Source organism: Roseomonas sp. TF40, assembly GCF_057219975.1.
Genome location: NZ_JBXVVR010000001.1, coordinates 1129484 through 1183371 on the forward strand (window position 1 = coordinate 1129484; position 53888 = coordinate 1183371).

General features: G+C 70.4%; 59 protein-coding genes (2 of these 59 running past the window's edge). 24 read left to right on the top strand and 35 right to left on the bottom strand.

The window, feature by feature from the left end; all coding sequences use genetic code 11:
• The 3 genes in view from AC2D9U_RS04870 to AC2D9U_RS04880 are tightly spaced (at most 9 nt apart) and all read right to left on the bottom strand, a layout consistent with a single transcriptional unit that may run on beyond the window.
• A protein-coding gene (locus tag AC2D9U_RS04870) for an ABC transporter permease (protein ID WP_484746961.1) crosses the window boundary here: on the bottom strand, positions 1-120 show its beginning. 804 nt of this gene lie to the left of the window's left edge; the window shows 120 of its 924 coding nt (coding positions 1-120); its start codon is at positions 118-120; the stop codon falls past the left edge of the window.
• A 1-nt stretch (position 121) separates the two neighbouring features.
• Complete coding sequence (locus AC2D9U_RS04875; RefSeq protein WP_484746963.1) at positions 122-1093, bottom strand: ABC transporter permease; 972 nt, start codon at positions 1091-1093, stop codon at positions 122-124.
• 9 nt (positions 1094-1102) lie between these two features.
• Positions 1103-2695 (bottom strand): ABC transporter substrate-binding protein, encoded by a 1593-nt coding sequence (locus AC2D9U_RS04880; RefSeq protein WP_484746964.1) that lies wholly within the window; start codon positions 2693-2695, stop codon positions 1103-1105.
• Positions 2696-2804: 109 nt separating this feature from the next.
• Between AC2D9U_RS04880 and AC2D9U_RS04885 the strand changes: the two genes are divergently transcribed.
• Together AC2D9U_RS04885 and AC2D9U_RS04890 are read left to right on the top strand one after the other, a co-directional pair.
• Positions 2805-4379 carry an ABC transporter substrate-binding protein gene (locus AC2D9U_RS04885; RefSeq protein ID WP_484746965.1) on the top strand — a complete coding sequence of 525 codons (1575 nt, stop codon included), beginning with the start codon at positions 2805-2807 and terminating at the stop codon, positions 4377-4379.
• 74 nt (positions 4380-4453) lie between these two features.
• The gene (locus AC2D9U_RS04890; RefSeq protein ID WP_484746967.1) at positions 4454-6025 is read left to right on the top strand and encodes an ABC transporter substrate-binding protein; all 1572 of its coding nucleotides are present in this window, start codon (positions 4454-4456) and stop codon (positions 6023-6025) included.
• A gap of 4 nt (positions 6026-6029) precedes the next feature.
• On the opposite strand, the gene AC2D9U_RS04895 is transcribed toward AC2D9U_RS04890, so the two are convergent.
• The 5 genes from AC2D9U_RS04895 to thiS all read right to left on the bottom strand — a co-directional run bounded on the left by AC2D9U_RS04895 (position 6030) and on the right by thiS (position 9171).
• Positions 6030-6494 (bottom strand): Lrp/AsnC family transcriptional regulator, encoded by a 465-nt coding sequence (locus AC2D9U_RS04895; protein ID WP_484746968.1) that lies wholly within the window; start codon positions 6492-6494, stop codon positions 6030-6032.
• Positions 6495-6586: 92 nt separating this feature from the next.
• Complete coding sequence (locus AC2D9U_RS04900; protein ID WP_484746969.1) at positions 6587-7717, bottom strand: type III PLP-dependent enzyme; 1131 nt, start codon at positions 7715-7717, stop codon at positions 6587-6589.
• Positions 7718-7755: 38 nt separating this feature from the next.
• On the bottom strand, positions 7756-7890 hold the full coding sequence (locus AC2D9U_RS04905) for a hypothetical protein (RefSeq protein WP_484746971.1): 135 nt from the start codon (positions 7888-7890) through the stop codon (positions 7756-7758).
• Between the two features lie 253 nt (positions 7891-8143).
• On the bottom strand, positions 8144-8944 hold the full coding sequence (locus tag AC2D9U_RS04910) for a thiazole synthase (RefSeq protein ID WP_484746973.1): 801 nt from the start codon (positions 8942-8944) through the stop codon (positions 8144-8146).
• Between the two features lie 2 nt (positions 8945-8946).
• Positions 8947-9171 carry a sulfur carrier protein ThiS gene (thiS, locus tag AC2D9U_RS04915; RefSeq protein WP_484746974.1) on the bottom strand — a complete coding sequence of 75 codons (225 nt, stop codon included), beginning with the start codon at positions 9169-9171 and terminating at the stop codon, positions 8947-8949.
• A 113-nt stretch (positions 9172-9284) separates the two neighbouring features.
• Between thiS and aroQ the strand changes: the two genes are divergently transcribed.
• From aroQ to aat, 4 genes are all read left to right on the top strand, one after another.
• Positions 9285-9740 carry a type II 3-dehydroquinate dehydratase gene (aroQ, locus tag AC2D9U_RS04920; protein ID WP_484746976.1) on the top strand — a complete coding sequence of 152 codons (456 nt, stop codon included), beginning with the start codon at positions 9285-9287 and terminating at the stop codon, positions 9738-9740.
• Positions 9741-10205 carry an acetyl-CoA carboxylase biotin carboxyl carrier protein gene (gene accB, locus AC2D9U_RS04925; RefSeq protein ID WP_484746978.1) on the top strand — a complete coding sequence of 155 codons (465 nt, stop codon included), beginning with the start codon at positions 9741-9743 and terminating at the stop codon, positions 10203-10205.
• 10 nt (positions 10206-10215) lie between these two features.
• A complete protein-coding gene (gene accC / locus AC2D9U_RS04930; RefSeq protein ID WP_484746979.1) occupies positions 10216-11562 on the top strand; it encodes an acetyl-CoA carboxylase biotin carboxylase subunit in 1347 nt (448 codons plus the stop codon).
• A gap of 90 nt (positions 11563-11652) precedes the next feature.
• Positions 11653-12291, top strand: a complete 639-nt coding sequence (gene aat, locus AC2D9U_RS04935) for a leucyl/phenylalanyl-tRNA--protein transferase (RefSeq protein ID WP_484747333.1) — start codon at positions 11653-11655, stop codon at positions 12289-12291.
• A 21-nt stretch (positions 12292-12312) separates the two neighbouring features.
• Here the strand turns inward: aat and AC2D9U_RS04940 are convergent, their stop codons facing one another.
• From AC2D9U_RS04940 to AC2D9U_RS04970, 7 genes are read right to left on the bottom strand one after another with little or no spacing between them, the layout of a single operon-like run.
• A complete protein-coding gene (locus tag AC2D9U_RS04940) occupies positions 12313-13101 on the bottom strand; it encodes a hypothetical protein (protein WP_484746981.1) in 789 nt (262 codons plus the stop codon).
• The gene (locus tag AC2D9U_RS04945) at positions 13098-14147 is read right to left on the bottom strand and encodes a GSCFA domain-containing protein (protein WP_484746982.1); all 1050 of its coding nucleotides are present in this window, start codon (positions 14145-14147) and stop codon (positions 13098-13100) included. Before AC2D9U_RS04945 ends, AC2D9U_RS04940 begins: the two co-directional genes overlap by 4 nt.
• 43 nt (positions 14148-14190) lie before the next feature.
• Positions 14191-14622 (bottom strand): DUF805 domain-containing protein, encoded by a 432-nt coding sequence (locus tag AC2D9U_RS04950; RefSeq protein ID WP_484746984.1) that lies wholly within the window; start codon positions 14620-14622, stop codon positions 14191-14193.
• Between the two features lie 31 nt (positions 14623-14653).
• Entirely contained in the window at positions 14654-15019 is a 366-nt protein-coding gene (locus AC2D9U_RS04955) for a DUF2155 domain-containing protein (RefSeq protein ID WP_484746985.1), read from the bottom strand.
• The gene (locus AC2D9U_RS04960; RefSeq protein ID WP_484746986.1) at positions 15016-15234 is read right to left on the bottom strand and encodes a hypothetical protein; all 219 of its coding nucleotides are present in this window, start codon (positions 15232-15234) and stop codon (positions 15016-15018) included. Before AC2D9U_RS04960 ends, AC2D9U_RS04955 begins: the two co-directional genes overlap by 4 nt.
• Positions 15231-15743, bottom strand: a complete 513-nt coding sequence (mlaD, locus tag AC2D9U_RS04965; RefSeq protein WP_484746988.1) for an outer membrane lipid asymmetry maintenance protein MlaD — start codon at positions 15741-15743, stop codon at positions 15231-15233. The genes AC2D9U_RS04960 and mlaD overlap by 4 nt, the downstream gene beginning before the upstream one ends.
• A 7-nt stretch (positions 15744-15750) precedes the next feature.
• A complete protein-coding gene (locus AC2D9U_RS04970) occupies positions 15751-16107 on the bottom strand; it encodes an NADH-ubiquinone oxidoreductase subunit NDUFA12 family protein (RefSeq protein WP_484746990.1) in 357 nt (118 codons plus the stop codon).
• A 189-nt stretch (positions 16108-16296) separates the two neighbouring features.
• Between AC2D9U_RS04970 and AC2D9U_RS04975 the strand changes: the two genes are divergently transcribed.
• Genes AC2D9U_RS04975 through AC2D9U_RS05010 form a run of 8 tightly spaced genes read left to right on the top strand, consistent with a single transcriptional unit; the run spans position 16297 to position 25465 of the window.
• The gene (locus tag AC2D9U_RS04975) at positions 16297-17835 is read left to right on the top strand and encodes a TSCPD domain-containing protein (protein WP_484746991.1); all 1539 of its coding nucleotides are present in this window, start codon (positions 16297-16299) and stop codon (positions 17833-17835) included.
• A 51-nt stretch (positions 17836-17886) separates the two neighbouring features.
• Positions 17887-18354: a RidA family protein gene (locus AC2D9U_RS04980; RefSeq protein WP_484746993.1), complete on the top strand. Its 468-nt coding sequence runs from the start codon at positions 17887-17889 to the stop codon at positions 18352-18354.
• A 17-nt stretch (positions 18355-18371) separates the two neighbouring features.
• Positions 18372-19535 (top strand): GNAT family N-acetyltransferase, encoded by a 1164-nt coding sequence (locus tag AC2D9U_RS04985; protein WP_484746994.1) that lies wholly within the window; start codon positions 18372-18374, stop codon positions 19533-19535.
• Positions 19522-20421 (top strand): DMT family transporter, encoded by a 900-nt coding sequence (locus tag AC2D9U_RS04990; protein WP_484746996.1) that lies wholly within the window; start codon positions 19522-19524, stop codon positions 20419-20421. Before AC2D9U_RS04985 ends, AC2D9U_RS04990 begins: the two co-directional genes overlap by 14 nt.
• Positions 20422-20430: 9 nt before the next feature.
• Entirely contained in the window at positions 20431-22473 is a 2043-nt protein-coding gene (locus AC2D9U_RS04995; RefSeq protein WP_484746998.1) for a DNA/RNA helicase domain-containing protein, read from the top strand.
• Positions 22474-22480: 7 nt separating this feature from the next.
• Positions 22481-23350, top strand: coding sequence for an endonuclease/exonuclease/phosphatase family protein (locus AC2D9U_RS05000; RefSeq protein ID WP_484747000.1), 870 nt, complete (start codon positions 22481-22483; stop codon positions 23348-23350).
• Positions 23347-24570 (top strand): MFS transporter, encoded by a 1224-nt coding sequence (locus tag AC2D9U_RS05005; protein WP_484747002.1) that lies wholly within the window; start codon positions 23347-23349, stop codon positions 24568-24570. The genes AC2D9U_RS05000 and AC2D9U_RS05005 overlap by 4 nt, the downstream gene beginning before the upstream one ends.
• A gap of 10 nt (positions 24571-24580) precedes the next feature.
• Positions 24581-25465 (top strand): polyphosphate kinase 2 family protein, encoded by an 885-nt coding sequence (locus AC2D9U_RS05010; RefSeq protein ID WP_484747004.1) that lies wholly within the window; start codon positions 24581-24583, stop codon positions 25463-25465.
• A 106-nt stretch (positions 25466-25571) separates the two neighbouring features.
• Here AC2D9U_RS05010 and AC2D9U_RS05015 read toward each other — a convergent pair whose 3' ends face one another.
• Positions 25572-26681 carry a DSD1 family PLP-dependent enzyme gene (locus tag AC2D9U_RS05015; RefSeq protein ID WP_484747005.1) on the bottom strand — a complete coding sequence of 370 codons (1110 nt, stop codon included), beginning with the start codon at positions 26679-26681 and terminating at the stop codon, positions 25572-25574.
• 65 nt (positions 26682-26746) lie between these two features.
• Between AC2D9U_RS05015 and AC2D9U_RS05020 the strand changes: the two genes are divergently transcribed.
• Positions 26747-27913: an acyl-CoA dehydrogenase family protein gene (locus AC2D9U_RS05020; protein ID WP_484747007.1), complete on the top strand. Its 1167-nt coding sequence runs from the start codon at positions 26747-26749 to the stop codon at positions 27911-27913.
• Positions 27913-28740: an alpha/beta fold hydrolase gene (locus AC2D9U_RS05025; RefSeq protein WP_484747009.1), complete on the top strand. Its 828-nt coding sequence runs from the start codon at positions 27913-27915 to the stop codon at positions 28738-28740. Before AC2D9U_RS05020 ends, AC2D9U_RS05025 begins: the two co-directional genes overlap by 1 nt.
• Here the strand turns inward: AC2D9U_RS05025 and AC2D9U_RS05030 are convergent.
• Together AC2D9U_RS05030 and AC2D9U_RS05035 are read right to left on the bottom strand one after the other, a co-directional pair.
• Positions 28724-29506 carry a maleate cis-trans isomerase family protein gene (locus tag AC2D9U_RS05030; RefSeq protein WP_484747011.1) on the bottom strand — a complete coding sequence of 261 codons (783 nt, stop codon included), beginning with the start codon at positions 29504-29506 and terminating at the stop codon, positions 28724-28726. The two genes, AC2D9U_RS05025 and AC2D9U_RS05030, sit on opposite strands and share 17 nt — an antisense overlap.
• The gene (locus tag AC2D9U_RS05035; RefSeq protein ID WP_484747013.1) at positions 29503-31194 is read right to left on the bottom strand and encodes an FAD-dependent monooxygenase; all 1692 of its coding nucleotides are present in this window, start codon (positions 31192-31194) and stop codon (positions 29503-29505) included. The genes AC2D9U_RS05030 and AC2D9U_RS05035 overlap by 4 nt, the downstream gene beginning before the upstream one ends.
• 14 nt (positions 31195-31208) lie before the next feature.
• On the opposite strand from AC2D9U_RS05035, the gene AC2D9U_RS05040 reads away from it, so the two are divergent.
• From AC2D9U_RS05040 to murA, 4 genes are all read left to right on the top strand, one after another.
• Positions 31209-32171 carry a Bug family tripartite tricarboxylate transporter substrate binding protein gene (locus tag AC2D9U_RS05040; RefSeq protein ID WP_484747014.1) on the top strand — a complete coding sequence of 321 codons (963 nt, stop codon included), beginning with the start codon at positions 31209-31211 and terminating at the stop codon, positions 32169-32171.
• Positions 32168-32335 (top strand): hypothetical protein, encoded by a 168-nt coding sequence (locus AC2D9U_RS05045; protein WP_484747016.1) that lies wholly within the window; start codon positions 32168-32170, stop codon positions 32333-32335. The genes AC2D9U_RS05040 and AC2D9U_RS05045 overlap by 4 nt, the downstream gene beginning before the upstream one ends.
• A gap of 62 nt (positions 32336-32397) precedes the next feature.
• Complete coding sequence (gene dcd / locus AC2D9U_RS05050) at positions 32398-32952, top strand: dCTP deaminase (protein WP_484747018.1); 555 nt, start codon at positions 32398-32400, stop codon at positions 32950-32952.
• Entirely contained in the window at positions 32952-34211 is a 1260-nt protein-coding gene (gene murA / locus AC2D9U_RS05055) for a UDP-N-acetylglucosamine 1-carboxyvinyltransferase (RefSeq protein ID WP_484747019.1), read from the top strand. Before dcd ends, murA begins: the two co-directional genes overlap by 1 nt.
• A gap of 3 nt (positions 34212-34214) precedes the next feature.
• Here the strand turns inward: murA and AC2D9U_RS05060 are convergent, their stop codons facing one another.
• From AC2D9U_RS05060 to AC2D9U_RS05080, 5 genes are read right to left on the bottom strand one after another with little or no spacing between them, the layout of a single operon-like run.
• Complete coding sequence (locus AC2D9U_RS05060) at positions 34215-34340, bottom strand: hypothetical protein (RefSeq protein ID WP_484747020.1); 126 nt, start codon at positions 34338-34340, stop codon at positions 34215-34217.
• Positions 34341-34369: 29 nt separating this feature from the next.
• Positions 34370-35002, bottom strand: a complete 633-nt coding sequence (gene mobA / locus AC2D9U_RS05065; RefSeq protein ID WP_484747021.1) for a molybdenum cofactor guanylyltransferase MobA — start codon at positions 35000-35002, stop codon at positions 34370-34372.
• Positions 34992-35882 (bottom strand): formate dehydrogenase accessory sulfurtransferase FdhD, encoded by an 891-nt coding sequence (gene fdhD, locus AC2D9U_RS05070; RefSeq protein ID WP_484747023.1) that lies wholly within the window; start codon positions 35880-35882, stop codon positions 34992-34994. Before fdhD ends, mobA begins: the two co-directional genes overlap by 11 nt.
• Complete coding sequence (locus tag AC2D9U_RS05075) at positions 35879-36337, bottom strand: hypothetical protein (protein WP_484747024.1); 459 nt, start codon at positions 36335-36337, stop codon at positions 35879-35881. Before AC2D9U_RS05075 ends, fdhD begins: the two co-directional genes overlap by 4 nt.
• Before the next feature lie 59 nt (positions 36338-36396).
• Entirely contained in the window at positions 36397-38652 is a 2256-nt protein-coding gene (locus tag AC2D9U_RS05080; RefSeq protein ID WP_484747026.1) for a fused MFS/spermidine synthase, read from the bottom strand.
• A 222-nt stretch (positions 38653-38874) separates the two neighbouring features.
• Between AC2D9U_RS05080 and AC2D9U_RS05085 the strand changes: the two genes are divergently transcribed.
• The 3 genes from AC2D9U_RS05085 to AC2D9U_RS05095 are packed head-to-tail and all read left to right on the top strand — an operon-like array spanning position 38875 to position 41531.
• Positions 38875-40416: an acetolactate synthase large subunit gene (locus AC2D9U_RS05085; protein ID WP_484747027.1), complete on the top strand. Its 1542-nt coding sequence runs from the start codon at positions 38875-38877 to the stop codon at positions 40414-40416.
• 5 nt (positions 40417-40421) lie between these two features.
• Positions 40422-41195, top strand: a complete 774-nt coding sequence (locus AC2D9U_RS05090; protein ID WP_484747028.1) for a short-chain dehydrogenase/reductase — start codon at positions 40422-40424, stop codon at positions 41193-41195.
• Positions 41196-41201: 6 nt separating this feature from the next.
• Positions 41202-41531: a hypothetical protein gene (locus AC2D9U_RS05095; protein WP_484747029.1), complete on the top strand. Its 330-nt coding sequence runs from the start codon at positions 41202-41204 to the stop codon at positions 41529-41531.
• Here AC2D9U_RS05095 and AC2D9U_RS05100 read toward each other — a convergent pair.
• Together AC2D9U_RS05100 and AC2D9U_RS05105 are read right to left on the bottom strand one after the other, a co-directional pair.
• A complete protein-coding gene (locus tag AC2D9U_RS05100; RefSeq protein ID WP_484747030.1) occupies positions 41521-42309 on the bottom strand; it encodes an N-acyl homoserine lactonase family protein in 789 nt (262 codons plus the stop codon). The two genes, AC2D9U_RS05095 and AC2D9U_RS05100, sit on opposite strands and share 11 nt — an antisense overlap.
• A gap of 3 nt (positions 42310-42312) precedes the next feature.
• Positions 42313-43230, bottom strand: a complete 918-nt coding sequence (locus tag AC2D9U_RS05105) for an NAD(P)-dependent oxidoreductase (protein WP_484747031.1) — start codon at positions 43228-43230, stop codon at positions 42313-42315.
• Between the two features lie 103 nt (positions 43231-43333).
• Between AC2D9U_RS05105 and AC2D9U_RS05110 the strand changes: the two genes are divergently transcribed.
• Positions 43334-44224, top strand: coding sequence for an alpha/beta fold hydrolase (locus AC2D9U_RS05110; RefSeq protein ID WP_484747033.1), 891 nt, complete (start codon positions 43334-43336; stop codon positions 44222-44224).
• Here AC2D9U_RS05110 and AC2D9U_RS05115 read toward each other — a convergent pair.
• The 10 genes from AC2D9U_RS05115 to AC2D9U_RS05160 all read right to left on the bottom strand — a co-directional run.
• Positions 44205-44711 carry a DinB family protein gene (locus AC2D9U_RS05115; RefSeq protein ID WP_484747035.1) on the bottom strand — a complete coding sequence of 169 codons (507 nt, stop codon included), beginning with the start codon at positions 44709-44711 and terminating at the stop codon, positions 44205-44207. The genes AC2D9U_RS05110 and AC2D9U_RS05115 overlap by 20 nt on opposite strands.
• Positions 44711-45697 carry a GNAT family N-acetyltransferase gene (locus AC2D9U_RS05120; RefSeq protein WP_484747037.1) on the bottom strand — a complete coding sequence of 329 codons (987 nt, stop codon included), beginning with the start codon at positions 45695-45697 and terminating at the stop codon, positions 44711-44713. The genes AC2D9U_RS05115 and AC2D9U_RS05120 overlap by 1 nt, the downstream gene beginning before the upstream one ends.
• A 7-nt stretch (positions 45698-45704) precedes the next feature.
• On the bottom strand, positions 45705-46907 hold the full coding sequence (locus AC2D9U_RS05125) for a pyridoxal phosphate-dependent aminotransferase (protein ID WP_484747038.1): 1203 nt from the start codon (positions 46905-46907) through the stop codon (positions 45705-45707).
• Positions 46908-46960: 53 nt separating this feature from the next.
• On the bottom strand, positions 46961-47392 hold the full coding sequence (locus AC2D9U_RS05130) for a GNAT family N-acetyltransferase (protein ID WP_484747039.1): 432 nt from the start codon (positions 47390-47392) through the stop codon (positions 46961-46963).
• Positions 47389-48591 carry a pyridoxal phosphate-dependent aminotransferase gene (locus tag AC2D9U_RS05135; protein ID WP_484747041.1) on the bottom strand — a complete coding sequence of 401 codons (1203 nt, stop codon included), beginning with the start codon at positions 48589-48591 and terminating at the stop codon, positions 47389-47391. Before AC2D9U_RS05135 ends, AC2D9U_RS05130 begins: the two co-directional genes overlap by 4 nt.
• Positions 48592-48686: 95 nt before the next feature.
• On the bottom strand, positions 48687-49748 hold the full coding sequence (locus tag AC2D9U_RS05140) for an ABC transporter ATP-binding protein (protein ID WP_484747043.1): 1062 nt from the start codon (positions 49746-49748) through the stop codon (positions 48687-48689).
• Positions 49745-50728, bottom strand: a complete 984-nt coding sequence (locus tag AC2D9U_RS05145; protein WP_484747045.1) for an ABC transporter ATP-binding protein — start codon at positions 50726-50728, stop codon at positions 49745-49747. Before AC2D9U_RS05145 ends, AC2D9U_RS05140 begins: the two co-directional genes overlap by 4 nt.
• The gene (locus tag AC2D9U_RS05150) at positions 50725-52155 is read right to left on the bottom strand and encodes an amidohydrolase family protein (RefSeq protein WP_484747046.1); all 1431 of its coding nucleotides are present in this window, start codon (positions 52153-52155) and stop codon (positions 50725-50727) included. Before AC2D9U_RS05150 ends, AC2D9U_RS05145 begins: the two co-directional genes overlap by 4 nt.
• Positions 52156-52167: 12 nt before the next feature.
• The gene (locus AC2D9U_RS05155; protein WP_484747047.1) at positions 52168-53772 is read right to left on the bottom strand and encodes an ABC transporter substrate-binding protein; all 1605 of its coding nucleotides are present in this window, start codon (positions 53770-53772) and stop codon (positions 52168-52170) included.
• 18 nt (positions 53773-53790) lie between these two features.
• A protein-coding gene (locus AC2D9U_RS05160; protein ID WP_484747049.1) for an ABC transporter permease crosses the window boundary here: on the bottom strand, positions 53791-53888 show its 3' end. Its footprint extends 766 nt past the window's final position; the window shows 98 of its 864 coding nt (coding positions 767-864); the start codon falls outside the window, past its right edge; its stop codon occupies positions 53791-53793.

Sequence of the window (53888 nt, forward strand, 5' to 3'; positions counted from 1 at the left end):
GACCGCGAGCCCGAACAGCGCGATCTTGGATTCCGCGAATTCGGAAACGAAACGCTGGAAGGGTGTCTCCACCCTGTCCTGCTTCGGGGCAGCGGGCGTGGTGCCGACAGCCGCACTCATCTCACTTGCCCTCCAGCCGCACGCGGGGGTCGAGGACCGAATACATCAGGTCCACGATCAGGTTGATGAGGATGAACATCAGCACGATGATCATCAGGTAGGCGACGATCACCGGCCGGTCGAGCACGTTGATGCTGTCGATGATCAGCTTGCCCATGCCCGGCCAGGCGAAGATCGATTCCGTCACCACGCTGAACGCGATGGTGGAACCGAACTCCAGCCCCGTGACGGTGACGACCGGGATCAGGATGTTCTTGAAGACATGCACGAAGGTGACGCGGAAGGAGCTGAGGCCCTTGGCGCGTGCGAACTTCACGTAGTCCATCAGCATCGTCTCCCGCACCCCTGCGCGCGTCAGGCGGATGACGAGGCTGATCTTGAACAGCGCGAGGTTGAGCGCGGGCATCACGAGATGCGCCAGCCCATCGGCGGTGAGGAAGGACCAGCGCGTGCCAAGCACCTCCACCGTCTCGCCCCGCCCGGTCGAGGGCAGCCAGCCGAGCTGCACGGCGAAGACCATGATCAGCATCAGCCCGACCCAGAAGGTCGGCAGCGAGAAGCCGAGGATGGAGCCCGCCATGATGCCCTTGCTGACCGGGCTGTTCGGGTTGAGCCCGGCATAGAGACCCAGCGGCAGGCCGATGATGATCGCCCCCACCGTCGCCGCCAGCGCGAGTTCCAGCGTGGCCGGCATGCGTTGCAGGATCAGCGTCAGCGCGGGTTCGTTGAAGACGAAGCTGCGCCCGAGGTCGCCCTGCACCGCCTTCATCAGGAAGATGCCGTATTGCTGCCAGAGCGGCAGGTCGAGCCCGAGCGCACGGATGGCGCGCTCCCGCTCCATCTGGTCCGCATCGGGGCTGATCAGGATCTCGACCGGATCGCCGATGGCGAAGACGCCGATGAACACGATGACCGACATCGCGAGCATGACGCCCAGCGCCTGGATCAGCCTTCGCAGCAGGTAGACCGACATGCGCGCGGCCTAGCGGGCGGGGGCGAGGCGGACATCCTGCGCGCGCGTCAGCTCATCCACGCGCGGCGTGTGGGTGAAGCCGCGGCGCATCGCCCAGATGTTGGTCTGGATGTGCAGCGGGATCACCGCCACATCCTCCGCCGCCATGCGCTGCGCATCGATCAGCATCTTCTCGCGCGCCGCATTGTCGAGCTCGCCCAGCGACCGCTCGAGCAGCGCGTCGATCTGCGGGTTGGAGTAGCGGCCGCGGTTCGACGCCCCCCAGCCACGCTCGCGTGAGACGGTGCCGATGATGTTGCGCAGCGGATGGCTGCCATCGGGGTTCGAGCCCCAGCCGATCAGATGCGCGGAGTATTCGCCGCGGCCCGCGCGACCCACGAAGGTGGCCCAGGTCTGGGCCTCCACCGCCGTGCGCACGCCGATGCGCGTCCACATCTGGCCGATCGCCTGGGCGATGCGCGCATCGTTGATGTAGCGGTCATTGGGGCTGTTGAGCTGGATGCGGAAGCCGTTCGGGTAGCCGGCCTCGGCCAGCAGTCGGCGCGCGCCCTCGGGGTCGAAGCGCGGCGCGGTGACGTCCGGCACATGGCTGAAGGTGCCGGGCGGCAGGAACTGGCCGGCCGGCGTGGCCGCGCCATCCATGATGCGGCTGGTGATCGCCTCGCGGTCGATGGCCATGGAGAGCGCGCGGCGCACGCGCACATCCTGCAGCGGGTTGCGCCCCAGCGGGCGGCCTTCATTGTCGGTGATGTGCGGGCTGTTCTCGTTCGCCGCGCGCTGGTGATCGAGCCCGAGGAAGATCAGCCGCAGGCCGACCGTCTCGCTCAGCGTCAGGCGCGGATCGTTACGCAGCCGCGCAAGGTCGGTGGTCGGCACCTGGTCGATGAAGTCGAGGTCGCCGGCGAGCAGCCCCGCGGTGCGCGCGGCATCGTTGGTGATCATGCGGTAGCTGACGCGCTGGAAGGCCGGCGCCTGGCCCCAGTAATGCGGGTTGCGCTCGAACTCGATGCGGTCGCCCGAGCGATGCGCGGTGACGCGATAGGGGCCCGTGCCGATCGCCAGCGCGCCGGAATTGAAGCCCTCCGTCGTCGCATTCGCATGCGTCTCGGAATCGATGATCCGCACATTCGTCATGTCGAGCGGCATCAGCGGATAGGGGGCCGCGGTGTGGAAACGGATGGTCAGCGGATCGACGATCTCCATGCGCACGATCGGGCGCGCATAGGCGGCGAAGGAGGAGGGCGCGTTGGGCACGTTGGGCAGGCGCTGGATGGTCGCAACCACGTCATCCGCCGTGAAGGCGTTGCCGTTGTGGAAGCGCACATTCGGCCGCAGCTTGAACTCCCAGGTGGTGGGGCCGATGGCCGACCAGGACAGCGCAAGGCCGGGGATGTTGCGCGCGGCGGCGTCGGTCTCGACCAGCTTGTCGAAGATGATGTCGCTGACCGCGTTGTTGGGCGAGAGCTGATGGAAATGCGGATCGAGCGACGTGACCGGCGAGCCCACCGCCATGGTCAGGTTCTGCGCGATCGCGCCCTGCGGGGCCCCTGCCGCAATGGCCGCTATGGCGGCCGTGACGGCCACCCGGATGCTGTTGCGCATCACCTGTCTCCCTGGTTCTGGACCTGCCCGAAGCAACATCCGTAGCAGCCCGGCCCGACGGAGGCTAGGTTTACCCGCGAGAGTGCACCCGACGGGAGAGACGACCACGATGACCCCCCTTACCCAGGCCCGCCTTGGCGTCGCCGCCCTGGCGCTGATGGCCGGCCCCGCGCTGGGCCAGAACCTGACCATCGGCATCGGCGGATCGCCCACCTCGCTCGACCCGCATTTCTACAACGCCTCGCCCAATATCAGCCTGACCATGCATCTGTTCGACCGGCTGGTGGAGCAGGACGCGCAGGCGCGCATCCAGCCCGCCCTGGCGGAGAGCTGGCGGGCGGTTTCCGACACCATGTGGGAGTTCAAGCTGCGCGCCGGGGTGAAGTGGCATGATGGGCGCGACTTCACCGCCGACGATGTCGCCTTCACCATCGAGCGCGCGCCCAACGTGCCCAACAGCCCGGGCGGCTTCGGCGGCTTCGTGCGCGCCATCCAGCGGGTCGAGATCGTGGACCCGCTCACCATCCGCTTCCACACGGCCGCGCCGCACCCGCTGCTGCCGACCGAGCTGGCCTCGATCCAGATCATCTCCCGCCATGCCGGCACCGGCGCGGCGACGGAGGACTACAATTCGGGGCGCGCGGCCATCGGCACCGGGCCCTATCGCCTCGTCAGCTACCGCCCCGGCGACCGCACCGAATTCGTGCGCAACGACGCCTATTGGAAGGGGGCGGAACCCTGGGCGCGCGTCTCCTACCGCTTCATCGCCAACGACCCTTCCCGCACCGCGGCGCTGCTGGCGGGGGATGTGGATGTGATCGACCAGGTGCCTTCGACGGACCTCGCCCGGCTGCGCGCCAATCCGCGGATCAGCCTCTCGGAGATCCAGGGGCTGCGGCTGATCTACATGGTCCCGGATTATTCGCGGACCGAGAACCCGGTCTTCGTCACCGACAATGACGGCCGCCCCCTGCCCCGCAACCCCTTCCAGGATGCGCGGGTGCGCCGCGCGCTCTCCGTCGCCATCGACCGCGAGGCGCTGGCCGAGCGCGTGATGGAGGGCACGGCGCGGCCGAACGGCCAGTGGCTGCCGCCCGGCTCCTACTCGCACAACCCGGCGGTGGCCGTGCCGCGCCCGGACCCCGAGGGCGCGCGGCGCCTGCTGGCCGAGGCAGGCTTCCCCAACGGCTTCCGCATGACGCTGACCACGCCCAATGACCGCTACCCCAACGATGCCCGCACCGCCCAGGCGGTGGCGCAGATGTGGACGCGCATCGGCGTGCGCACGGCGGTGGAGGCACTGCCCTGGGCAAGCTACTCCACCCGCGCCGCGCGGCAGGAATTCAACATGCGCCTCGTCGGCTGGGGCAGCGTGACGGGCGAGGCCAGCTACATGCTGGTCAACATCTTCGGCACCTTCGATCGCGAACGCCGGATCGGCGCCTCCAACTCCTCGCGCTATTCCAACCCGCGGCTCGATGCGCTGACGGCGCGCGCCACCGCCACGCTCGATGACGCGGCGCGCGAACGCCTGCTGCAGGAGGCGGTGGCGATGGTGGATGCCGAGACGGCGATGATCCCGCTCTTCCAGCTCGTGAACTTCTGGGCCACGCGTCGGGGCGTGACCTATGAGCCGCGGATGGATGAGCGCACCGTGGCGATGGGCGCCCGCCCCGCCAACTGAGGCGACGCGAAACGCGTTGCGCGGCCCCCCGGTTCTTTGCTTCCCTTTGGCGGAACGAAGGCCGGGGGCCCCGCATGACCATGATCCGCGCCGCGCTGCTGGGCGCGTTTGTCTCGCTCGCCGGCGCGCCCGCGCTCGGTCAGTCGCTGACCATCGCGACCGGCGGGGCGGCGACCTCGCTCGACCCGCATTTCTTCAACGCCTCGCCCAATACGGCGCTGACGCAGCACATCTTCGACCGGCTGGTGGACCGCGACGCGCAGAGCCGCATCCGGCCCAACCTCGCCGAAAGCTGGCGGCTGGTCAGCGACACGGTGTGGGAGTTCAAGCTGCGCCCGGGCGTGACCTGGCATGATGGCCGGCCCTTCACCGCCGACGACGTGGTCTTCACCTATCAGCGCGCGCCCAACGTGCCCAACAGCCCGGGCGGCTTCGGCACGGCGCTGCGCAGCATCAAGTCGGTGCAGGCGGTGGATGCGCTGACGCTGCGCATCGAGACACACTACCCCAACCCCGTGCTGCTGCCCGAGATCGGCGGCGTGCATGTGATCTCCCGCCATGTCGGGGCCACCGCCACGACCGATGACTACAATGCGGGTCGCGCGGCCATCGGCACCGGCCCCTACCGGCTGGTCGCGCATCGCCAGGGCGACCGCACGGATTTCGTGCGCAACGACAGCTTCTGGGGTGAGCGCGAGCCCTGGGCGCGCGTCGCCGTGCGCTTCATCGCCACCGACCCCAGCCGCACCGCCGCGCTGCTGGCCGGCGATGTGGACATGATCGACCAGGTCTCACCCAACGACCTGCCGCGCCTGTCCCGCGACCCGCGCGTGGCGATCAGCCAGGTGGGCTCGCTGCGCATGGTGCATATCGGGCCCGACTGGTCGCGCCCGGGGCCGCTGCCGCATGTCACTGACAATCAGGGCCAGCCCCTGCCGGTGAACCCTTTCCGCGATGTGCGCGTGCGTCGCGCGCTGAACATCGCCATCAACCGCGACGCGCTGGTGGAGCGCGCGATGGATGGCATCGGCGCGCCCACCGGCCAATGGCTGCCGGCGGGCACCTATTCGCACGACCCGCAGACCCCGCCCCCGCCCTATGACCCCGAGGGCGCACGGCGCCTGCTGGCCGAGGCCGGCTACCCGCAGGGCTTCCGCATGGTGCTGCACACCATGAATGACCGCTTCCCCAATGATGCGCGCCTGGCGCAGGCGGTGGCGCAGATGTGGAGCCGGGTGGGCGTGCAGACGGCGGTGGAGGCCCTGCCCTGGACCACCTATTCCGCCCGCGCCGCGCGGCAGGAATTCTCGATGAGCATGGGCAGCTGGGGCAGCACCACCGGCGAGGGCCTCTCCTACCTCACCAGCGTGCTCGCGACCTTCGACCGCGAGCGCCGCACGGGTTCCGCCAACCAGCGCCGCTACAGCGCCCCCGCGCTGGATGCGATCCTGGCCCGCGCCAGCGAGACGATGGACGATGCGGCGCGCGAGCGCGCGATCTGGGAGGCGGTGCGCTTCTACGCCGCCGAGGTGCCGAACTTCCCCATCATGCATCTGGGCAATGTCTGGGCGCTGAAGCGCGGCCTGGTGCATGAGCCGCGTCGTGACGAACGCACCATGGCGATGGGCGTGCGGCCGGCGCGCTGAGCCGCTACTCCTCGCTGGCCTCGGCCACGGGCAGGATCGCGGTTTCCTTGGGGCTGGCGAGTGCGAGGATGGTCTCGGTGCGCTCCACGCCGGGCTGGCCGCGCACCTCGTCGGAGACGAAGCTCTCGAGTGCGGCCACGTCGGGCAGGCGCAGCTTCAGCAGGTAGCACCAGGCGCCGGTGACGGTGTGGCACTCCAGCACCGCCTCCTGCTTGCGCATCGTCTTGAGGAAGGCGGCGTCGTCACGCCCCGGGCGCATCGCGACGAAGACGAAGGCGAGCAAGGGGCAGCCCGCCGCCACGGGGTCGAGATCCACCCGCCAGCCGCGGATGACGCCGCGTTCCTCCAGCCGCTTGACGCGCTCGGCCGTGGCGGAGACGGAGAGCCCGGCCGCCTTGGAGAGCTCCGCGAGGCCCGCCGCGCCGTTCTCCTGCAGGGCGATGACCAGGTTGCGATCGATTTCATCCATGGCGGCAAGGGTAGCGCGCTATTCGCCAAAAAAGAAACGGGCCACCTTGCGGCGGCCCGTTTTTTTTCCGGTCGAGGGCGATGCTTCTGCCCTCAGATGTAATGCTCGGCCAGCGGGCGGAAGCCGTTGAAGGCCTGCGCGGCATAGGTGGTGACATAGGCGCCGGTCGAGATCAGCTGCACCCGGTCCCCGGCATCGAGCGCCAGCGGCAGGCGGTAGTTGGACTTCTCATAGAGCGTGTCCGTGCTGTCGCAGGTCGGCCCGGCGATGGTCACGGGGCCCTCGGCCTCGCCATCATGGGGGGTGCGGAAGGCGTAGCGGATGGCCTCGCCCTCGGTCTCGGCCAGGCCACCGAAGCGGCCGATGTCGAGATAGACCCAGCGCACGGGGTCCTCATCACCCTTGCGGGAGACGAGCACGACCTCGCTGTCCACCACCCCGGCATCGCCGACGAGGAAGCGGCCGGGCTCGACGAGCATCTCGGGCAGGGCGTTGCCGAAATGCTCGGTCATCGCGCCCATGATGGCGGCGCCGAAATCGTCGATCTCCGGCACCTCGGCGCGGTAGCGCACCGGGTAGCCACCGCCGAGATTGACCATGCGCAGGTTGATCCCCGCCGCCTGGAGGTCGGTGAAGATCATCGCCACGCGCGCGATCGCGGCCTCATAGGCGCCGGTCTGGGTCTGCTGGCTGCCGACATGGAAGGAGATGCCGTAGGGATCCATGCCCCAGGCGGCGGCCTTCTTCATCAGCTCGACCGCCATCGCGGCCTCGCAGCCGAACTTGCGGCTGAGCGGCCACTCGGCGCCCTTGTTCTCGACCAGGATGCGGCAATAGACCTTCGCCCCCGGCGCGGAGCGGGCGAGCTTCTGCAGCTCGGGCTCGCTGTCGAAGGCGAACATGCGCACGCCGGCGGCGTAGGCGGCCTTGATGGCGCTCTCCTTCTTCACCGTATTGCCGAAGGAGATCTGCTCGGGCCGCGCGCCGGCCTCCAGGCAGAGCTGGATCTCTTCCCAGGAAGCGGCATCGAAGGAGGAGCCGAGGCCGGTCAGGCGCGCCAGGATCGGCGCGGCCGGGTTGGCCTTCACCGCATAATAGACGCGCGCGAGCGGCAGGGCGGCGAGGAGGCGGCGGTAATTCTGCTCGACCCGGTCCACATCCAGGACGAGGCACGGCGTGGCCGGCGCGTGGTCGCGCAGATAGGCTGCGATCTTCGGGTTCATCGCCCCAACTCCCCAGCAAGCGGCGGAGGTCGCCCATCTCAGGCAACGCCCCAGTTAACGAAACGGTCGAACGAACCAGCGACCACGAAAGTGCCGGCCGGCTTGCGCCGCCCGGGGTTGCCAGAACGCTTGACGTCGTTGCGTAAACCTTGCGCCGCGGTGACCTCGGCCAACGCCTGACTGGGCGGGGAGGTTCCGTGGGCCTGGGGCCAGAGGCACGTGCGTACTGCGTCTGCCGGCGATATAGGCCGGTCCAGTTTCGGGGAAAAGCGGTTTCTGGCCCCTCGGGCCGTTTTTTTTCTTGAGGCCCGGTGAATGGCCGGAAACCCGGCCTGTAGACCCCGGGGGGAGGCCGGGAAGGCTCCGGCAAACCTTCACCGGGCCCGGCGAATCGACCGGATCGCGCCGGCCGACCCCTTGTTCCGCCTAGCTTTGCGCGATGAGCCCGCCCATCGGACTCGACGCATCGGCCCGGTCATTGCGCGGCATCCGCCCCGCCAGGAAGGCGTCGCGCCCCGCCTCCACCGCCGCCTTCATGGCGCGGGCCATGCGCACCGGGTCCTTGGCGTGGGCGATGGCGGAGTTCAGCAGCACCGCATCGCAGCCGAGTTCCATGGCCAGGGCGGCGTCGCTCGCCGTGCCGATTCCCGCATCCACCAGCACCGGCACGCGGGCCTGCGCCTTGATCACGCGGATCATGAAGGGGTTCGCCACCCCGAGCCCCGAGCCGATCGGCGCGCCGAGCGGCATGATGGCGACACAGCCCATCTCCTCCAGCCGCTTGGCCGCCACGGGGTCGTCGGCGCAATAGACCATCACCTCGAAGCCATCCGCGATCAGCGCGGCCGCGGCCTCGAAGGTCGCGGCCATGTCGGGGTAGAGGAAGGGCGGCGGGCCCAGCACCTCGAGCTTCACGAGGTTCCACCCCCCCGCCTCGCGCGCCAGGCGCAGCGTGCGGACCGCCTCCTGCGCCGTGAAGCAGCCGGCGGTATTGGGCAGGTAGGTGTAGCGGCTGGGAGGGACGAAATCCTGCAGCATGGGTGCGGAGGCGTCGGAGAGGTTCACCCGGCGCACCGCCACCGTCACCATCTCCGCCCCGCTGGCCTCGATGGCGCGTGCCGTCTCCGCCAGGTCCTTGTAGCGGCCGGTGCCCACGACGAGGCGCGAGCGGAAATGCCGCCCGGCGACGCTCCAGCCCTCATCGGCCGGCAGGGGTAGTCCGTCCATGGTCAGCCACCTCCGATGAAGTGCACGATCTCGAGCCGGTCGCCCGGCGCGAGGCGCGTGCTGGCCCAGGCCGAGCGGGGCACGATTTCCAGGTTCCGCTCCACCGCCACCTTGGGCGCGGCGAGGCCGATGAGGCCGAGCAGCTCCGCCACCGAGGCCCCTGCCGGCACCTGGCGGGCCTCGCCATTCACCTCGATCGTGATCTGCGGGGATATCTGCGTGCTCATGCGCCGGAACATGGCGGCGCGGCCGGGCCGCGGCAAGCCGGGGCGCTGCCGTCTTGCGGCGCGCCATGGCAACGTGTTAGCGCAGCCCGCTTTCCTCGACAGGGTCGTCGCCCGTGAACCCCCCGCTGATCGCCGTGCTGAACGGCCCCAATCTGAACCTGCTCGGCACCCGCCAGCCGGAGGTCTATGGCGCCGCCACCCTCGACGATGTCGAGGCGCTCTGCGCCGAGGCGGCCGAGGCGCTGGGCCTCGCCATCGATTTCCGCCAGACCAATGGCGAGGGCGAGCTGATCACCTGGGTGCAGGAATGCCGCGGCCGGGCTTCTGGCATCATCATCAACCCGGCCGGCTACAGCCACACCTCCATCGCGCTGATGGATGCGCTGAAGGCCGTGGACCTGCCGGTCGTCGAGGTCCACATCTCGAACATCCACCGCCGGGAGGAATTCCGGCATCTCAGCTATGTCTCCAAGGTGGCCACGGGCGTCATCGCGGGGCTGGGCGTTCAAGGCTATGCGCTCGCGCTGCGGGCCATGGCCGAGATCGTCGCACAGGAAGGAGAGCCCTGAATGTCGGGCGTTGCATTCGACCCCGCCGCGATCCGCGAGCTGGCCCAGATCCTGCGGGACACCGACCTGACGGAGATCGAGCTGGTCGAGAAGGATGCGCGCATCCGCGTCGCCCGGCAGGTGACGGTGCAGGCGGTGCAGGCCACCGTCGCCGCCGCCCCGGCTGCTGCCATGCCCGCCGCCCCCCCTGCCCCGGTCGCGGCGATCGAGGCGATCTCCGACGCCGCGCATCCGGGCGCCGTCACCTCGCCCATGGTGGGCGTGGCCTATCTCTCGCCCGAGCCGGGGGCCGCGCCCTTCGTCAGCCTGGGCGCGCGCGTGGCGCAGGGCCAGACCCTGATGCTGATCGAGGCGATGAAGACCTTCAACCAGATCCGCGCCCCCAAGGCGGGCGTGGTGGCGCGCATCCTCGTCGAACCCGGCTCGCCCGTCGAATACGGCGAAGCCCTGATGATCATCGAGTGATGATCCGCTGATGTTCCGCAAAGTCCTGATCGCGAACCGCGGCGAGATCGCGCTGCGCGTGCATCGCGCCTGCCAGGAAATGGGCATCCAGACCGTGGCGGTGCATTCCACGGCCGACAACACGGCCATGCATGTGCGCCTCGCGGATGAGAGCGTGTGCATCGGCCCCGCCCCGGCCCGCGAAAGCTACCTCAACATGGCGGCCATCATTTCCGCCGCCGCGATCACCGGGGCCGAGGCCATCCACCCCGGCTACGGCTTCCTCTCCGAGAACGCGAATTTCGCGGAGATGGTGGAAGCTCACGGCCTGGCCTTCATCGGCCCCTCGCCCGCGCATATCCGCATGATGGGCGACAAGATCGCCGCCAAGGACGCGATGCGCCGGCTCGGCGTGCCGCTCGTGCCCGGCTCGCTCGGCGCGCTCGAGAGCTTCGAGGAAGCCCGCGCCGTGGCCGAGCAGGTGATGTATCCCGTGCTGATCAAGGCCGCCGCCGGCGGCGGCGGGCGCGGCATGAAGGTCGCGCGCTCGGCCGATGAGCTGGAAGAGGCCTATCGCGTCGCGCGCACGGAATCCAAGGCCGCCTTCGGCGACGACAGCGTCTATCTCGAGAAGTATCTCGACCGCCCGCGGCACATCGAGATGCAGGTGCTGGCCGACAACCACGGCGAGGTCGTGCATTTCGGCGAGCGCGACTGCTCGCTGCAGCGCCGCCACCAGAAGCTGGTGGAAGAGGCCGGCAGCCCCGTGCTCTCGGCCGCCGAGCGCGATGCGCTGGGCGCGCAGGTGACCAAGGCCCTGAAGGGGCTGGGCTACCGCAATGCCGGCACGCTGGAATTCCTCTGGCAGGACGGGCAGTTCGCCTTCATCGAGATGAACACCCGCCTGCAGGTGGAACACCCCGTCACCGAGATGGTCTGCAACGTCGACCTGGTGAAGGAGCAGGTGCGCATCGCCGCCGGCGAGCACCTGGGCTACACGCAGGACCAGATCCGCTTCTCCGGCCACGCCATCGAGTGCCGCATCACCGCCGAGGATCCCGAGACCTTCGCCCCCAGCCCCGGCCGGGTGGACATGTACCATGCCCCCGGCGGCCTGGGCGTGCGCGTCGATAGCGCGCTCTATTCCGGCTACACCGTGCCGCCGCACTATGACAGCCTGGTCGCCAAGCTGGTGGTGCATGGCCAGACCCGGCCGGAGGCGATCGCGCGCCTCAAGCGCGCCCTGGCCGAGATGGTGGTCAGCGGCATCAAGACCACGCTGCCGCTGCACCAGCGCATCGTCGCCGATCCGGAATTCCAGGCGGGCGACTACACCATCCATTGGTTGGAACGTTTCGTCCACGGCACGCAGGGCTGACATCGGCGCGCGAGATCCCTCGCCGCGCGCCGGATTCCGGCGCATAGTGGCGCGGTGAGCCGTCGCCAGTTCGAGATCACGCCCGAACTCATGCTGCGCGCCTATCGGGCGGGGCTGTTCCCCATGGCTGAGAGCCGCCGTGGCGATCGGCTCTATTGGCTCGACCCTGAGCAGCGGGGCGTGCTGCCGCTGGAGGGCTTCCACCTCTCGCGCCGGCTGCGCCGCACCGCGCTGTCGGATGCCTTCACCGTCACCGCCAATCGTGACTTCGCCGCCGTCATCGCGGCCTGTGCCGAGCCGGCGGCGGGGCGCGGCGACACCTGGATCAACCCGGAGATCGAGCGGCTCTTCGCCACGCTGCACGGCATGGGCCACGCCCATTCGCTGGAGGTCTGGCAGGCCGGCCCGGGGGCCGGGCCGCGGCTGGTCGGCGGGCTCTATGGCGTGGCGCTGGGCGGCGCCTTCTTCGGGGAGAGCATGTTCAGCCGCGTGCGCGATGCCTCGAAGGTCGCGCTGGTGCATCTGGTGGCCCGGCTGCGCCTGTGTGGCTTCACCCTGCTCGACGCGCAGTTCCAGACCAGCCACCTGGCGCAGTTCGGCTGCCAGGAGATCCCGCGCCTCACCTACAAGCGCCTTCTGTCGGCCGCGGTGGAGGAACCGGCGCGCTGGGCGGATGAGGTGGATGCCGCGGCACTTGCCGCCGAGATCCGCGCGCTGCGCGGCGGTTGAACCGCCGCCCGGCGCCCCGCCTCAGCCGGGCAGCAGCGCCACAAGCGCGTCGATCACCGCCGCGCCATAGGCGCCGTTCATGTGTCCGACATCGTTCTTCGCGTGCTGCGCCTCGAACCCCGCGACTAGGCGAACCGAGCCGATGGCGTAGTCGCGCCGCGTGAACAGATGCCCGCTGCGCGTGGCCGGCGGCTGGGGCAGGAAGGCAAGACCCGGCGCGGCCAGCGCCTGCACCGCTTCGGCCATGCTCTGGTCGAGCGCCGCGTCATCGCCCTCCCGCACCGCGGCCTGCCAGAGCGGCGCATCCATCTCGCCCTCCGCGGCCTGAAGGATATCCTCGCTCGGCAGGGGCTGGGGCACGATCACGCGCCGCGCGACACCCGCCTGCGCGAGGTGCCCGGCAAGCCACATCGCGGTGGAACGGGCGAGCATCGTGGCGCAGACCTGCCGGAAGGTGTCCTCGCCCACCAGCGTGACCTCGCCCTCGAGGAAGTTGTGCGCATCCGACCGGTAGTCGCGATAGACGCGGCGGATCAGGGTGGCCATCGAGAAGCCGAGGCCGACCGTCACCACCGCATCATAGCCCGCGAGCCGGACGCTTTCCTGGCCGCCCGAGGTCATGGCGAAGGCGGCGCGCACCTCGTCGGTCTGGGGCAGGATCTCGCCATCCTGGAACGTCACGCTGGCCAGACCGTTCTTGGGCGCGCCGAAGAAGTCGCAGTGCAGGCCGGGATAGGCGGCGGCGCGCTGCGTCCAGCCGAGCTTCACCGCGGCGAGGTGCGAATTGCCCAGGATGCAAAGACGCTTCATCGGGCGAAGGCGTCCAGCAGCGCTTCCTCGCACACCACGTCGTCGCCTTCCCCGCCATCGGGCGCGGCGCCCTCCGGCCGGGCGGCCGCGGCGCCGGCGGTGCCATGCTCGGCGAAGAAGTGCCGCATCACATGCGCCACGCCGCCATTGTTCACCGAGCGCAGGTTGGGTTCGTAGAAGAAGGCCCGCGTGGGCGGGGCGGCGATGATCTCATAGGAGGGGAAGTAGTCGATATCCGCGTGGCGCTGCGCCAGTTCGCCGGCCACGGCGCGCAGCACGGATTTCGAGTGGGTGGTGGCGACCAGCACATGGTCCTCGGTGGCGGTGGCGGTCAGGGGCACGGGCGAGACGGTGAGCAGGAAGCGGATAGCCGGGTTGATGCCGCGCAGGATGTCGCGGAAGGCCAGGAAATCCTCCATCACCTCGCCGAAGCTGAGGTTGTGGAACACGGTGCGCGCCGGGTCGTGGCTGCCGGCGATGGTGCCGGGCGCGGTGGGGTAGCAGGTGCCGCTCTCGCGATCGAGCCAGGTCTCGGTCAGGCCGAGGGTGAAGATGAAGAGATTGGCGGCCTGCATCACCTCCAGCACCTTCGCCAGGTGCTGCTTGCGCTGCAGGGCGACATGCGCCGCACTGCGCAGGCCCTTGGGCTCCACCGAGGGGCGCAGCGCGTCGTAGAAGCGCCCCTCCTTCTCCCACACGGCATCGGCGGGGCTGAACTGGCCCAGCGCCTCGCGCGCCAGCTGGATAAGCTGGCGCGTGGTGTAGATGTTGCCGTAGCGCGCCGAATAGAGGCCATAGCCATGCGCCTGCGCCTGCCCGGCCTCCAGCCCGGGGGGCGCGGGCTCTGCATCGATCACGCTGAAGCCGCGTGCGCGCAGATGGCGCGAGATGTGCTGTGCGAAGCAACTGCCGGCCGTGGCGATGCGATCGCCCGGCGCGATGTCGAACTTCTTGCGATACAGCCCCGCGATGTCGAAGGGGTGCTTCTGGGACACGCCGCTGCGCCAGTATCTGGAGTCGGGCAGGCCCTCATAGGGGGAGTTCATCGCCGGATTCCCTTGCAGGTCAGGGTGGAGGCCGAGGCGGGGCTCAGGAGGGCGCCCCGGGGCGGTCCCAGGGGCGGGCGGAGGGGCGGGCGGAAGGATGGGCGGCCGGATCGGCCAGGGCGGCGCGCGGATCGGCGCCGAAGCGGTTCGGCCCGTCCTCGCCCCGCCCGACATACCAGATGATCAGCAGGATCACGCCGACCAGCGGCACCAGCCCGATCAGCAGCCACCAGCCGCTGCGCCCGCCATCGTGCAGCCGCCGCGCCGAGACCGCGAGGCCCGGCAACAGAAGCCCCAGCGAGGCCACGGCGCTCAGCACGCCGGCCCCGCCCAGGAGCATGTTGTCCATGCCACTCGCCACGATCTGCACGAGCAGGTTGAAGAGCCAGAAATACCAGAATTCCGACCGCCGCGCCCGGCCGGCAAAGGTGGCGTAGCTGCCCAGGCATCTGCCGACCGCGTCCGTGAACCCCATCGCCGCCATCCCTCGTCCAAGGCCGCCCGCGCTACTGCGCCCGGCACTCCATGATGCGGATATCGTAGACCGGATGCTGCAGCATGTTCACGCCCGGCGCATTGGCGATCATCCAGCCGCGGAACACCGCCGCGCCATTGGCCGGCGCGCGGCTGTCCGTGATCTCCAGCCAGGCCGAGGCATCGGGCACCTCATCCGGCGGGCGGGAGAAGCAGGCGCGCACGGTGATGGTCAGGCTGCCGAAGCGCTCGGGCTGGTTGAGCGTGGCGCGCAGCGTCGTGACGCGCGCCGTCACCTTGTCCAGCGCCTGCAACTCGGCGATCCGCTGGGGCCGCCAATCCTGCGCCTGCACCGTGGCGGGCAGGACCAGCAGCAGGGCCGCGAGCAGCGCCCTCATGCGCGCTTCGGGCTCGGCAGGGCGGCGATGAGCTCGACCAGCAGCCGGCGCATCGCGGCCTCGTCCACCCCCATCAGCACCGCATCCTCGAAGGTATCGCGCAGCACCTGGGCGGCTTCGCGGTGGTTCTCGGCCAGCATCTTCAGCTTCTCGCGGCAGGCGATCGGCGCGCCATCCGCGCCCGGCCAGGCGGCCGGGGGGTCGAGCGCGCTCATCGGGGCGCAGGTGGGGCAGGCGTCGCGGCACCCTCGGCCGCGGGACGGCTCGACTGGCCCTCGGTCATGGAGAAGATGAAGCGGCCCAGCAGGCTCTCGAGGCTGATGGCGGATTGCGTGATCGTGATCTCGCCCCCCTCGGTCAGCAGACGATCCGCCCCACCGGGCACAAGGGAGACGAACTTGCCGCCCAGCAGCCCTTCGCTCGCGATCTCGGCGGAGGTATCGGCGGGCAGGCGCAGGCTGCCATCCACGCGCAGCGTCAGCACGGCGAGGAAGCTCTGCGGGTCGATCCGCTGGCCGACCACGCTGCCCACCTTCACCCCCGCGATGCGGACATCGGCGCCGGGGGCGAGGCCATCGATCCGGTCGAACTTCGCCTGCAGCGTCAAGGCGGGGCCGGAGATGGTGGAACGGCCGCTATTGGTCACCGCATAGGCCAGGAAGGCGCCGGCGATCAGCAGCACCACCGCGCCGGCCAAGACCTCGACGATCGAGCGTCCCTTCATCGGCGCGTCAGCTACCCGGGGTCCAGGCCTCGTAGTCGCCCGCCGTGCTGCGCCGGCGACCGCCCGCATAATCATGCCCGGCGGGGCGCCAAGCCTGCGGTGTGCCGGTGGGGTTGGGGCGGTGCTCGATCATCCAGGGGTGGCGCTTCGCCTCGGGCAGGGGGGCGGGGGCGGTATGGTGCAGCCAGCCATGCCACTCGGGCGGCACCTTGGTGGGGTCCGGGGCGCCGGCGAAGATCACGGTGCGGCGCTTGCGCCCATAGCCCAGGAAATCGGCGCGCGATTCGAAATAGGCATTGCCGAAGCGATCGGTACCGACCTGGCGGCCGGACAGGGCGGCGAAAAAACGGCTGAACACCGACATCGGGCTGTCCCAAGCTGACCCGCCGAGGCTGGCGGGCCGCCACCATGCCACAGCCCCTGCCGCAGCGCAAAAACCCTCCACCGGCCTCACGGCAGCCCCGAGTCTTATCCACAGGATGTTGGGGGTGCCGACCGATTCACCTACCAGATACGGCTTCCACCCGACGCCCCTCCCGCCTAAGCTGCTGGCATGACGAGCATCGCCGGCACGCTTTGGGACGGAATGGCCTTGTGGCGGATGCGCGCCCCACCCGAGCCCGATTCCCCGCCGCGCGCCGTCGCGCTGCCTGAGGCCTTCGACGAAGAGGCCGCCGAGGCGCTCGCCGCCCTCGCCCCCGGCCAGGGTCCGGTCGCCTTTCCGCGGCTCGTCGAGAGCTGGCTGCAGCCGCTCGCGCTGCGTGGGCGCAGCCTGGGCATCCTGGCCGATGCCGCGGCGCAGGACCGGTTCACCGCCGGCATCCGCGCCGCCCTGCTCGCCCGCCGCGCCGCGCCGAATGCCGCGATCTGGCGCCAGGACGCGAAGGCGACGCCGCGCTTCGTGCTCAACCTGCCCGCCTTCCTCGATGCCGAGGGCGATTTCGACCTCGCCGGCTACACCGCCACCGTGGCGCTGGGCGTGCAGCTGCTGGACATCGCCACCGGCGCCAAGGCGCCCCGGCTGTCGCTGGGCTTCGCCGACCTCGCCGGGCTGATCGCCGGGCTGGGCCTTGCCTATGACAGCCCCGAGGCCCGCGCGCTGGGTGCGGGCATCGCCGCGCTGACCCGGGGCGCGGCCGAGGCCGAGAGCGGGCGCCTCGCGGAACGGCTGGGCGCGCGCGAGCCCGTGGCGCTGCTCGCCCCCGCGCCGCCGGGCGCCACCCCCCTGCCCGGCCTCGCCGCCGCCGCCCGCGCCGCGCTGGACGCCGCGGCCGCGGCGCCCGGGCTGCGCCACCGCGCCATCCTCGCCCTGAGCCCGCCCGACGCGGCGGAGAAGCTGCTGGGGGCCGAAAGCGGCGGCCTGGCCCCCGCCCCGGGCCCGACCCGCTTCGCCCTGGACCGCGAGGGCTGGGTGGCCGAGGTGCCGTCCCGCGCCGCGCTGCGCCTGGGCCGCGTGGCGGCGGAAATGCTGCTCGCCCCGGTGCCGGACAGCGCCTGGCTCGCCATGGCGCAGGCGGTGAGCCCCTATCTGCACGTCGCCCCGCCCCTGCCGGCCGCCACCGCCGCCCCCGCGCGCCCCGCTGCGCCGCCGCCACCGCGCGTCACCGCCCTCACGCCCCGTCCGGGCGGGATGGTCGCGCGCGCCGTCGTGGGCGGGCACAAGGTGGTGCTGCGCACCACCGAGGATGAGGCCGGGCGCCTCGTCGAGGTGACCGTGCAACTGACCAAGGAGGGCGCGGCCTATCGCTCGCTGATGGAGGCGATGCTGCAGGCCGTCTCGATCGGCCTCGCGAAGGACGTGCCGCTCGAGAGCTACGTCGAGGCCTACGCCTATACCCGCTTCGGCCCGGCCGGGACGGTGGAGGGCGACCCCGCGATCCGCCGCGCGACCAGCGTGCTCGACTGGGTGTTCCGCCGCCTCGCGCGCGATTATCTCGGCCGGCGGGATCTGGCCGATCCGCGGCCGGAAGAGGCGATGGAGGACAGCGCCGCCCATGCCGCCGGCCCGGCCACGGCACCGCTTCTGCCCTTCGACCTGCCCGAACAGCCCGCCCCGCGCCCCAAGCGGCGGCAATTGCGCCTGGTCGGGTAGCAGCCGGGCGCGTTTCGCCGCAGGCTGACGCCCAGCGCAAGGAGACCCCGCATGCCCGGACACATCGACGCGAAGCTCGCGGAGCTTGGCATCACCCTTCCCACCCCGGCGACGCCGCTGGCCAACTACATCGGCTACAATCAGGTCGGGAACCTGGTCATCGTCTCGGGCCAGATCCCGCTGGTGGAGGGCAAGGTCGCGATCACCGGCAAGCTCGGCGCGGGAGTGAGCGTGGAGCAGGGCCAGCAGGCGGCGCGGATCTGCTTCATCAACCTGCTCGCCCAGGTGAAGCTCGCCTGCGGCGGGGATCTCGACCGGGTGAAGCGCGTGGTGCGGCTTGGCGGCTTCGTCGCCTGCACGCCCGACTTCACGCAGCAGCCCGCGGTGATCAATGGCGCTTCGGACCTCGCCGTGGCCGTGTTCGGCGAGAAGGGCAAGCATGCCCGCGCCGCCGTCGGCTGCCCCTCTTTGCCCGCCGATTCGGCCGTCGAGGTCGAGGGGATGTTCGAAATCGGCTGAGAGGCCATCTGGCGGCCATGCCGGATGACACGCCTGAACTCGCCCTGAGCCTGCACGCTTCCATCGCGGCCATTCCCGCGCCGGAATGGGATGCCTGCGCGGGCGATGCCAATCCCTTCGTCAGCCATGCCTTCCTGCTCGCCCTGGAGGAGAGCGGGAGCATCGGGCAGCGCAGCGGCTGGCTCGCGCAGCATGCCGCGCTGCGCGATGGCGCGGGCCGGCTCATCGCCTGCGCGCCCTGCTATGCGAAGCTGCATTCCTATGGCGAATACGTCTTCGACCATGCCTGGGCAGACGCGCTGGAACGCGCCGGCGGGCAGTATTATCCGAAGCTGCAGGTCGCAGCGCCCTTCAGCCCCGTCCCCGGGCCACGGCTGTTGGTGCGGCCCGATGCGGGCATCGGCGCGGCCGCGCTTGCGCAGGGCCTCGTGCAGGCCTGCCGGCAGCTCGACATGTCCTCGGTCCACGTCACCTTCTGCGAGGCCGCGGAATGGGAGGCGCTGGGCGAGGCCGGCTGGCTGCAGCGGCTCGGCACGCAGTTCCATTGGCGTAACGAGGGCTATGGCTGCTTCGAGGATTTCCTCGCCGCGCTCTCCTCCCGCAAGCGCAAGCAGATCCGGCGCGAAAGGCGCGACGCCGAGGCTTCTGGCTATGTCCTGAAGACGCTGCGGGGCGCCGAGATCACGCCCGCGCACTGGGAGGCCTTCCACCGCTTCTACCTCTCCACCACCGACAAGAAATGGGGCCGCAGCGCCTATCTCAAGAAGGCCTTCTGGCCGCTGCTCGGCGAGCGGCTGGGCGACAAGGTCGTGCTGATGGTGGCGGAGCGCGATGGGGTACCGGTGGCGGGCGCGCTCAACCTGCTCGGCCGCGATGCGCTCTATGGGCGCAACTGGGGCTGCGTGGTGGATGCGCCCTTCCTGCATTTCGAGCTCTGCTACTACCGCGCCATCGATTTCGCCATCGAACACAAGCTGCCGCGCGTCGAGGCCGGCGCGCAGGGCGAGCACAAGATCCAGCGCGGCTACCTGCCGGTGCCGACCTACTCCGCGCACTGGATCGCCCATCCCGGCCTGCGCCAGGCGGTGGGCGATTTCCTCGCGCGCGAACGCCCGGCGATGCTGCGCGAGATGGAGGCGTTGGCCGGGCTTTCGCCCTTCCGGCACGATGCCACGCCATGAGCGGCGCGTGCTGACCGCCTATGGCCAATTGGCGCTCTGCATGGCGCTGGTCGGGGTCAATGTCGCGGTGGCGAAGCTCCTGGCGGAGAGCCTGCCCATCGCCCTGATCGCGGGCTTGCGCTGCGCGCTGGCGGTGGTGCTGCTGTGGCCCCTGGCGCGCGCGATGGAAGGGCGCGTGCGGGTTTCGCGCGGCATGAAGCTGAATCTGGCGCTTCAGGCCGTCTTCGGCACGGTCATCTACAATGCCGGGCTGCTCGCCGGGCTGCGCCTGACCACGGCTCTGGAGGCCGGGTTGATCCTCGCCACGCTGCCGGCGGTGGTGGCGGCGGGCAGCGCCATCTGGCTGAGAGAGCGCCTGGCGCCGCGGCAATGGCTGGCCGTGTTGCTCGCTGCGGTGGGCATGGGCGCGCTGACGCTGGCGCGTGTCTCCGCCGAGGGCGAGGGCAGCCCGCTCGGCAATCTTCTCGTCTTCGGCGGCGTGTGCGGGGAGGCGATGTATGTGTTGCTAGCGAAACGTATCGCCGGGCGCGTTCCGCTGGTGAGTGCGACCTTCTGGATGCAGCTCTTCTCCCTGCTGATGCTGCTGCCCTTCTGCCTGCCGGTGCTGGCGGGCGTGGCCGTTCTGGCCGACCCCCAGGTCTCGGGCCTGCTGGTGTTCCACTCGCTGACGGCAAGCGTGCTCTGCGTGCTGTTGTGGTATGCGGGGCTGAAGCGCGCGCCGGCAAGCATTGCCGGCGTGTTCACGGCCTTCCTGCCCGCGACGGCGGCGCTCTTCGCCATCCTGGTGCTCGGTGAGTCCGCAACGATCATCCACGCGGCGGGGTTTTTCCTGTTGATGGGCAGCCTGCTTCTGGCAACCTGGCCGGAACGCAGACGAAACAGGTAGGATTCGCGCATGAGGGCCTGGTTCGCCTGCTCGGGCGCCGAACTGCTGGCCTTGCGGGCGGATGACGTCGCGGCGCGGCTCGCCGCGCATCAGATGGCACGGCGCCTCTCGCCCGAACCGGCACAGCTCCACGCCTGGCAGCGCGGCATCGCCCTGCTGCAGCGCTGCGTGCGGGACGCGGGCGGTAGGGGCTGGACCATCGCGCTCGAATACGAGTTGCTGCGCCTGGAGAAGCGGATCGATGCCGTGCTGCTCACGGATCGCGCCATCCTGGTGCTGGAGTTCAAGGGTGCCGGCATCACCAATGCCGATCGCGCGCAGGTCGAGGATTACGGGCAGGATCTGTTCGATTTCCACGCCGCGAGCCGCGGCCATCCGATCCAGCCGATCCTGGTCGGCGGCACCACCGCGCCCGCCTTCCAGATGCCCCTGCTGCTGCCCGCCGTGCTGCCTGTCGCGCACGCAACGCCCGAGACGCTGCCCGGCCTGATCGCCGCACTCCAGGCTGCCTTGCCGGTGCCGCGCACGCCGCTCGATGGCGCGGCGTGGTGCGCCGCGCCCTACCGCCCCGTGCCGAGCATCATCGAGGCCGCAGCCACGCTCTATGCGCGCAACTCCGTGGCGGAGATCGCAGCCGCGCGCGCCGACACCACCAACCTCACCCGCACCACCATGGCCATCGAGCGCGCGCTGGAGAGCGCGAAGGCCGCCGGGCAGCGCGTGGTCGTCTTCGTCACCGGCATCCCCGGCGCGGGCAAGACGCTGTGCGGGCTCAATGTGGTGTTCGGCGCGCAGCGGCGGCTGGGCAGCGCCTTCCTCACCGGCAATGCGCCGCTGGTGGCCGTGCTACGGGAAGCGCTGGCCTGCAACCGCGCCGGCATCGACCTCGCCGGCGGACCGAGCGCCGATCCCGAGCGCCGCCGCCTCGCGCCCCGTCTCCGCCAGGCGCGGCACGAGACGGCGCAGGCGCTGCAGAACGTGCATCGCTTCCTGGCCGACAACGCCAACCGCACCGCGCCACCCGCCGAGCGCGTGATCATCTTCGATGAGGCCCAGCGCGCCTGGGATGCGCAGCAGGCGATGCGCGACACACAGCGCCGCGTCAGCACGCTGCGCATGAGCGAACCCGCCCATGCGCTGGAGATCATGGCGCGCCATGAAGGCTTCGCCGGCATCGTCGCGCTGATCGGCAATGGGCAGGAGATCAACACCGGCGAGGCCGGTCTGCGCGAATGGGGCGCGGTGATCGAAGCCCATCCCGGCTGGCGCGCCGTCGCACCCGCGCGGGCGCTTGGCGCGGCGGATCGCGCGCAGCGGCTGGCGGATTCACCGCCCGCCTGGCTCACCCTCGATGAGGATCTCGACCTCACTGTCTCCCTGCGCAGCGTGCGCGATGAACGCGCGGCGCGCTGGGTGGATGCCGTGCTGCGCGATGCCCGGGCCGAGGCGCGCGCCCTGGCCGAGGAAGGTCCCCTTCCCTTCCTGCTCACCCGTTCGCTGGATACCGCGCGCAGGACGCTGCGCCGCCTGACACCGGGGCTGCGCCGCGCCGGCTTCGTCCGCTCCTCCGGCGCCAGGCGCCTGCGCGCGGAAGGCTTCGAGGCGCAGCTCATCGGCACGGAAGAGCCCGTGGCCTGGTTCCTGGAACGCTGGCCCGACATCCGCGCCTCCGACGCGCTGGAAGTCGCCGCGACCGAATATGCCTGCCAGGGGCTCGAGCTCGATACCGTCGGCCTGGCCTGGGACCTCGATTTCCGCCGCGGCGCCGGCGCCTGGTCGGCACGGCGCTTCGCGGGCAATGCCTGGCATCGCGAGGTGAAGGAGCATGATTTCGTGCGCAACACCTACCGCGTCCTGCTGACCCGCGCGCGCTACGAAACCGTGATCTGGGTGCCGCGCGGCAGCCCGCCGGACGATCCCTTCCACGACCGCACGCGGAACTCGGAAGAATACGACGCCATCGCCACCTTCCTGCTCGCCTGCGGCGCGCAGCCCTTGGACGAAGCGCCACCCGTCACCCCACACGACAAGCCAGCGGGCGCCCTGCTATAGCCTTGGCATGCGCTTCCTTCTCATCCTCCTGCTGCTTCTCTGCGCCGCGCCGGCGCGGGCCGCCGAGATCAAGCTCGCGAGCTGGAACATCGCCTGGCTGACGCTCAAGCCCGCCGGGCATCCCGATCTGCCGCGCGACCTCTACACCCGCACGCCGCAGGACTTTTCGCTGTTACGCCACTATGCGGATCGGCTGGCCGCCGATGTCATCGCGCTGCAGGAGATCGATGGCGCGGAAGCCGCCGCGCGCGTCTTCGACCCGGCGCGCTACGCCATCCACCTCACCGACGAACGCGACGTCCAGCGGCCGGGCTTCGCCGTCAGCCGTGCCCTGCGCTTCACCGCGCATCGCGACCTCGCGGAGCTGGACATCCGCGCCGGCGCGCGGCGCAGCCTGCGGCGGGGCGCCGACATCACGGTGGAAGCGCCCTCCGGCGCGCGGCTGCGCCTGCTCTCGGTGCATCTCAATGCCGGCTGCCGCGAGGATGCCTTCGGCGTCGGCGCCCCCCCCGATTGCGAGGGCCTTGCCCGCCAGGCCGAGATCATCGCGCGCTGGGCGGCCGAGCGGCAGCGGGAGGGCGTGGCCTTCGCCATCCTCGGCGATTTCAACCGCCGCATGAATGAGCGCGACGACTTCCTGCGCATCGTCGAGGCCGCGGCCCCGGTGAGCCGCCCGACAGAGGGCCTGTCTTCCCCTTGCTGGGCGGATGCACGGGGCGGGCGGCCCTTCATCAGCCATATCCTGCTGGGCGGGGCGGCGCGGGAATGGCTCACCCCGCGCAGCTTCGCCGTGCTGGCCTATGCCGAGCGCGAGCGCAGCTACCGCGAGCGCCTGTCCGACCATTGCCCGATCAGCGTCCGGCTCACCCTGCCGTGACGCCGGGCTTCGCGCGGCTCACCCTGCCGCTGGCGGGTCTCAACTTCGTCAACCAGGCGGCGCGCACGCTGATCGCGGTGATCGGGCCGGTGCTGGCGCTGGAATTCGCGCTCTCGGCGAGCGAGCTCGGCCTGCTCGCGGCGATGTTCTTCGCCGCCTATGCGGTGGCGCAGTTGCCGGTGGGCCTCGCCCTCGACCTGTGGGGGCCGCGGCGGGTGCAGACCGTGCTGGGGCTGGTCTCCGCGGCGGGCTTCCTGATCTGCGCGCTGGCCACGGGCAGCCTGATGCTCGCCCTCGGGCGCGTGATCACGGGGCTTGGCGTCTCGGCCGGGCTGATCGCGATGCTGAAGGTCAACACGCAATGGTATCCGCGCGACCGCGTGGCGGGGCTGACGGGGCTGGGCGTTTTCATCGGTGCCTGCGGCGGCGTGGCGGCGACGGTGCCGGTGGCCTGGCTGATGCCGCTGCTCGGCTGGCGCGGCATCTTCGGCCTGCTCGCGGTCATGGCCATGGTGGTGAGCCTGTGGATCTTCCTCAGCGTGCCGGATCGGGGCCCCGGCGGGCCGCCGCCGCCGCGCCGGCGGCTGGGTGCCGAGATCGCGGAGTTCGGGCGCATCTTCCGCCACCCGGCCTTCCTGGTCTTCGTGCCCTCGGTGGCGCTGCTCTCGGCGCTGCACTTCACCTATCAGGGGCTCTGGGCGGGGCCCTGGCTGCGCGATGTCGGCGGGCTGGGCGAGGGCCCGCGCGCGACGCTGCTGCTGGTCTATGCGCTGGGGTTGATGGCGGGCAGCGCGCTGACGGGCCAGGCGGCCTCCTTCCTGCAGCGGCGCGGGGCGAGCCCGATGTTCGTGCCCTATTGCGCCATGTCGGGCATGGCGGTGCTGCAGATCGTGCTGGGCTTCGCCCCGCCTTCCTCGCCGGTCGCACTCGGCGTGCTGTGGTTCTGCTTCTCGCTCTGCGGCGCGGCGGGGCCGGCGGGCTATACGGCGATCAGCCAGCGCTTCGGTGCGGACCTGGCGGCACGGGTCGCCACCGCCATCAATGCGGCGATGCTCGCCATCGTCTTCCTGCTGCAGAACGCGATCGGCTGGATCCTCGATCTCTGGCCGCGCACGGCGGAGGGTGGGTGGGCCGCCATCGGCTATTCCTGGGCCTTCGCGATGACGCTGTTGTTGCAGTTGCTCGCCGCCGGGGTGATGCTCGCCGGGCGACGGGTCTGAGAGGGCGCCCATGAAGAAGAATGTCGAGGAAATTCTCGCGCGTTACCGCGTGGAGGATGGCCGCAAGTTCAAGCTCAAGCACTATGACCCCGAGGATACGGCGGGCCTCGATTTCTCGAAGGCCGAGGCCAGCGCCATGCTCGCGCGCGGCGTGAAGCACCTGGCCGACCAGCAGGACAAGCTCTACGCGCAGGATCGCTGGTCCGTGCTGTGCATCTTCCAGGCGATGGACGCGGCCGGGAAGGACGGGGCGATCAAGCATGTCTTCTCGGGCGTCAACCCGCAGGGCTGCCATGTGGTGCCCTTCAAGGCCCCGACCTCGGCGGAACTCGACCACGATTTCCTCTGGCGCCATGTCACCGCCCTGCCCGCCAGGGGCATGATCGGCATCCACAACCGCAGCTGGTATGAGGAAGTGCTGGTCACGCGCGTGCACCCCGCGATCCTCGAACGCCAGAAGCTGCCGGCGCGGCTGATCTCGAAGAAGATCTACGACCAGCGCCTGGAGGACATCGCGAATTACGAGGCCTATCTTGGCCGCCAGGGCGTGGTGGTGCTGAAGTTCTTCCTCAATGTCAGCAAGGAGGAGCAGAAGAAGCGCTTCCTTGCCCGCATCGACGAGCCCGACAAGAACTGGAAATTCAGCCATGCGGACGTGACCGAGCGCGGCCATTGGGACGACTACCAGAAGGCCTATCAGGCGGCGATCGGCGCCACCGCCACCAAGGCCGCGCCCTGGTATGTGGTGCCGGCGAACACGAAGTGGTTCACGCGCCTCGTCGTCGTCGCCGCCATCGCGCGCGCGCTGGAATCGCTCGACCTGCGCTATCCCGAGTTGGACGAGGCCGCGCGGCAGCGCCTGCAGGAAGTGCGGGAGGAACTCGCAAACAGCTGAGGATGCTTGTACCCTCAGGCGCCGCGTGCGGCCATCCGGGCGCTCGGCCGGCCAGGGCCGGCCGCTGGTCAGGCCGCCATCATCACGCCATCCCGCCGCGTGCGACCTATGCCATCCCGCCGCGCGCGGCGATGGGCCAGAGGCACTCCACCCGCCCGCGCCGCACGCCGACATACCAGTCGTAGCGATCCACCGTCGGGTCGCAATGGCCGGGGATCAGCCGCAGCTTCTCGCCGAGGCGCGGCATCGCCGACGGGTCCTCGCCCTTGAGGTTGCCGTGCTCGTCCGAGGCGCCGACATAGGCCACGCCCGGATGGCCATGCACCAGCGGCAGGCCGCTATCCACCGCCACCGCCTTGTGCCCGGCATCGACCACGCAGAAGCCCGCACGCGGCGCGCTCATCACCTGCGCCAGCACGAACAGCGCGTGGCGGAAGGGCGGCGGGTCCTCGTTGCGCGCGTAATCCGCATCCATGAAGGCGTAGGAGCCGGCCTGGATCTCGTTCCAGATGCCGCTCGCCGCCTCATGCGCGAAGGTGCCGGTGCCCGCACCGCCGATGATGGCGCAGGCGAGGCCGCGCTGGCGCAGCTGCTCCACCGTGCGGCGCGTGCCCTCCGCCGCGCCGGCGATGGCGGCCGCACGCTGCTCGGGCGTTCGGCGATGCTGCGCGCTGCCGTGATAGGATTGCAGCCCGCCGAAGATCAGGTGCGGGCTGGCGGCGATGCGCTCCGCCAGCGCCACCGCGGGCGGGCCGGGCTCCACGCCGCAACGGCCGGCGCCGCAATCGATCTCGACCAGCACGGTCATCCGCTGCCCGGCATCCGCCGCCGCCGCTTCGATCGCCGCGATGCCGGCGAGATCGTCGGCGCAGACGGCAACCTTCGCGATGCGCGACAGCGCGGCGAGGCGCGCAAGCTTGCGGGGCGCGATCACCTCATTGCTCACCAGGATGTCGGGCACGCCGCCCCAGGCCAGCGCCTCGGCCTCCGCCACCTTCTGCACGCATTGGCCCACCGCGCCGCGGCGCATCTGGTGCAGCGCGACCACCGCCGATTTATGCGTCTTGGCATGGGCGCGCAGCTTCGTGCCGGTGGGGGCCAGCAGAGCGGCCATCGTATCCAGGTTGTGCTCGAAGGCGTCGAGGTCGAGCACCAGAGCGGGGGTGTCGATATCCTCCTCGCGCATGCCGGGTTCGGCGGGGGGATGTTGGAGCATGGCGGGGCCTCGGGGTTGCGCTTCGGCGGCAGATTGGCACGCTCCTCGGCAAGGAGACAGCCGGCATGGATTTTTCGCTGAGCGACCCGCAACAGGCCCTGCTGACGGAAGTCACGCGCCTCTGCGCCGGGTTCGATGAGGGCTATTGGCTGGCGGCGGATCGCGCGCATCGCTTCCCGGTGGAGTTCCACGCGGCGATGGCCGCCGGCGGCTGGCTCGGCATCTGCATGCCCGAGGCGCTGGGCGGTGCCGGTCTCGGCGTGACCGAGGCCGCGATCATGATGCAGGCGGTGGCGCAATCGGGCGCGGCGATGTCCGGTGCCTCCGCCATCCACATGAACATCTTCGGCCCCATGCCGGTGGTCGTGCATGGAACGCCCGCGCAGCAGGCGCGCATGTTGCCGCCGCTGATCTCGGGCGCGGAGAAGGCCTGCTTCGCCGTGACCGAGCCCAATACCGGGCTCGACACCACGCAGCTGCGGACCTTCGCGGAGAAGCGCGGCGACAGCTACGTCGTGCGCGGGCAGAAGGTGTGGATCAGCACGGCGCAGGTGGCGGATCGCGTGCTGCTGCTCGCGCGCACCACGCCGCTCGAGCGGTTGGGCAAGCGCAGCGAGGGGCTGTCCCTGTTCTTCACGCGGCTTGATCGCAGCCGCGTCGAGATCCGCGAAATCCCGAAGATGGGCCGCCATGCGGTGGATTCGAACCAGCTCTTCATCGATGGTCTGGTCGTGCCGGAGGAGGACCGCATCGGCGAAGAGGGCAAGGGCTTCGACTACATCCTGCACGGGCTGAACCCGGAGCGGATCCTCGTGGCCGCCGAGGCGGTGGGCATCGGCCATGCCGCCATCGCGCGCGCGGCGCGCTATGCCGGGGAGCGCATCGTCTTCGGCCGGCCCATCGGGCAGAACCAGTCCATCCAGCACCCGCTGGCCGAATGCTGGATGGAGCTGGAAGCCGCGCGGCTGATGGTGATGCAGGCCGCCTGGCGCTACGACCAGGGCCTGCCCTGCGGGGCGGAGGCGAATGCGGCGAAGTATCTGGCCGGCGAGGCGGGCTTCAAGGCCTGCCAGCAGGCGGTGATGACGCTGGGCGGCTATGGCTATGCGCAGGAATACCATCTCGAGCGGCTGCTGCGCGAAAGCCTGATCCCGCGCATCGCCCCCGTCAGCCCGCAACTCGTCCTGTGCTACATCGCCGAGCGCGTGCTCGGCCTGCCGCGGAGCTATTGATGATCGACCTCAAGGCCCTGGAAGCCGCGGCCCGGCGCGTGGTCACGCCCTGCCATGAGGGCCAGATGGTCTGGCGCCTGTGGAACGAAGGTGCGGGCGATCCGCTGCTGCTGCTGCATGGCGGCAACGGGTCCTGGCGGCATTGGGTGCGCAACATCGGCCATTTCGCCGCCACGCGCTGCGTCATCGCGCCCGACCTGCCGGGCCTGGGGGAAAGCGCGCTGCCGCCAGACCCGCAGGAACCGGCCTCGGTCGCGCGCATGGTGGTGCAGGGCCTGCCCGCGGTGGTGGGCGATGCGAAGGTCGATCTCGTCGGCTTCTCCTTCGGCGCCAATGTCGGCGGGCAGGCGGCGGCGATGCTCGGCCAGGGGCTGCGCAGCCTGACGATTGTCGGCGCGGGTTCGCTCGGGCTCGAGAGGGCGGTCACGCCGCTGATCAAGATCCGTGACAAGCAGGGCGAGGACCGCATCGCCGCGCATCGCGCGAACCTGCTCGCGCTGATGATCGCGGACCCGGCGAAGATCGACGCGCAGGCGCTGGAGATCCAGGAGTGGAACACGGTGCATGCGCGCTTCCGCTCGCGCGGCTTCGCGAGCGCGGCACAGTTGAAGGAGGCGCTGGGCCGCGTCGTCGTGCCCGTCGCCGCGCTCTGGGGCGCGGCCGACCAGGTGGCGATCACGACGATGCAGGGCCGGCTGGATGCGGTGCGGGAGATGCAGCCCCGCGCGCGCACCGCGCTGATCCCCGATGCGGGCCATTGGGTGGCCTATGAGGCGGCCGAGGCCTTCAACGCGCAGCTTGGCGCCTGGCTCACTTCGACGCCGTAGCGCCCATGCGTTCGGCGTAGCGCGCGTGCCATCCCTCGCCCCGCACCCAGGCGAGGAAGTTCTCGCGCGATGGCGCCACCCCCGTCACCGCGCAGATGCTGCGCCAGGCGAGCGCATGCATGCAGGAGGTGACCGGCGCCGCGCCGACGAAGGGCTGGCCGCGAATCGGCCCGAGCGTGGGCATGCCGGTGCCCAGCATCGCCACCGCCTGCACGCGCCCTGCCGGCAGGGCCGCGAGTGCGGCGGCGGCGCCGGCCGCGCTCATGGCGTAGATCGGGTGGAAGCTGCCATCGGCCATCGCACCGCGCGAGACCTCCGCCACCTCGAAGCCGCGCGCCTGCCAATAGCCGATGGCGGCCTGGGTCAGGTCGTCGGGATAGGGCGACACCAGGCCGATGCGCGTGGCCTCCACGGCATGGAAGGCGTCGCAGACCGCGCGCGCGGCGGTGATGACGGGGATGCCGAGGCGATCCTCCATGCTGGCGACCAGCGCGTCTTCTTCCGCCACGCCGGCATAGTAGCTGGCGCCGGTGCAGGCGAAGGCGAGCGCCTTGATCGGCGCATTGGCGAATTGCGCCGCCGCACCGGGCAGGTCGCGCAGATAATCCAGCAGCCGCGCGACGATGGTGGGCTTGGTGCTGGTCATGCGCGCGTTGAGCATGGCGATGCCGGGCGGCCAGAGGATGGCGAATTCCGGCTCGACGGTGGTGTTGGCCTGGGGCGTGAGCACGCCGACCAGGCCAAGGGGCGCGTATTCCACGCTCATGATGGTTCCTCCGCGCCGCGGATTCGCGCGGCGATACGATCGGGGGTGGCGGGGTCCGCTTCGCCGCGCCAGGCGACATGCCCGTCGGGGCGCAGCAGCACGAGCGGGCGCTGCATGAGCGCGAGCGCGGTGGCATCCGCCACGTCGCGTTCGGTGAGCGGCAGGCCCGCGCCAAGCAGCGCCGCGGCCAGCCCCGGCGACGCGGCGCCCGGCGCGCGCAGCAGCGTGAATCGCTGGCGATCGGCAAGATCGAGCGTGCTCGCGCCATCCGCCATCCAGCCATGCGGGAAGCGGCTGCCGGGCCAGGTGCTCGGGATCACCTGGGTCGGGTCGTCGGGCGGTTCCGCCGTGCCGTCGGGGACCACGATGGGGCTGTCGGCGTAGCGGTAGCCCAGATGCGTGCCCGCACTGTTGAACTGCTTCGCCATCCACAGGATGCGCTTACGCAAAGCGTCGCGCGCGACAGGCGAGTCGGCGAGGTCGGCCGGCGTCTCGCCCATCACCATGTCGATGCGGTCCGAATTGTTGGCGCTGATCACGCTGTTGCGCCAGGCGACGGGCTTGCGCTCGGCCTCGTAGCTGTCGAGCAGGCTGTTCCCGGCCCAGCCCTGCTCCACGGCGGCGAGCTTCCAGGCGAGGTCGATGGCGTCCCCGATGCCGGTGTTCATCCCCACGCCCCCGGTCGGGACAAACAGATGCGCCGCATCGCCGGCGAGGAACACGCGCCCCGCACGCCAGCGATGCGCCACGGATTGGTGGTGGTGCCAATGCGTCGTCGCCAGCAATTCGAAATCGAAGGGCTTGCCCATGGCGCGGTGGAGCACCGTGGCCGGATCCTCCTGCCCGGCCTCGCGCGCCGGGTCGGCCCAGTAATGCTGGTAGTTCCAGGTCTCGCGCCCGTCGATCGCGGTGAAGACGCCGAAGGCATCGGGCGAGAGGCAGAAATAGAGGTTGGCGAGGCCCTTGCCATGGGTCGCCAGGAAATCCGGCGCGCGAAACAGGTAGCTGACATTGCTGCGCATCCGCCCGCGCCCGCCCATGCGGATGCCCAAGGCGCGGCGCACGCCAGACGGCCCGCCATCGCAGGCGACGAGGTAGCGCCCCCGCAGGCTGTCCTGCGCGCCATCGGCGGCGCGCTCGATGCGCGCGGTCACGCCCTCGGCATCCTGGGTGAAGCCCGTGTGGCGCCAGCCATGGCGCAGGTCGAGCAGGGGCTGGCGCCGGGCCTCCGCCAGCAGCACCGGCTCCAGCGCCTGCTGCCCGATCTGGGTCTTGCCCCAGGGCGACCAGGCCAATTCGCGGAACCGCGCCACGGCCTCGGGCGCGCGGCGGCGCACGGCGGCGAGGCCCGGCGAGCGGAAGCGGTGCAGCTCCTGCCCCGCGAGGCGATCACAGAAGAGGATGAAGTAGTCCTCCTCCTGCTGCATGGCGGCGTCGGCCACCTTGAGGTCGAGCCGGTCCCAGGCGCGAAAATGCTCCATGGAGCGCGCGCCGAGCAGCGTGGCCTTGGGGTGGGGCGTGGGGCCGGTGCGTTCCTCGACGAGCACGGCGCGCACCCCGGCCCGCGCCAGCGCGATGCCGAGACACAGCCCGACCGGTCCACCCCCCACGATGACCACCGGCCAGTCCTGCATCGCCACCCTCCCGAGCCGTGCGCGCATGGTATAGAGCTTGCCGAAACGTGCCATCCGGGAGCCACGACATGCTGAACCGCCGCTCGATCCTCGCGCTGCCCGCGCTGCTGGCCGCGCCGCGCCTCGCGAGCGCGCAGCCCGCCGGCTGGCCGGCGCGGCCGGTGCGCGTGATCGTCCCCTTCCCGCCCGGCGGCACCACGGATTTCATCGCGCGGCTGGTGAGCCAGCGCCTCGCGACCGTTTTCGGCCAGGGCTTCGTGATCGAGAACCGCGCCGGCGCGGGCGGCACGGTGGGCTCGGATGTGGTGGCGAAGAGCCCGCCCGATGGCTACGCCCTCGTCGTCTCCAACATCGCGAGCTTCGGCGTGGGGCCGAGCGTCTATCGCACCATGCCCTATGACAGCGTGCGCGACTTCAGCCACATCGCGCTGATGGCCGAGATCCCCTCGGTGCTGGCCGTGAACGCGGCGAGCCCGATCCGCAACTTCGCGGATTTCGTCGCGGCCGCGAAGGCGCGACCGGGGCTGAGCATCGCCTCGCCCGGCAACGGCACCTCGAGCCATGCGAAGCAGGTGATCCTGCAGCGCTCGGCCGGGATCGAAACGACGCACATCCCCTATCGCGGCTCGGGCCCGATGATGAACGACCTGACCGCCGGCGCGGTGGAGGCGATGATCACCACCCTGGTCGAGGCCGGGCGCAATGAGCGCTTCCGCCTGCTCGCCGTCACCGCGGATGCGCGCGTCGCCGGCTGGCCGGATCTGCCCACCTTCAAGGAGCTGGGGCACCCCGATCTCGTCGCCTCGACCTGGTTCGGCCTGTCCGGCCCCGCGGGGATGCCGCCCGCCCTGGTCGAGCGGCTGAATGCCGAGGTGCTGGCCGCGCTCGCCACGCCCGAGATCAGCGCGCGCCTGGTGGAGACCGGGGCCACGCCGCGGCGGATGAGCGCGGCCGAATACACGGCCTTCATCGCCGCCGAGGTCCGCCGCTGGGCCGAGGTGGTGCGCGCCGGCAATATCCGCGCCGAATGAGGGAGGCCGAGAAGCCGCCCGGCCCGCCGCCGAAGACTCCGGCCCAACTGGCGCGGGAGGCGAAGCTGGCCGCGGCGCTGCGGGAGAATCTGCGCCGCCGCAAGGCGCAGGCGCGCGCCCGCGCCGAAGAGGCACCCAAGCCGGCCGGGGAGGAGCGGCGCTAGCCTTCCGCCCCCGCCTGGGCTACCCCCCCTCTCTCGCAGCCGCCTGAGAGATCGCACCGCCCATGTCCATCATGCCCGACACCTGGATCCGCCGCATGGCGCAGGAACAGGCCATGATCACGCCCTTCGTCGAGAGCCAGCGGCGGGAGGGCGTGATCTCCTACGGCCTGTCCTCCTATGGCTACGACGCGCGGCTCGCCGATGAGTTCAAGATCTTCACCAATGTGGACAATGCGGTGGTCGATCCGAAATCCTTCTCGGAGGCCGGCTTCGTCACCCGCCGCGGCGATACCTGCATCATCCCGCCCAACAGCTTCGTGCTGTGCCACACGGTGGAATACTTCCGCATCCCGCGCGACGTGCTGGTGATCTGCCTCGGCAAATCCACCTATGCGCGCTGCGGGCTGATCGTGAACGTCACGCCGCTCGAGCCCGAATGGGAGGGCCAGGTGACGATCGAGATCTCCAACACCACGCCGCTGCCCGCGCGCATCTACGCGCATGAGGGCATCTGCCAGTTCCTGTTTCTGCAGGGTTCGGCCCCGCCCGAGGTCAGCTACGCGGACCGCAAGGGCAAATACATGGGCCAGCGCGGCGTCGCGCTGCCGAAGCTCTGATGGACCGCATCCGCATCCGCGGCGGCAAGCCGCTCTCGGGCAGCATCCCCATCGGAGGGGCGAAGAACGCCGCCCTGCCGCTGATGGCCGCCGGGCTGCTCAGCGACGGGCCGCTGGTGCTGACCAACGCGCCGGACCTGGCCGACATCGCCACCATGCGCAACCTGCTGGCCCAGCACGGGCTGCGCGTGGAGCATGACAAGCAGGCGCGGCGCATCACGCTCTCCGGCGCGGCGAGCAGCCTGGAGGCGCCCTACGACCTGGTGCGCAAGATGCGCGCCTCGGTGCTGGTGATGGGCCCGCTGGTGGCACGATTCGGCGAGGCGCGGGTCTCGCTGCCCGGCGGCTGCGCCATCGGCACGCGGCCCGTGGACCTGCACATCAAGGGCCTGGAGCAGATGGGCGCGGTCTTCGACCTCGAAGGCGGCTACATGCATGCCAAGGCGCCGGGCGGGCTGCGCGGCGCGCGCATCATCTTCCCCCAGGTCAGCGTCGGTGCGACCGAGAATCTGCTGATGGCCGCCACCCTCGCCGAGGGCACGACCGAGCTGGTGAACGCGGCGCGCGAGCCCGAGATCGGCGACCTCGCCATGTGCCTGATGCGCATGGGCGCGCGGATCGAGGGCATCGGCACGGACCGGCTGGTGATCGAGGGCGTAAAGAAGCTCGACGCCGCGACGCACCCGATCATCCCCGACCGGATCGAGGCCGGCACCTATGCCTGCGCGGCCGCCATCACCGGCGGTTCCGTGCTGCTGGAAGGCGCGCGCATGGTCGATCTGGGGGCGGTGGTGCGCGTGATGCGCGAGGCCGGCATCGACGTGGCCGAGGAGCATGGCGGGCTGCGCGTCACGCGCACGAACGGGCTGCGCGGCGCCGATGTGATGACCGAGCCCTTCCCCGGCTTCGCCACCGACATGCAGGCGCAGTTCATGGCGCTGATGTGCGTGGCCGAAGGCGCCAGCATGATCACCGAGACGATCTTCGAGAACCGCTTCATGCATGTGCCCGAGCTGACGCGCATGGGTGCGCGCATCAAGTTCCACGGGCAATCGGCGATCGTGCGCGGCGTGCCGAAGCTCTCCGGCGCGCCGGTGATGGCGACCGACCTGCGCGCCTCGGTCAGCCTGGTGCTGGCCGGGCTGGCGGCGCAGGGCGAGACGATCGTGAACCGCGTCTATCACCTCGACCGCGGCTACGAATCGCTGGAGCGCAAGCTCTCCGCCGTGGGGGCGGAGATCGAGCGGCTGCCGGGTTAGGACTTACAGGCGCACGCCCGTGGTGGCGAAGCGCTCATCGGCCGTCTGCTGGAAGTTCTTGTTCAGCACGACATAGGCGCCATAGGCGATGACGAGGGCGGCGAAGCTGCCCAGGAATACGGACTTCATGGTGGCGGTCTCCCCAGAAACCTTGCTTGTCAGCGTGTTATCGCGGCAGGCCGCGTGAGAGGCAAGAGCCCTTCCGCCTCGGCCAACTCCTCGGGCGCATTGGCGTTGAAGAAGGGGTCATAGGGCTCGGTGGGCCAATCGGCATGGGCCACGCCGTGGCGTGCCGTCCAGCGATCGATCTTGCGCTCGCCGGCCAGCAGCGCAGCGCGCAGATCGGCCCGCAGCGCCACGGGCCAGAGCCCGATGGGTGGGTGCGCCTGCCCGCCCGAGCGCGCACAGGCCAGCGGCACGGCGGCGGTGCCGCGCGCCTCATGCAGCCGGGCGACGAGATCGGCCGGGATGAAGGGCGAATCGCCGGGGACGGAGGCCACCCAGGGCAGGTCAGGGCGCGCCTCCGCCGCCCAATCCAGCGCGGCCAGGATGCCGGCCAGGGGCCCCGGATAGTCGGGCAGGCCATCGGCCACGACCGGCAGGCCCCAGGCGGCAAACCGGGCCGGGTCGCCATTCGCGTTGAGGATGACGGCCGGCACCTGGGGGCTCAGCCGCGCCAGCACATGCGCGAGCAAGGGCCGCCCACCGAGGTCGCGCAGCGGCTTGTCGCCGCCGCCCATGCGGCGTGCGAGCCCGCCCGCGAGAACGACGGCCAGGGTATCACTCCGCATCGCTTCCCATCGCCTCGGCGCTGTTCTTGCGCCAATGCTTGGCGGATTCCTCGGGCACATAGGCGAGGTCGGCGTCGAACACGATGCGGCTCTCCCCCGCCAGCGCGACGAAACGCTTGCCCTTGCAGCGGCCGATCAGGGTGAGGTTCGCCTCCCGCGCCAGCTCCACCCCCCAGGCGGTGAAGCCCGAGCGGCTGACCAGGATGGGGATGCCCATGCGCACGGTCTTGATCACCATCTCCGAGGTCAGGCGCCCGGTGGTGTAGAAGATCTTGTCGCCCGGCGCTTCCTGGTGGCGGAACATCCAGCCGGCGATCTTGTCCACCGCATTGTGGCGGCCGACATCCTCCATGTAGACGATGGGCTCGTCGCGCAGACACAGCGCGCAGCCATGGATCGCGCCGGCCTCCAGATACAGGGTGGGCAGCGTGTTGATGTTGTGCAGCAGGCGATAGAGCCAGGAGGTGCGCAGCACGGCATCCCGGGGCAGCTTCACCTCGGCGAAATCCTCCATCAGGTCGCCGAAGGCCGTGCCCTGGGCGCAGCCGGAGGTCAGCGTCTTCTTCTTCAGCTTGGCCTCGAAATCCGTGCGCGCCTCGGTGCGCACCACCACCACCTGCAGGTCGTCGTCGTAGTCGATGCCCGTCACGCGGTCATCGCGCTTGAGCATGCCCTGGTTGAGCAGGTAGCCGAGGGCGAGATCCTCGGGCCGGTCGAGGATCGTCATCATCGTCACGATCTCCTGCCCGTTGAGATAGAGGGTCAGGGGCCGCTCGACGGTGACGGCGGTCTCCACCGGCTTGCCGGTCTGGTCGATCCCGACCACGCGGCGCGTCAGGCGTGGATCGGCCGGGTCGGGCTGGACGCGCAGCAGGCTCATTTTTCGCGGCTCACCTGGAAGGGGCGCATCAGGAAGGCCGCCCCCCAGCCCCAGGCGCCATTGATGAGGATCACGCGGGCCCAGGTCACGGTGTTGCCCCCCGCCCAGAGCGGCGTGCCGCGCAGCGAGGCCACCAGCGTGAAGCCCACCACCGTCGCCAGCACGCCGACCATGAAGCCGGTGAGCAGGTCGGGCATCCGCGCCCAGCGGATCAGCGCGGCCAGCAGGATGCCCCACAACCCGCCCCAGAAGGCCATGGAGACCACCTGCGGCACGCCGAAGGGCGGCACCGGGCGGATGCTGAAGCCCGACCCTGCCGGGCGGAAGGCATCGGGCGCCCCGGTCAGCGACTGGACCAGCGGAAACTGGTGGTGCAGCACATAGACAAGGCCCTGGTGGAAGACGAAGACCGAGAGTGCGCCCACCAGGAAGCCGAGCAGGATCACCTTCTTCATCGTGCGACTCCGCCGGTTGCGCCGGCGAGCCTATCGCAGCCCGGCGGCGGCCAGAACCCTCACCGCGCCGCGCCCATCAGCACATCCTGCGGCCGGCGCAGGCGCTGCGTGCCGGTGACACCGTTGTTGAGGTAGAATTCGTCGCGCGGGAAGACGTCGGTCAGCGTCGCCTCGGCGCGCGGCATGCCCGGCGACCAGATCAGGGCAGGCTGGGCGAAGAGTTCGGCATAGGTGCTGAACTCGCGATTGCCGCGCGCAAGATGCGCCTGCACAGCCGGGTCCGCGAAGCGCTCGGCCAGCGTCGCGGGGTCGAAGGGGATCGGCGTCTCCGAGCCGATCAGCACCGAGCCCGGCATCAGCAGCACCACATGCGGGAAGACCGAGACGAAGGTCTCCACACTGCGCCGGGAGGGGCCCCACTGCACGTAGAGGCCGCCAGGGGCCAGGCGCCGGCGCACCTGCTGGAGGAACTCCTCCGAATACAGCAGTCCGGAATGCGAGCCTTCCGGCAGCACGGCATCCGCCTGGATCACGTCGTAGCGCTCGCTGCCCTTGGCCAGGGCGCGGCGGCCATCGCCATATTCCAGGCGCCAGCGCGGGTTGCGGAACAGCTCGGCGATCGGGCTGTCCGGGTAGCGCGCGGCGATGCTCTCATGCGCGGTGATCACCGGGCCGACGAGTTCGATGGCGCGGATCACCTCGGTGCGGGGCGAGACGCCAGCCGCCCAGGGCGTGCCGCCCGAGCCGATGCCGATGGCAAGGATCTGCCGGGGCTCGGGATGCAGCAGCGGGCCGACCGCACCGAGGAACTGGTGGATCGGCAGGAAGGGGATGCGCCCCTGCGCGAAGCCCTGGATGAAGAAGGGCCCGTGCGGCCCCTCGCCGGGGCGGTTGTCGTCGCGGAAGAAGGCCACGCCGGAGCGATCCTCGGCCCAATCCGTCGCCTGGCCCGGCTGCTCGGCATGCAGGCGCGACCACAGGGCCGCGTTGCTGGGCAGGATCAGCAGGGAGAGGCCGCAGGCCACGGCCAGGGCGATCTCCGGCTTGCGGCCGCGCCCCTCGCGCAGCACCCAGACCAGCATCAGCGCCACCGAGAGCACCGCCAGCAATTGCAGCGTGCCGGCCGTGCCGAGGAAGTGGAAGGTCACGAGGCCGGTGATGATGGACCCGGCCGCATTGCCCAGGATGTTCGCCAGCTGCACCCAGCCCACGCGCGCGCCCACCGAGGCCAGATCCTGCTGCACGGCGCGCTGCACGAAGGCGAAGGTCATGCCGATCAGGAAGCTCGGCGGGCCAACGACGATCAGCGTCAGCAGCACCGTGGTCAGCAGCCCCTCGCCGCGCAGCCGCTGCACATCGGCCGAGACCTGCGGGGCGATCGGCCAATGCGGCAGCAGCCAGTAGAGGCCGGCGATCAGCACCGCGCAGAGCACGAAGCCCGCCGCCTGGGTGATGAAGAAGGCCGGGCGCGGATCGGCCATGCGGCGCACCATGCGCGCGGCCAACGCCATGCCGAGCCCATCCGCGAGCAGGAAGATGCCCAGCACGGTGGGGAAGAGATAGGCGTGGAACTGCCCCACCTGCCCAAGCAGCCGCACCCAGACGATCTCCATCGCCACGATGACGTAGCCGGAGAGGAACACCAGCACGCACCACAGCCGCAGGCTGCCGAAGGATTCCGTCACCGGCGCGCTGGCCGAGACCGGCGCCGGCTTGGCGCGCGAGAGTGTGGGCAGCAGGGACAGCGCCAGCAGCGCCGCCATCACATCCAGCCCCGCGGCCAGCATCAGCGCGCCGACGAAGCCGAGATTGCCGACCAGCAGCCAGCCCCCCAGCAGCGCGCCCAGCCCCGCCCCCAGCGTATTGAGGCCGTAGAGCGTGCCGATGCGCTCGGCCACCGTCTCGAGGCTCGTGGTCACGGCGCGCGCCAGCAGCGGCAGGGAGGCGCCCATCAGCGTCGTCGGCAGCACAAGGCCCAGGAAGCACAGCGCGAAGATGGCGACCGGGTTGTCCACCACCCCGGCGAGGTCGGTGGCCAGGAAATCATAGAGGAAGAACTTGCTGACCAGCGCGAAGCCCGCCACCCCGGCCTCGGCCAGGGCGAAGCCGATCATGGCCCGATACGGTGAGAGCCGGTCCGCGATCTTGGCGCCGATGATCGAGCCAAGCCCGAGCCCCGCCAGGAAGGCGCCGACCACCAGCGCGGCCGAGACCGTGTCCGACCCCGCGAAGATGCCCAGCATCCGCTGCCACACGATCTGGCAAAGCAGGGCCGCGAAGCCCGAGAAGAAGAAGGCGACCGCAAGACGCGGCATCACAGATCCCCCAACCGTCCTGCCGGCGCCGCCGATCGCCCCCCGGGATCTCGCGGTCACGCGTGCATGGGTTTTGCACCCCATGAGAACAATCTTTCGCGAAGAATTGCGGCAAGGTTACGGCGCGTAAAGCCCCCCACCCGCGCGGCGCCGAGGCCCCCCACCCTTGCGGCCCGCGCGCCCCCCGCGCACCTTGCGCACTCGCTGCAAGGGAGAGCCGTAGTGAACGGAGCCGAAAGTCTGGTGCACACGCTGCTGGCCTCGGGGGTCGAGGTCTGCTTCGCCAATCCCGGCACCAGCGAGATGCATTTCGTCGCGGCCCTCGACCGCATCCCCGGCATGCGCTGCGTGCTCGGCCTGCAGGAGAACGTCGTCACCGGCATGGCGGATGGCTATTGGCGCATGACGGGCAAGCCCGCCGCCACCCTGCTGCATTGCGGCCCGGGCCTGGCGAACGGGCTCTCCAACCTGCACAACGCCCGGCGCGCGCGCAGCGGCATCGTCAATTGCGTGGGCGACCAGGCGACCTATCACCGCCCCTTCGACGCCCAGCTCACCGCCGATACCGAGGGCTTCGCCCGCGGCGTCTCGGCCTTCACCCGCACGGTGATGAAGGCCGAGGATGTGGGCCGCGACGCCGCCGTGGCGGTGCAGGCGGCGCGCACCTCGCCGGGGCAGATCGCCACCCTCATCCTGCCCTCCGACACCTGCTGGGACGAAGCGCCCGGCGGCCCCGCCCCGGCCCTGCCCGTCCCCGCCGCGCCCGCAGCCGATCCGCTCGCCATCCGCAACGCCGCCCAGGCGCTGCGCACGCGCCAGGACGTGCTGATCCTGCTCGGCGGCAAGGCCCTGACCGCCGAGGCGCAGGCGATGGCCTGGCGCATCGGCGCCGCCACGGGCGCGACCGTGATGGGCGAGATGTCGAATGCCCGCATCGAGCGCGGCCGCGGCCGCCCGCCGCTGGAACGCGTGCCCTATCCGGCGGACCTCGCCATCGCCACCCTCGCGCGCTTCCGCACCATCATCCTGGTGAACGCCAAGGCGCCGGTCGGATTCTTCGCCTATCCAGGCAAGCCCTCCCGCCACCATCGGCCGGATGCGGACATCCTGCTGCTGACGCGCTACGAGGCCGATGCGGTGGGCGCGCTGACCGCCCTCGCCGACGAATTGGGCGCGCCCGGGATCGCCATGCCCGACCCCGGCCCGCGCCCGAGCCCGGCGCTCGGCCTGCCCACGCCCGAGGGCCTGGCGCAGACGCTCGCCGCGCTGATGCCCGAGGGCAGCGTCATCGCCGATGAGAGCGTCAGCTTCGGCCGCGGCTTCTTCAAGGGCACGCACATGGCCCCCGCGCATGACTGGCTGCAGATCACCGGGGGCGCGATCGGCTGCGGCATTCCGCTCGCCACCGGTGCGGCGATCGGCGCGGCCGGGCGGCGCGTGATCAACCTGCAGGCGGATGGCTCAGGCATGTACACGCTCCAGGGCCTCTGGACCCAGGCGCGGGAGAAGCTGCCGGTGACGACCATCGTCATCTCCAACCGCAAATACGCGATCCTGCTGGGCGAGTATCAGGGCGTGGGGGCGAATCCCGGCCGCACGGCGATGGACATGATGGACCTCGGCAATCCCGACCTTGATTGGGTGAAGCTGGCGAACGGCATGGGCGTGGAAGCCGCGAAGACGACAACGCTGGAAGGGGTGGGCGACCTGCTGACGCAGAGCGTGTCCCGCGACGGTCCCTTCCTGATCGAGATGGAGGTCTGAGTTCGATGGATATGGGTCTCACCGGCAAGCGCGTGCTGATCACGGGCGGCTCCAAGGGCATCGGCCTCGCCTGCGCGCAGGCCTATGCCGCCGAGGGCTGCGACCTGATCCTGGTCGGGCGCGACGCTGCTGCCCTCAAGGCGGCTTCCGACACGCTGCGCGGCGCGAGCCAGGTGCGGGTGGAAACGCTGCCCGCCGATCTCGGCACGCATGAGGGTCGGGAGGCCGTGCACGCCGCCGCCCCCGACATCGACATCCTGGTGAACAATGCCGGCGCCATCCCCGGCGGGCGGCTGCAGGACATCCCGATGGCGCGCTGGCAGCAGGCCTGGGACCTCAAGGTCATGGGCTACATCCACATGTGCCAGCTCTATCTGCCGAGCATGGAGAGCCGGCGCGCGGGCGTGATCCTCAACATCATCGGCATGGCCGGGCGCGCGCCGCGCATGGGCTATATCTGCGGCGGCGTGGGCAATGCGGCGCTGATCGCCTTCACCTCGGCGCTGGGCGGGGCGACGCAGGCGATGGGCGTGCGCGTGCTCGGCATCAACCCCGCCGCGACGCGCACCGCGCGCATGGAGACGCAGGCACGTGCGACGGCGAAGCTGAAATTCGGCGATGAGGAACGCTGGGCCGAAACCCTCACCGGCCTGCCCTTCGGCCGCCCGATCGAGGCGCAGGAGATCGCGGACCTCGCCGTGTTCCTCTCCAGCGCGCGCGGCGGCTATGTGAATGGCACGGTCGTCGATGTCGATGGCGGCGGCATGTATCGCGGCTGAGCGCCCATGTCCGCCGCCCTGGTCGCCGCGCTGCTGCTCTCGGTGGCGGCCTATATCCACACGCGCAGCGCCGCCCCCGAGATGCGGCCGGAACACCCGGCCATCGACCTGCTCTGGCGCGGCCTCTCCCTGGTCGCGCTGGTGGTCTGGGGGGCGGTGATCGTGCGGGAAGCCTCCGAATCGCGCTGGGCGGAAGGCGTCTTCGCGCTGGGCGGCTCCTTCCTCGCGAACATGTACATCAGCCATCGGGGGCCGCGGCCGACCTGGCCGGCGCTCTCGATGGGCTTCGCCGTGATCGGGCTCGGCTTCGCCGTCTGGTCCTTCCTCAGGGAATAGGCGGGAGGTCCAGGCGCAGCACCTCGGGATCCCCGCCCGCCATCGGGAAGCGCGCCCGCACCAGCGGATCATGCCCCGGGATGACCAGGCTCTCCTCCCCGCCCGCCAGCGCCCGCGCGCGCCGCCAGCCCTGCACCATCGCGCCGAGGTCGAAGACGATGGGAAACGGGTTCTCCCGCGCCATGTTGGCGTAGTAGTGGCTGGCATCGCCCGCGATCACCAGCGGACCGCGCGCCGTCGTCACGCGCACCATCTGCAGCCCGTCCGAATGCCCGCCGACGCGATGCAGCGTGACCCCAGGCGCCAACTCCCCCTCGCCATCGTGGAAGCAGACGCGATCCGCATAGACGGCGCGCACCAGGCGCACGACATCCTCGACCTCGAAGGGGTGGCGCAGGCAGGTGCTGCACATGTGCCGGCCCGTGGCGAAGGCCATCTCGCGGTCCTGGATATGGAAGCGCGCGCGCGGGAACAGGCCGAGATTGCCGGCGTGGTCGTAGTGCAGATGCGTGATGATCACGTCGCCGATCGCGTCCGGCTCGCTGCCCACGGCGCGCAGGCACGCCGCCACATCCCGCAGGATCGTGCGGCCGCGCCGCGCGGCGGTGGGCGCATCGAAGCCGGTATCGACCAGGATCTCCCGCCCGTCCGGCCCGCGCAGCAGCCAGACGAAGTAGTCCATCGGCATCGCCTCATGCGCGTCCGGCACGGGCATCAGGAAATTGGCCTGCGCCGCGCGGTCGTGATGCGCATAGCGCAGCGCCAACACCTGCCACATGGCTCAGCCCTTCCGCGGCACCTGTGGTGAAGACAACTCGCCCGCCGCCAGCATCTCGGAGAAGCGCGCCGCCGCGGTATGGTCCTGCCCCGGGCCGAGCATCGCGGCGGCCGCGGCCCACATCTCCCGGCATTGGGCGGCGAAGGGCACGGGCGTGGCCGTCTCGCGCCCCAATTGCAGCGCGATGGAGAGGTCCTTCACCATCAGGTCGAGTCCGAAGCCCGAATTGAACTTCCGCGACAGCACGAACTGGCTCAGCTTGCGCTGTGTCGAGTTGTTCATCCCGGTGGAGGCGTTGAGCACATTCACCATGGTCTGCGGGTCCAGCCCGAATCGCGCGCCGATCAGCAGCGCCTCGACACTCGCGAGGAAACCCGCCGCGCTGACCAGGTTGTTCAGCGCCTTCATCGCCTGCCCCGCGCCGATCTCCCCGCAACGGGTGATGGAGCCGCCCATCACGCGCAGTAGCGGTTCCACCCGCTCGAGCGGCACGAGGTCGCCGCCCGTCATGATGGCGAGCGTGCCGGTCTCCGCCCGCGCCACGCCGCCCGAGACGGGCGCATCCACCATCACCGCGCCCTGCGCCGCCACATCGGCGGCCAGCGCGCGGGTGACGGAAGGCTCGCCCGAGCTCATCTCCACCACGATCGCCCCGGGGGCGAGCACGGGGCGGATGGCGCCGATCACCTCCGCCACGTTGCGGCTGGTGGGCAGCATCGTGATCACCGCCTCGGCCCCCGCGGCGGCGGCGGCGGCGGTCGGTGCCGCGGTACCGCCATGCTGGGCGACGAATTCCGTCGCACGGCCGGGCCGCGCATCATGCACCGCCACCGCGAATCCGGCCTCGATCAGGCGTGCCGCCATGGGCCATCCCATCAGTCCGATGCCGATGAAGCCGATGCGCCCGATATTGCCGCTCATCCTGGACTCCTGTTTCCAGGACAAGGCTGGCCCGCCTGTCTCGCCGGGTCAACGCCGTTGCCAATCCGGGTTAAACTTTGCCCAGAATCAGAAGGATCAGCGCATGTTCGAGGATTTCTCGCTTGAGAGCCGCACCGGGCGGGGCATTTCGTTCCGGCTCCGTCGGGCAGGATCCGGCCCGCCCCTGCTGCTGCTTCATGGCAATCCGCAGACCCATGCGATGTGGCACAAGGTGGCGCCGGTGCTCGCGCGCGACTTCACGGTGATCTGCCCGGACATCACCGGCTATGGCATGACCAGCAAGCCGCCGCTCTCGGCCGACCATGCGGCCTATGCGAAGCGCGCCATGGCGGCTGACCTGCAGGCGCTGATGGCGGGGCTGGGCCATGCCCGCTTCCAGGTGGTGGCGCATGACCGCGGGGCGCGGGTGGCGCATCGCCTCGCCCTCGACTTCCCCGATGCCGTCGAGCGACTCTGCGTCATGGACATCGTGCCGACGCTGCACCATTTCGAGCACGCCGACATGGATTTCGCGCTCGGCTACTATCACTGGTTCTTCCTCGCCCAGCGTCACCCGATCCCCGAGCGCATGATCCTGCGCGACGTGGAGGATTGGTTCGACCTGCACACGGCGCGCGAGCCCAAGGACCGCAGCTTCTTCCACCCCGAGGCGCGCGCCGACTACCTCGCCGCGCTGCGCGTGCCCGGCACGGTCGAGGCGATCTGCGAGGATTACCGCGCCGCCGCCACGACCGACCTTGTACATGACCGTGCAAGCCGCGCCGCCGGCCAGCGCCTCGCCTGCCCGCTGCTCGTGCTCTGGGGGGCCAAGGGCAAGATCGGGCAGTGGTATGCGCCGCTCGAGGTGTGGCGCGGCTATGCGACCGGGCCGATCAGCGGCGGGCCGGTGCCCTCGGGGCACTACCTGGCGGAGGAAGCGCCCACGGAAGTTCTCGCCGCGCTGGAAGGCTTCCTCAGTCGAAAGGCAGGATGAAGGGCAGGTCCGTGTCGCCGGTCCTGGCACCGAAGCTGGTCAGCAGCGCATGCACCTGGCCGCGGTGATGCGTCTGGTGGTTGAAGAAATGCGTGACCAGCACGGTGCGCGGGCGCGTGACGTCGCGTTGCAGCGCACCGCTGTACCAGCCGAGCGAGCCCTCGAGCCAGGCGGGATCGAGGCTTGCGGCCCAGCCTTCGATCCGCGCGTCGAAGGCCGCGCGATCCTGCTTCAGCTTCGTCCAGTCGTCATGCAGGCTCGTGCTGTCGGGGATGCCGCCCTTCGGCGCCTCCCAGCCGGCGAAGCGGCCCATCCAGACGGAATCGCCCCAGAGCAGATGGGAGAGCGTGGCGTGGATGCTGCCGAAGAAGGCGCCGCGATCCGCCCGCCGCTGATCTTCGGTCAGCGCATCGGCGGCGGCGTAGATCCGGCGGTTCATCTCGGCATTGTAGGCGGCCATCAGCCGCACCCAGCCGGTCGTAATCATCATAACGCCTTCCAGAAGAACACCACGTCGCTCGGCTGCCGGTCGGGGCCGAGTTCGAGGCCGGGAATCGTGCCAAGCTCCTGCCAACCCAGCGCGCGATAGAGCGCCTCTGCCGGCGTGCCGCGCCTTGTGTCGAGGGTGAGCACGCGCCGGCCGATGCCGCGCGCCGCCTGTTCCGCGCGCTGCATCAGGGCGCGGCCCACGCCGCGCCGCATCGCCGCCGGATCGACCAGCAGCTTGGAGAGTTCGGCGCGGTGCGGCTGGTTCTCCTGCGCATCGAGCAGCAATTGCACCGTGCCCACCAGCTCACCCTCGAGCCAGGCGGCGAGCAGCACGCAATGGCCAAGCGCGACGTCGGAGGAGACGCGCTTCCAGAAGGCGCGCGCCGTGGCCGGGGCGAGCGGCGGCAGGTAGGTGACGCTGCCGCCCGCGGCCACGCAGGCCACCAGCAATTCACCCAGGCGCCGTTCCGCGCTGGCGGCCGCGGCCGCGTCCAGCGCCTCCACCACCAGGCCCGTCAACGGCTTGGTGTAGCGGAACTCCAGGCTCTTCGAGAGGTCGTCGAGGATGCGGATGGAGCCCTGCCGCAGGAAGCCGCGCTTCTCGTAGAAGCGGTGCGCGGCCTCGAAGCGCGTATCGGTCCAGAGCACGAGTCGCGCGGCGCCGGCGGCGCGCGCCCGCACCTCGGCGGCCTCCAGCAGCCGATGCGCGAGGCCCGTGCCGCGCGCCTCCGCGGCGACATAGACCTTGCAGATCTCCCAGGCGGAATCCTGGTGCAGGGGCCGCGCGCCGGCCATGCCGATGACGCGCCCCTCCTGCTCCGCCACCCAGAGCGCGCCGCCGGCCTCGCCGAAATAGGTGGCGAGCGCCCGCAGCTCCGGCACCTCGCCATCCACGTCGAGCACGCAATTCGGATACTCGGCCCAGCAGGCGCCGATCAGCGCGATGAAACCCTCGCTGTCGTCATCACGGCCGGGCCGCAGCATCGCGGGCCTACGTCAAACCGTGGCAGAATTCCTGGATGCGCGCGCAGGCGATGCGCAGGCTTTCCGTGTCCGTGGCGTAGGAGATGCGGATATAGGGGCTCATGCCATAGGCAGCGCCCTGCACCACGGCCACGTGATTCTCCTCGAGCAGCGCGAGGGCGAATTCGGTGTCGGTGGTGATCTTCCGCCCGCCCTTGCTGGTCTTGCCGAGGCAGCCCGCGACGTTGGGGAAGACGTAGAAGGCGCCTTCGGGCTTGTGGCAGGAGATCCCGGGCGCGGCGTTCAGCGCCTCCACCACCATGTCGCGGCGCTGCTTGTAGATCGCCGCGCGCTCCTTCACGAAGTCCTGCGGCCCCTCCAGCGCGGCCACGGCGGCGGCCTGGCCGACCGTGCTGATGCCGCTGCTGATCTGGCTCTGCATGTTCACCATCGCCGCGATCAGGTTCTTCGGCCCGCCGCAGAAGCCCACGCGCCAGCCGGTCATGGCATAGGTCTTGGACACGCCATTGACCGTCAGCACGCGGTCCTTCAGCCGGGGCTCGACCTCCGCGATGGTGCAGAATTCGAAGCCGTCATAGGTCAGGTGCTCATACATGTCGTCGGTCATGACCCAGACATGCGGGTGGCGCAGCAGCACCTCGGCCAGCGCCTTCATCTCGGCGCGCGAGCAAGCCGCGCCGGTGGGGTTGTTCGGGAAGTTCAGGATCAGCCACTTGGTCTTGGGCGTGATCGCGGCCTCGAGATCCTCGGGGCGCAGCTTGAAGCCGTTGTTCTGCGGGCAGTTCACCAGCACCGGCTTGCCGGTGGCGAGCTTCGCCATCTCGGCATAGCTGATCCAGTAGGGCGCGGGGATCAGCACCTCATCGCCCGGATCGCAGGTGCCGAACAGCGCGTTCATGATCACCTGCTTGCCGCCATTCGAGACCATGATCTCGTCCAGCGCGTAGTCGAGGTTGTTGTCCCGCTTGAACTTGCGCTGCACCGCGAGCTTGAGCGCCTTCGTGCCGTCCTGCGGCGGATACTTGGTGTCGCCGGCGAGGGCCGCGTTGTAGGCGGCGTCGATCGCGTGGCGGGGCGAATCGAAATCCGGCTCGCCGATCGCCAGCGAGATCACCTTGATGCCCTGCGCGGCGAGTTCGCGCGCCTTCGCGGTCATCACCGCGGAGGCGGCAAGGGGCAGTTCCTTCAGGCGACTGGCGAGGGCGGGCATTGTGACGGGTGTCTCCGGTTGCGCGGCGAAAATAGACCCGCGCGGCCGGCGGCTCAATCCGCCGGGCGCGCCATCAGCCAGTCAAAGGGTTGTTCCCCGACGAGCACAAAGCCCTGGCGTTCCCAGAAGCGCCGCGCGGGGCTTTCCTTCAGCACCTCGATGCGGAAGGCGCGGCCCGGATGGCGCGCCCGCGCCGCGGCGAAGACGGCCGCCCCCAGCCCCCGCCCCTGCCGCGCGGGTTCGAGGTAGAGGCTGTGCAGCTCCACCGCTTCGGCGCCTGGTTCCAGCCCGATGCAACCCAGGCAGGCGCCGTCCTGCTCGATCACCCACATCCCGCCGCCCGCGAAGGCGGCTTGCATGCGCCCGCGCCGGCGGGCGGGATCGAAGCGGCCCACCCGCTCCAGATGCGCCCGCATCACCCGGATGGAGAGGTCGAGCAGCGGCTCGAAATCCTGCTCCGTCGCCGGGCGAAGCGTGAAGCTCACCGCAACCCGGCGCAGAACTTCTGGATGCGCTTGCAGGCCTCGGTCAGCGTCGCGTCATCGGTGGCGTAGCTGATGCGAAAATGGCCCGGGAACATGAAGGCGGAACCATGCACCGCCGCCACGCCGGTCTCCTCCAGCAGGGCCACGACGAAATCCTCGTCATTGGTGATCTTGTGCCCGCTTGCACTGGTCTTGCCGAGGCAGCCGAAGACCGAGGGGAAGACGTAGAAGGCGCCCTCGGGCTTGTGGCAGCGAATGCCCGGCGCGGCGTTCATCATCTCCACCACCAGGTCGCGGCGGCGCTTGTAGGCGGCGCGCATCTCGAGGATGAAATCCTCCGGCCCATCGAGCGCGGCCAACGCGGCAGCCTGGCTGATGCTGCTGGTGCCCGAGGTGCTCTGGCCCTGCAGCTTGTCCATCGCCTTGATGAGCTGCTTCGGCGCGCCGGCGAAGCCGATGCGCCAGCCGGTCATCGCATAGGCCTTGGAGCAACCATTCATGGTGATGGTGCGCTCGCGCAGCCCGGGCTCGACCTCGACGACCGTGGCGGCCTTGAAGCCGTCATAGGTCAGCTTGTCGTAGATGTCGTCGGTGAAGATCCAGACATCCGGGTGGCGCATCAGCACGTCGGTGAGCTGCTTCAGCTCCGCCGCGTTGTAGGCCGCGCCGGTGGGATTGGAGGGGTTGTTCAGGATCACCCACTTCGTCCTGGGCGTGATCGCGGCCTCAAGCTGCTCGCCGGTGATCTTGAAGCCCTGGTTCTGGCCGGCCGGCACGATCACGGGCGTGCCCTCGGCCAGGGCCACGATGTCGGGGTAGCTGACCCAGCAGGGGGCCGGGATGATCGCCTCGTCCCCCGCCTGGATGGTCGCCATCAGCGCGTTGAAGATCACCTGCTTGCCGCCGGTGCAGACGATGATCTCGTCGGGCGCGTAGTCGAGGCCGGAATCGCGCTTGAACTTGCGGCTCACCGCCTGGCGCAGCGCCATGGTGCCCAGGTTGTCGGTGTATTTGGTGTCGCCCGCCTCGATCGCCTTGATGGCGGCGTCCTTGATGTGCCGGGGGGTGTCGAAATCCGGCTCGCCGACGCTGAGGCTGATGATGTCGCGACCCGCGGCCTTGAGGGCGCGCGCCTTGGCGGTGATCGCCATGGTCTGCGAGGGGGAGATGCGCTCGAGGCGCTCGGCAATGAGGTTCATGACGGCTTCCGGGGTCCCTGCCCGCCCCGTGGCGGGCGCGGCCGGGATTTCCTAGCCCTGGGCGGCGGGCGCGTCCACAGGGGCGGGCCTGGATATCAGGTTCCGGCCGCCCGCCGCGCCTTGGCCGCCGCATAGAGCGCCAGGCGCTGGGCCGCGCGCGGCGACATGCCCGACCCGGCCTCGGCCACATGGGCCGGCAGGCTCTCCGCAAGGTGGCAGGCGACGTGATGGCCGGGTGCCAGTTCCCGCAGCGCCGGCATCTCGGCCTTGCAGCGCGGCTGGGCCAGCGGGCAGCGCGTGTGGAAGCGGCAGCCGGGCGGCGGATTCATCGGGCTTGGCACATCGCCGCCGATCGGCCGCACCTGGCCGCGCCGGCGCGGATCGGGGTGCGGGATCGCGCTCAGCAGCGCGCGGGTATAGGGGTGCAGCGGCTGCGCAAACAGGGTCTGCTTCGGCGCCGTCTCCACGATCTGGCCGAGATACATCACCGCCACGCGATCGGCCATGTGCCGCACCACGGCGAGGTCATGCGCGATGAACAGATAGGACAGGCCGAAGCGGCGCTGCAGATCCTTCAGCAGGTTCACCACCTGCGCCTGGATCGAGACATCCAGCGCGCTGACGGGCTCATCGCAGACGATGAGATCCGGCTGCACGGCGAGCGCGCGGGCGATGCCGATGCGCTGGCGCTGCCCACCGCTGAACTCATGCGGGTAGCGCTGCGCGTGATAGGGCGCGAGGCCGACGAGGCCCAGCAACTCCTTCACCCGCGCGGCGCGGGACGCGGCGTCGCCGATGCCATGCACCTCCATCGGCTCGGCGATGGTGTCGCCCACGCGCAGGCGCGGGTTGAGGCTGGCATAGGGATCCTGGAACACCACCTGCACGCGCCGGCGCAGCGTGCGCAGCGCCGCCCCCGCCACCTCCACCCCATCGAAGCGCACCGTGCCGGCGGTGGGCTCGATCAGGCGCAGCACCAGCCGCGCGGTGGTGGATTTGCCGCAGCCGCTCTCCCCCACCAGGGCCAGCGTCTCACCCCGGTCGAGGCGGAAGGAGACGCCATCGACGGCGCGCACCAGCCCGACCTCGCGCGCCAGCAGGATGCCCTGGCGCACCGGGTAGTGCTTGGTCAGGCCCTCGACCTCGAGCAGGCTCATGCGGGGATGCCTTCGACCGGCGCAAGCAGGCAGGCAGCGCGATGGCCGGGCGCCAATTCGCGCAGCGGCGGCTGCGCCGTGGTGCAGGCGGGTTCGGCGAAGGGACAGCGCGGATGGAAGCGGCAGCCCTGGGGCAGCGCGAAGGGCGGCGGCACCGCGCCCTCGATCGCCAGCAATTGCTCCCGATCCTCGTCAAGGCGCGGGATCGAACCCAGCAGGCCGAGCGTGTAGGGGTGCTGCGGATCGGCGAAGAGATCCGCCGCCGCCGCACGTTCCGCGATGCGGCCCGCATACATCACCGCCACCTCATCGGCCATTTCCGCGACCACGCCGAGGTCATGGGTGATCAGGATGATGGCCATGCCCGTCTCTGCCTGCAGGTCGCGCAGCAGATCCAGGATCTGCGCCTGCACGGTCACGTCGAGCGCGGTGGTGGGCTCATCGGCGATCAGCAGCTTCGGCTTGCAGGCAAGCGCCATGGCGATCATCACGCGCTGGCGCATGCCGCCCGAAAGCTGGTGCGGGAATTCGTCGTAGCGCCGCGCGGGCACGGGGATGCGCACGCGCTCGAGCGCGGCGATGGCACGCTCCCGCAACTCGGCATTGCTGGCGCGCGGGTCATGCGCGCGCATCGCCTCGGTGATCTGCAGGCCGATGGGATGCACGGGATTCAGGCTGGTCATCGGCTCCTGGAAGATCATCGCCACCTGGCCGCCGCGCACGTCGCGCATCTGGCTGGTGGAGAGATCGAGCAGGTTGCGCCCTTCCAGCAGCACGCGCCCCGCCGCCACGCGGCCCGGCGCGGGCACGAGGCGCATGATGGAGAGGCTGAGCATGGACTTGCCGCAGCCGCTCTCCCCCACGATGCCGAGCGTGCGCCCCGCCGGCACCTCGAGATCGACGCCGTCCACGGCCGGGATGTCGCCCGAGGCGCTGCGGAACACCGTCCGCAGCCCCTCGATCCTGAGCAGTGGTGTCACGACCACCGGAACGTCGGCGGCGAGGTCTGGTCCACCGGCCGATGCGCCCAATCCTGCGAGGGCGCGCGATCGATGATGCGCTTCTGCGCCTCATGCAGATGCGCGGCGGCGCCGCGGTAATCCATCGTCACCACCTCGCCATCCGCCACGACCTTGCGGCCATCGACGAACACGTCCTTCACCGCGCGATCGCCGGCCGCGTAGACAAGGCTGCGCACCGGATCGCGGCCCGGGCGCATCATCGGATGCGTGACGTCCACCAGCACGAAATCGGCGCGGCAACCGGCGGCGAGCCGCCCGATATCCTCGCGCCCGAGCGCCTTGGCGCCGCCGATCGTGGCGGCGTCGAAGAGCTCATTGGTGGTCATGCTGCGCGGGTCGTTCGCCTGAGTGCGCGCGAGATAGGCGACGAGGCGCATCTCATCGAGCATGTTGTGCGGATAGGTGTCGGTGCCCAGGCCCATATTCACGCCGGCGCGCTTGTAGCGGCCAAAATGCTTGAGCGTGATGCCGCGCCGCGCGAAGACGGTGGGGCAATGCGCCACCGTCGTGCCGGTCTCGGCCAGGCGCTTCATGTCGGTATCGGTCCACCACTTCGTCGAGGGGTGGTCATCGAGGAAGATGCCGTGGCCGATGATGCTGCGCTCGCCCAGCAGGCCCATGGAATCGAGCCAGCCGATCGGCGTCTTGCCGTGCCGGCGCGTGATCTCGTGGAACTCCACCACGGATTGCGCGGCGTGGATCTGCCAGGTCAGGCCGCGCTTGCGCGCCTCCTCATGGCTCTCCTTCAGCAGCGTGTCGGTACAGGTATCGATCTGCGCCGGCACCACCATGCCGAAAAGCCGCCCGCTCTCATGCTGCTCGGCGCGCTCGATGAGGGTGAGCGCCTCGGCCATCGCCTTCTCGCCGGCGGCCTCGTCCCACTCATACTCGACGACATGGCCGTTCTTCGTGAACCACTTCGCGGATTTGAACATCGGCGCGATGCACACGCGCATGCCCGATTCCGCGAGCAGGTCGAGCCAGCCCGGATGCGCCATGGAAAGATCGGCGACCGTGGTGACGCCGGAGAGCAGCAGTTCGGACAGCGCGACCCGGACGCAGGAAGGCACCGCTTCCGCATCGGCGCGGAAGATCGGCATGAATTCGTAGAGCGAGGAATTGTAGAGGCCGGGCGAGCCGATCTCATCGATCAGCCCCTTGTTCATCGGCTCGCTCGACGGGTGCGAGTGGATGTTCACCAGGCCCGGCATGACCATCAGGCCACGCCCGTCGATCTCCTCATCGGCCGTGCCGGTATAGCCGCGCCCGACGAAGGAGAGCACGCCGCCCTCATAGGCGACGTCGGCATCGGGCATGTAGACATGCTGGCGCGTCGTCGCATCCCAGGCGACGACGAGCTCGGCATTGCGGATGACGGTGGTCATGGTGCCGCGCTCCTACCGCACGATCCGCATGTCGAGCGCCTTGTAGATCCCGATGCCATAGAGGCCATGCGCCCGCAGGCCGGTGACGCGGTTCGAGACGCCGACATAGAGGTTCTCGCGTGCCGTGGTCAGCCAGGGCGATTCCTCGGCCAGGCGGCGCTGCAGCAGCGCCAGCGCATTGGCGCGCACGGCCGGGTCGGTCGCGCTGCGCGCCTCATCCAGCCAGGCGTCGGTCTGCGGGTCGTTCCAGTTCATGCGGTTGGGCGTCGGCCGCGCGCGGCTGTGCCAGTAGAGGCTCAGCGCATCGCCGGCCGAGAAATACGGATAGCTCAGGAACAGCGCGTCGAATTCCTGCGTCGCGAGCCGGCCCCAGGCGACCGTCGCGTCGAAGAGCTGGATGCGCATCTCGATGCCGACGCGGCGCAGGGCCTGCTGGATGATCTCGCCCTGGCGTTGGTTCTCCAGCGTGTTGATGCCATAGGTCAGGAAGCTGGCGCGCACGCCATCCTTCACGCGCACGCCATCGCTGCCCATCCGCCAGCCGGCCTCATCCAGCGTGCGCTGCGCCGCCGCCACGTCGAAGCGCGGCACCATCGCGTCCGACTGCGCGTCGTAGTCGAGCGTGTTGGGGTTGACGATGTTGAGCGCGGGCTGCGCATGGCCGAACCAAACCGCGCGCACCAGCGCGGCGCGATCGACCGCCTGGTGGATGGCGCGGCGCACCGCGCGGTCGCTCACCACCGGCTTGTCGATCTTGAAGCCGAGATAATAGTCCCAGAAATAGTTGGGCTGGGTCAGCAGGCTCACCGTCGGCACGCGGCGGACACTGTCGACCGCCACCATCGGCACGTATTGCGTCACATCCGCCTGGCCGGTCTGCAGCGCGGCGAGGCGTGCCGTGGGCTCGGGTACCACGCGCCAGACGATGCGCTCGACATGGGCAGGGCCACGATTCTCGAAGATCGGCGGCCCCCAGCGATAGTTCGGGTGGCGCTGCAGCACCAGCTCGCTGCGCGGCGTCCAGGACACCCAGCAATAGGGGCCGGTGCCGTTGAAGCCCTGGCTGCCGAAATTGGCGCCCAGCCGCTCCACCGTCGCGCGATCGACGATGCCGGCGAAGAAAAGGGTGAGCTGGGACAGCAATTCGGAGAAGGGCGCGTTCAGCTCATACTCGACCGTGTAGTCGTCGCGCGCGCGGATCTCCTTCACCGGGCCGGCGCGCCAGGCGACGGGGCTGCGCGTCTCGGGCGAGATCCAGCGATTGATCGAATAGACCACATCGGCGGCGGTCATCGGCTTGCCGTCGCAGAAGGTGACGTCGCGGCGCAGATGGAAGGTGTAGAGCTTGCCGTCGGGCGAGACCTCCCACCGCTCGGCCAGGCCGGGGCGGATGGTGCGGCCATCGAAATCCATGCTGACGAGCGTATCCGTCATCAGCGTCACCACCTCGCCCGCGCCGCGCGCGGTGCTGCGATGGAGGTCGTAGCGATCCGCGTCGATCTCGCGCAGGAAGATCGCGGTGTTGCGCGCGGTCTGCGCGGTCGCGGGCAGCGCGGCGGCGAGGCCCGCGAGGGTCGCCATGCCGAGCAGGGCGCGCTTGAAGAGTCCGGTCTGCATGTTGTTCTCCCGTTTCGATCAGATGCGCAGCCGGGGGTCGAGCGCGTCGCGCAGCGAATCCCCCAGCACGTTGAAGGCGAGGACGACCACGAAGATCACCGCACAGGGCAGGACCG

Coding starts and splice junctions, on each gene's coding strand:
- mobA (WP_484747021.1), bottom strand. CDS start 35,002: ATGCGGAGTGATACCCTGGCCGTCGTTCTCGCGGGCGGGCTCGCACGC.
- fdhD (WP_484747023.1), bottom strand. CDS start 35,882: ATGAGCCTGCTGCGCGTCCAGCCCGACCCGGCCGATCCACGCCTGACG.
- AC2D9U_RS05125 (WP_484747038.1), bottom strand. CDS start 46,907: ATGCCCGCCCTCGCCAGTCGCCTGAAGGAACTGCCCCTTGCCGCCTCC.
- murA (WP_484747019.1), top strand. CDS start 32,952: ATGGACCGCATCCGCATCCGCGGCGGCAAGCCGCTCTCGGGCAGCATC.
- AC2D9U_RS05000 (WP_484747000.1), top strand. CDS start 22,481: ATGCGCTTCCTTCTCATCCTCCTGCTGCTTCTCTGCGCCGCGCCGGCG.
- AC2D9U_RS05150 (WP_484747046.1), bottom strand. CDS start 52,155: ATGACCACCGTCATCCGCAATGCCGAGCTCGTCGTCGCCTGGGATGCG.
- AC2D9U_RS05035 (WP_484747013.1), bottom strand. CDS start 31,194: ATGGCACGTTTCGGCAAGCTCTATACCATGCGCGCACGGCTCGGGAGG.
- AC2D9U_RS05020 (WP_484747007.1), top strand. CDS start 26,747: ATGGATTTTTCGCTGAGCGACCCGCAACAGGCCCTGCTGACGGAAGTC.
- AC2D9U_RS05095 (WP_484747029.1), top strand. CDS start 41,202: ATGTCCGCCGCCCTGGTCGCCGCGCTGCTGCTCTCGGTGGCGGCCTAT.
- AC2D9U_RS05120 (WP_484747037.1), bottom strand. CDS start 45,697: ATGCTGCGGCCCGGCCGTGATGACGACAGCGAGGGTTTCATCGCGCTG.
- accB (WP_484746978.1), top strand. CDS start 9,741: ATGTCGGGCGTTGCATTCGACCCCGCCGCGATCCGCGAGCTGGCCCAG.
- AC2D9U_RS05030 (WP_484747011.1), bottom strand. CDS start 29,506: ATGAGCGTGGAATACGCGCCCCTTGGCCTGGTCGGCGTGCTCACGCCC.
- AC2D9U_RS04975 (WP_484746991.1), top strand. CDS start 16,297: ATGACGAGCATCGCCGGCACGCTTTGGGACGGAATGGCCTTGTGGCGG.
- AC2D9U_RS05090 (WP_484747028.1), top strand. CDS start 40,422: ATGGATATGGGTCTCACCGGCAAGCGCGTGCTGATCACGGGCGGCTCC.
- AC2D9U_RS04900 (WP_484746969.1), bottom strand. CDS start 7,717: ATGAACCCGAAGATCGCAGCCTATCTGCGCGACCACGCGCCGGCCACG.
- AC2D9U_RS04970 (WP_484746990.1), bottom strand. CDS start 16,107: ATGTCGGTGTTCAGCCGTTTTTTCGCCGCCCTGTCCGGCCGCCAGGTC.
- AC2D9U_RS05040 (WP_484747014.1), top strand. CDS start 31,209: ATGCTGAACCGCCGCTCGATCCTCGCGCTGCCCGCGCTGCTGGCCGCG.
- AC2D9U_RS04875 (WP_484746963.1), bottom strand. CDS start 1,093: ATGTCGGTCTACCTGCTGCGAAGGCTGATCCAGGCGCTGGGCGTCATG.
- mlaD (WP_484746988.1), bottom strand. CDS start 15,743: ATGAAGGGACGCTCGATCGTCGAGGTCTTGGCCGGCGCGGTGGTGCTG.
- AC2D9U_RS04895 (WP_484746968.1), bottom strand. CDS start 6,494: ATGGATGAAATCGATCGCAACCTGGTCATCGCCCTGCAGGAGAACGGC.
- AC2D9U_RS05025 (WP_484747009.1), top strand. CDS start 27,913: ATGATCGACCTCAAGGCCCTGGAAGCCGCGGCCCGGCGCGTGGTCACG.
- AC2D9U_RS04955 (WP_484746985.1), bottom strand. CDS start 15,019: ATGAGGGCGCTGCTCGCGGCCCTGCTGCTGGTCCTGCCCGCCACGGTG.
- AC2D9U_RS04940 (WP_484746981.1), bottom strand. CDS start 13,101: ATGAAGCGTCTTTGCATCCTGGGCAATTCGCACCTCGCCGCGGTGAAG.
- AC2D9U_RS04995 (WP_484746998.1), top strand. CDS start 20,431: ATGAGGGCCTGGTTCGCCTGCTCGGGCGCCGAACTGCTGGCCTTGCGG.
- thiS (WP_484746974.1), bottom strand. CDS start 9,171: ATGAGCACGCAGATATCCCCGCAGATCACGATCGAGGTGAATGGCGAG.
- AC2D9U_RS04945 (WP_484746982.1), bottom strand. CDS start 14,147: ATGAACTCCCCCTATGAGGGCCTGCCCGACTCCAGATACTGGCGCAGC.
- AC2D9U_RS04985 (WP_484746994.1), top strand. CDS start 18,372: ATGCCGGATGACACGCCTGAACTCGCCCTGAGCCTGCACGCTTCCATC.
- AC2D9U_RS04890 (WP_484746967.1), top strand. CDS start 4,454: ATGACCATGATCCGCGCCGCGCTGCTGGGCGCGTTTGTCTCGCTCGCC.
- AC2D9U_RS05060 (WP_484747020.1), bottom strand. CDS start 34,340: ATGAAGTCCGTATTCCTGGGCAGCTTCGCCGCCCTCGTCATCGCCTAT.
- AC2D9U_RS05080 (WP_484747026.1), bottom strand. CDS start 38,652: ATGCCGCGTCTTGCGGTCGCCTTCTTCTTCTCGGGCTTCGCGGCCCTG.
- AC2D9U_RS04880 (WP_484746964.1), bottom strand. CDS start 2,695: ATGCGCAACAGCATCCGGGTGGCCGTCACGGCCGCCATAGCGGCCATT.
- AC2D9U_RS04980 (WP_484746993.1), top strand. CDS start 17,887: ATGCCCGGACACATCGACGCGAAGCTCGCGGAGCTTGGCATCACCCTT.
- AC2D9U_RS05010 (WP_484747004.1), top strand. CDS start 24,581: ATGAAGAAGAATGTCGAGGAAATTCTCGCGCGTTACCGCGTGGAGGAT.
- AC2D9U_RS05045 (WP_484747016.1), top strand. CDS start 32,168: ATGAGGGAGGCCGAGAAGCCGCCCGGCCCGCCGCCGAAGACTCCGGCC.
- aat (WP_484747333.1), top strand. CDS start 11,653: ATGCTGCGCGCCTATCGGGCGGGGCTGTTCCCCATGGCTGAGAGCCGC.
- AC2D9U_RS05015 (WP_484747005.1), bottom strand. CDS start 26,681: ATGCTCCAACATCCCCCCGCCGAACCCGGCATGCGCGAGGAGGATATC.
- AC2D9U_RS05155 (WP_484747047.1), bottom strand. CDS start 53,772: ATGCAGACCGGACTCTTCAAGCGCGCCCTGCTCGGCATGGCGACCCTC.
- AC2D9U_RS04990 (WP_484746996.1), top strand. CDS start 19,522: ATGCCACGCCATGAGCGGCGCGTGCTGACCGCCTATGGCCAATTGGCG.
- AC2D9U_RS05110 (WP_484747033.1), top strand. CDS start 43,334: ATGTTCGAGGATTTCTCGCTTGAGAGCCGCACCGGGCGGGGCATTTCG.
- AC2D9U_RS05140 (WP_484747043.1), bottom strand. CDS start 49,748: ATGAGCCTGCTCGAGGTCGAGGGCCTGACCAAGCACTACCCGGTGCGC.
- AC2D9U_RS05135 (WP_484747041.1), bottom strand. CDS start 48,591: ATGAACCTCATTGCCGAGCGCCTCGAGCGCATCTCCCCCTCGCAGACC.
- accC (WP_484746979.1), top strand. CDS start 10,216: ATGTTCCGCAAAGTCCTGATCGCGAACCGCGGCGAGATCGCGCTGCGC.
- AC2D9U_RS04960 (WP_484746986.1), bottom strand. CDS start 15,234: ATGAGCGCGCTCGACCCCCCGGCCGCCTGGCCGGGCGCGGATGGCGCG.
- AC2D9U_RS04950 (WP_484746984.1), bottom strand. CDS start 14,622: ATGGGGTTCACGGACGCGGTCGGCAGATGCCTGGGCAGCTACGCCACC.
- AC2D9U_RS05115 (WP_484747035.1), bottom strand. CDS start 44,711: ATGATTACGACCGGCTGGGTGCGGCTGATGGCCGCCTACAATGCCGAG.
- AC2D9U_RS05075 (WP_484747024.1), bottom strand. CDS start 36,337: ATGAAGAAGGTGATCCTGCTCGGCTTCCTGGTGGGCGCACTCTCGGTC.
- AC2D9U_RS04910 (WP_484746973.1), bottom strand. CDS start 8,944: ATGGACGGACTACCCCTGCCGGCCGATGAGGGCTGGAGCGTCGCCGGG.
- AC2D9U_RS05105 (WP_484747031.1), bottom strand. CDS start 43,230: ATGAGCGGCAATATCGGGCGCATCGGCTTCATCGGCATCGGACTGATG.
- AC2D9U_RS05100 (WP_484747030.1), bottom strand. CDS start 42,309: ATGTGGCAGGTGTTGGCGCTGCGCTATGCGCATCACGACCGCGCGGCG.
- dcd (WP_484747018.1), top strand. CDS start 32,398: ATGTCCATCATGCCCGACACCTGGATCCGCCGCATGGCGCAGGAACAG.
- AC2D9U_RS04885 (WP_484746965.1), top strand. CDS start 2,805: ATGACCCCCCTTACCCAGGCCCGCCTTGGCGTCGCCGCCCTGGCGCTG.